Source organism: Mycobacterium arosiense ATCC BAA-1401 = DSM 45069 (genome assembly GCF_002086125.1).
Taxonomy (GTDB): Bacteria; Actinomycetota; Actinomycetes; order Mycobacteriales; family Mycobacteriaceae; genus Mycobacterium; species Mycobacterium arosiense.
Map to the genome: position 1 here is coordinate 1 of NZ_MVHG01000029.1, position 52,954 is coordinate 52,954.

63 protein-coding genes and 2 pseudogenes are annotated in these 52,954 nt (G+C 65.0%); 18 read left to right on the forward strand and 47 right to left on the reverse strand.

Annotated elements, in window-relative coordinates; translation table 11 throughout:
* From BST14_RS31425 to BST14_RS30965, 3 genes and pseudogenes are all read left to right on the forward strand, one after another.
* Nucleotides 1–537 (forward strand): annotated as a pseudogene (locus tag BST14_RS31425) (hypothetical protein); the annotation flags it as partial.
* A complete protein-coding gene (locus tag BST14_RS30960) occupies nt 534–1,133 on the forward strand; it encodes a hypothetical protein (protein ID WP_225337337.1) in 600 nt (199 codons plus the stop codon). The pseudogene BST14_RS31425 and the gene BST14_RS30960, both read left to right, overlap by 4 nt.
* A 114-nt stretch (nt 1,134–1,247) precedes the next feature.
* On the forward strand, nt 1,248–1,643 hold the full coding sequence (locus BST14_RS30965) for a hypothetical protein (protein WP_225337336.1): 396 nt from the start codon (nt 1,248–1,250) through the stop codon (nt 1,641–1,643).
* Here BST14_RS30965 and BST14_RS29520 read toward each other — a convergent pair.
* The 18 genes from BST14_RS29520 to BST14_RS13660 form a co-directional block, all read right to left on the reverse strand.
* The gene (locus BST14_RS29520; RefSeq protein WP_139830093.1) at nt 1,640–2,038 is read right to left on the reverse strand and encodes a hypothetical protein; all 399 of its coding nucleotides are present in this window, start codon (nt 2,036–2,038) and stop codon (nt 1,640–1,642) included. The two genes, BST14_RS30965 and BST14_RS29520, sit on opposite strands and share 4 nt — an antisense overlap.
* Nucleotides 2,039–2,100: 62 nt before the next feature.
* Nucleotides 2,101–2,406, reverse strand: a complete 306-nt coding sequence (locus BST14_RS13585; protein ID WP_036474318.1) for a hypothetical protein — start codon at nt 2,404–2,406, stop codon at nt 2,101–2,103.
* A gap of 10 nt (nt 2,407–2,416) precedes the next feature.
* Nucleotides 2,417–3,394: a type VII secretion target gene (locus tag BST14_RS13590; RefSeq protein WP_081284056.1), complete on the reverse strand. Its 978-nt coding sequence runs from the start codon at nt 3,392–3,394 to the stop codon at nt 2,417–2,419.
* A gap of 178 nt (nt 3,395–3,572) precedes the next feature.
* Nucleotides 3,573–4,502 carry a DUF2637 domain-containing protein gene (locus BST14_RS13595; protein WP_036473331.1) on the reverse strand — a complete coding sequence of 310 codons (930 nt, stop codon included), beginning with the start codon at nt 4,500–4,502 and terminating at the stop codon, nt 3,573–3,575.
* 299 nt (nt 4,503–4,801) lie between these two features.
* Nucleotides 4,802–6,181 carry a replicative DNA helicase gene (gene dnaB, locus BST14_RS13600; protein WP_051641719.1) on the reverse strand — a complete coding sequence of 460 codons (1,380 nt, stop codon included), beginning with the start codon at nt 6,179–6,181 and terminating at the stop codon, nt 4,802–4,804.
* 11 nt (nt 6,182–6,192) lie between these two features.
* Entirely contained in the window at nt 6,193–7,434 is a 1,242-nt protein-coding gene (locus BST14_RS13605; RefSeq protein WP_036473337.1) for an oxygenase MpaB family protein, read from the reverse strand.
* Between the two features lie 758 nt (nt 7,435–8,192).
* Nucleotides 8,193–8,453 (reverse strand): hypothetical protein, encoded by a 261-nt coding sequence (locus BST14_RS29525; RefSeq protein WP_084954305.1) that lies wholly within the window; start codon nt 8,451–8,453, stop codon nt 8,193–8,195.
* A 48-nt stretch (nt 8,454–8,501) separates the two neighbouring features.
* Complete coding sequence (locus BST14_RS13610; RefSeq protein WP_051641659.1) at nt 8,502–9,239, reverse strand: hypothetical protein; 738 nt, start codon at nt 9,237–9,239, stop codon at nt 8,502–8,504.
* Nucleotides 9,240–9,408: 169 nt separating this feature from the next.
* Nucleotides 9,409–11,148: an SNF2-related protein gene (locus tag BST14_RS13615; protein ID WP_051641660.1), complete on the reverse strand. Its 1,740-nt coding sequence runs from the start codon at nt 11,146–11,148 to the stop codon at nt 9,409–9,411.
* Nucleotides 11,145–11,558, reverse strand: a complete 414-nt coding sequence (locus BST14_RS13620) for a hypothetical protein (protein ID WP_051641661.1) — start codon at nt 11,556–11,558, stop codon at nt 11,145–11,147. Before BST14_RS13620 ends, BST14_RS13615 begins: the two co-directional genes overlap by 4 nt.
* Nucleotides 11,555–12,187, reverse strand: a complete 633-nt coding sequence (locus BST14_RS13625; protein WP_225337344.1) for a DUF1643 domain-containing protein — start codon at nt 12,185–12,187, stop codon at nt 11,555–11,557. Before BST14_RS13625 ends, BST14_RS13620 begins: the two co-directional genes overlap by 4 nt.
* Before the next feature lie 42 nt (nt 12,188–12,229).
* Entirely contained in the window at nt 12,230–13,105 is an 876-nt protein-coding gene (locus tag BST14_RS13630) for a DUF6551 family protein (protein WP_036473344.1), read from the reverse strand.
* Between the two features lie 214 nt (nt 13,106–13,319).
* Nucleotides 13,320–13,778 (reverse strand): WhiB family transcriptional regulator, encoded by a 459-nt coding sequence (locus BST14_RS13635; protein WP_225337334.1) that lies wholly within the window; start codon nt 13,776–13,778, stop codon nt 13,320–13,322.
* A complete protein-coding gene (locus tag BST14_RS13640; RefSeq protein WP_225337333.1) occupies nt 13,775–14,338 on the reverse strand; it encodes a hypothetical protein in 564 nt (187 codons plus the stop codon). The genes BST14_RS13635 and BST14_RS13640 overlap by 4 nt, the downstream gene beginning before the upstream one ends.
* A 62-nt stretch (nt 14,339–14,400) precedes the next feature.
* Nucleotides 14,401–14,730 carry a WhiB family transcriptional regulator gene (locus tag BST14_RS13645; RefSeq protein WP_051641662.1) on the reverse strand — a complete coding sequence of 110 codons (330 nt, stop codon included), beginning with the start codon at nt 14,728–14,730 and terminating at the stop codon, nt 14,401–14,403.
* On the reverse strand, nt 14,727–15,287 hold the full coding sequence (locus BST14_RS13650; protein WP_225337332.1) for a hypothetical protein: 561 nt from the start codon (nt 15,285–15,287) through the stop codon (nt 14,727–14,729). Before BST14_RS13650 ends, BST14_RS13645 begins: the two co-directional genes overlap by 4 nt.
* On the reverse strand, nt 15,284–15,553 hold the full coding sequence (locus BST14_RS13655; protein WP_240631779.1) for a hypothetical protein: 270 nt from the start codon (nt 15,551–15,553) through the stop codon (nt 15,284–15,286). Before BST14_RS13655 ends, BST14_RS13650 begins: the two co-directional genes overlap by 4 nt.
* Before the next feature lie 288 nt (nt 15,554–15,841).
* A complete protein-coding gene (locus BST14_RS13660; RefSeq protein WP_245845398.1) occupies nt 15,842–16,531 on the reverse strand; it encodes a hypothetical protein in 690 nt (229 codons plus the stop codon).
* Between the two features lie 179 nt (nt 16,532–16,710).
* Between BST14_RS13660 and BST14_RS13665 the strand changes: the two genes are divergently transcribed.
* A complete protein-coding gene (locus tag BST14_RS13665; RefSeq protein WP_064939214.1) occupies nt 16,711–17,157 on the forward strand; it encodes a helix-turn-helix domain-containing protein in 447 nt (148 codons plus the stop codon).
* Nucleotides 17,158–17,957: 800 nt separating this feature from the next.
* Here BST14_RS13665 and BST14_RS13670 read toward each other — a convergent pair.
* Nucleotides 17,958–18,743 carry a hypothetical protein gene (locus BST14_RS13670; RefSeq protein ID WP_036473359.1) on the reverse strand — a complete coding sequence of 262 codons (786 nt, stop codon included), beginning with the start codon at nt 18,741–18,743 and terminating at the stop codon, nt 17,958–17,960.
* A 137-nt stretch (nt 18,744–18,880) separates the two neighbouring features.
* Here BST14_RS13670 and BST14_RS13675 point away from each other — a divergent pair, with 137 nt between their 5' ends.
* Genes BST14_RS13675 through BST14_RS13685 form a run of 3 tightly spaced genes read left to right on the forward strand, consistent with a single transcriptional unit; the run spans nt 18,881 to nt 22,184 of the window.
* On the forward strand, nt 18,881–19,579 hold the full coding sequence (locus BST14_RS13675; protein ID WP_176234870.1) for a class I SAM-dependent methyltransferase: 699 nt from the start codon (nt 18,881–18,883) through the stop codon (nt 19,577–19,579).
* 24 nt (nt 19,580–19,603) lie between these two features.
* Nucleotides 19,604–20,254, forward strand: a complete 651-nt coding sequence (locus BST14_RS13680) for a phosphoribosylanthranilate isomerase (RefSeq protein WP_051641663.1) — start codon at nt 19,604–19,606, stop codon at nt 20,252–20,254.
* 49 nt (nt 20,255–20,303) lie between these two features.
* On the forward strand, nt 20,304–22,184 hold the full coding sequence (locus BST14_RS13685) for an ATP-binding protein (protein ID WP_051641664.1): 1,881 nt from the start codon (nt 20,304–20,306) through the stop codon (nt 22,182–22,184).
* Nucleotides 22,185–22,210: 26 nt separating this feature from the next.
* Here BST14_RS13685 and BST14_RS13690 read toward each other — a convergent pair whose 3' ends face one another.
* Both BST14_RS13690 and BST14_RS13695 read right to left on the reverse strand, forming a co-directional pair.
* A complete protein-coding gene (locus BST14_RS13690; RefSeq protein WP_036473362.1) occupies nt 22,211–22,396 on the reverse strand; it encodes a hypothetical protein in 186 nt (61 codons plus the stop codon).
* Between the two features lie 137 nt (nt 22,397–22,533).
* On the reverse strand, nt 22,534–23,055 hold the full coding sequence (locus BST14_RS13695) for a hypothetical protein (protein WP_084954308.1): 522 nt from the start codon (nt 23,053–23,055) through the stop codon (nt 22,534–22,536).
* 342 nt (nt 23,056–23,397) lie between these two features.
* Between BST14_RS13695 and BST14_RS13705 the strand changes: the two genes are divergently transcribed.
* The 5 genes from BST14_RS13705 to BST14_RS13725 all read left to right on the forward strand — a co-directional run bounded on the left by BST14_RS13705 (nt 23,398) and on the right by BST14_RS13725 (nt 27,584).
* Complete coding sequence (locus BST14_RS13705; protein ID WP_051641665.1) at nt 23,398–24,087, forward strand: HNH endonuclease family protein; 690 nt, start codon at nt 23,398–23,400, stop codon at nt 24,085–24,087.
* Between the two features lie 161 nt (nt 24,088–24,248).
* Nucleotides 24,249–25,304, forward strand: a complete 1,056-nt coding sequence (locus BST14_RS13710; RefSeq protein WP_036473372.1) for a hypothetical protein — start codon at nt 24,249–24,251, stop codon at nt 25,302–25,304.
* A 3-nt stretch (nt 25,305–25,307) separates the two neighbouring features.
* On the forward strand, nt 25,308–25,769 hold the full coding sequence (locus BST14_RS13715) for a MerR family transcriptional regulator (RefSeq protein WP_036473376.1): 462 nt from the start codon (nt 25,308–25,310) through the stop codon (nt 25,767–25,769).
* Between the two features lie 107 nt (nt 25,770–25,876).
* Nucleotides 25,877–26,827, forward strand: a complete 951-nt coding sequence (locus tag BST14_RS13720; protein WP_036473378.1) for a HipA domain-containing protein — start codon at nt 25,877–25,879, stop codon at nt 26,825–26,827.
* Nucleotides 26,817–27,584, forward strand: a complete 768-nt coding sequence (locus BST14_RS13725; RefSeq protein ID WP_051641667.1) for an HIRAN domain-containing protein — start codon at nt 26,817–26,819, stop codon at nt 27,582–27,584. Before BST14_RS13720 ends, BST14_RS13725 begins: the two co-directional genes overlap by 11 nt.
* Before the next feature lie 146 nt (nt 27,585–27,730).
* Here the strand turns inward: BST14_RS13725 and BST14_RS13730 are convergent, their stop codons facing one another.
* Both BST14_RS13730 and BST14_RS13735 read right to left on the reverse strand, forming a co-directional pair.
* Nucleotides 27,731–28,288 (reverse strand): hypothetical protein, encoded by a 558-nt coding sequence (locus BST14_RS13730; protein ID WP_036473380.1) that lies wholly within the window; start codon nt 28,286–28,288, stop codon nt 27,731–27,733.
* Complete coding sequence (locus BST14_RS13735) at nt 28,285–29,076, reverse strand: hypothetical protein (RefSeq protein ID WP_139813871.1); 792 nt, start codon at nt 29,074–29,076, stop codon at nt 28,285–28,287. The genes BST14_RS13730 and BST14_RS13735 overlap by 4 nt, the downstream gene beginning before the upstream one ends.
* A 297-nt stretch (nt 29,077–29,373) precedes the next feature.
* Between BST14_RS13735 and BST14_RS13740 the strand changes: the two genes are divergently transcribed.
* A complete protein-coding gene (locus tag BST14_RS13740) occupies nt 29,374–29,841 on the forward strand; it encodes a hypothetical protein (protein ID WP_051641668.1) in 468 nt (155 codons plus the stop codon).
* A gap of 42 nt (nt 29,842–29,883) precedes the next feature.
* On the opposite strand, the gene BST14_RS13745 is transcribed toward BST14_RS13740, so the two are convergent.
* Nucleotides 29,884–30,885 carry a type VII secretion target gene (locus tag BST14_RS13745; RefSeq protein WP_081284047.1) on the reverse strand — a complete coding sequence of 334 codons (1,002 nt, stop codon included), beginning with the start codon at nt 30,883–30,885 and terminating at the stop codon, nt 29,884–29,886.
* Nucleotides 30,803–31,119: pseudogene (locus BST14_RS31585) on the reverse strand (type II toxin-antitoxin system PemK/MazF family toxin). Before BST14_RS31585 ends, BST14_RS13745 begins: the two are co-directional and overlap by 83 nt.
* Here BST14_RS31585 and BST14_RS13755 point away from each other — a divergent pair.
* Complete coding sequence (locus tag BST14_RS13755; protein WP_036473388.1) at nt 31,118–31,432, forward strand: hypothetical protein; 315 nt, start codon at nt 31,118–31,120, stop codon at nt 31,430–31,432. The pseudogene BST14_RS31585 and the gene BST14_RS13755 overlap by 2 nt on opposite strands.
* Nucleotide 31,433: 1 nt before the next feature.
* Here BST14_RS13755 and BST14_RS13760 read toward each other — a convergent pair whose 3' ends face one another.
* Genes BST14_RS13760 through BST14_RS13770 form a run of 3 tightly spaced genes read right to left on the reverse strand, consistent with a single transcriptional unit; the run spans nt 31,434 to nt 32,240 of the window.
* On the reverse strand, nt 31,434–31,757 hold the full coding sequence (locus tag BST14_RS13760) for a type II toxin-antitoxin system PemK/MazF family toxin (RefSeq protein ID WP_036473389.1): 324 nt from the start codon (nt 31,755–31,757) through the stop codon (nt 31,434–31,436).
* Nucleotides 31,754–31,996 (reverse strand): hypothetical protein, encoded by a 243-nt coding sequence (locus tag BST14_RS13765; protein ID WP_036473390.1) that lies wholly within the window; start codon nt 31,994–31,996, stop codon nt 31,754–31,756. The genes BST14_RS13760 and BST14_RS13765 overlap by 4 nt, the downstream gene beginning before the upstream one ends.
* A 46-nt stretch (nt 31,997–32,042) precedes the next feature.
* On the reverse strand, nt 32,043–32,240 hold the full coding sequence (locus BST14_RS13770; protein ID WP_036473391.1) for a hypothetical protein: 198 nt from the start codon (nt 32,238–32,240) through the stop codon (nt 32,043–32,045).
* Nucleotides 32,241–32,794: 554 nt separating this feature from the next.
* On the opposite strand from BST14_RS13770, the gene BST14_RS13775 reads away from it, so the two are divergent.
* Complete coding sequence (locus BST14_RS13775) at nt 32,795–33,106, forward strand: hypothetical protein (protein WP_139813872.1); 312 nt, start codon at nt 32,795–32,797, stop codon at nt 33,104–33,106.
* 110 nt (nt 33,107–33,216) lie between these two features.
* Here the strand turns inward: BST14_RS13775 and BST14_RS13780 are convergent, their stop codons facing one another.
* The 16 genes from BST14_RS13780 to BST14_RS13855 form a co-directional block, all read right to left on the reverse strand.
* Complete coding sequence (locus BST14_RS13780; protein ID WP_036473395.1) at nt 33,217–34,173, reverse strand: DUF1444 domain-containing protein; 957 nt, start codon at nt 34,171–34,173, stop codon at nt 33,217–33,219.
* A complete protein-coding gene (locus BST14_RS13785; protein ID WP_036473396.1) occupies nt 34,173–35,702 on the reverse strand; it encodes a hypothetical protein in 1,530 nt (509 codons plus the stop codon). The genes BST14_RS13780 and BST14_RS13785 overlap by 1 nt, the downstream gene beginning before the upstream one ends.
* Nucleotides 35,699–36,229 (reverse strand): hypothetical protein, encoded by a 531-nt coding sequence (locus BST14_RS13790; RefSeq protein WP_084954312.1) that lies wholly within the window; start codon nt 36,227–36,229, stop codon nt 35,699–35,701. Before BST14_RS13790 ends, BST14_RS13785 begins: the two co-directional genes overlap by 4 nt.
* Nucleotides 36,226–37,422 (reverse strand): C2 family cysteine protease, encoded by a 1,197-nt coding sequence (locus BST14_RS13795; protein WP_051641670.1) that lies wholly within the window; start codon nt 37,420–37,422, stop codon nt 36,226–36,228. Before BST14_RS13795 ends, BST14_RS13790 begins: the two co-directional genes overlap by 4 nt.
* Nucleotides 37,423–37,642: 220 nt before the next feature.
* A complete protein-coding gene (locus BST14_RS13800) occupies nt 37,643–39,106 on the reverse strand; it encodes an FAD-dependent monooxygenase (protein ID WP_036473399.1) in 1,464 nt (487 codons plus the stop codon).
* 39 nt (nt 39,107–39,145) lie between these two features.
* Nucleotides 39,146–40,807 (reverse strand): FAD-dependent monooxygenase, encoded by a 1,662-nt coding sequence (locus BST14_RS13805; protein WP_158085874.1) that lies wholly within the window; start codon nt 40,805–40,807, stop codon nt 39,146–39,148.
* A gap of 37 nt (nt 40,808–40,844) precedes the next feature.
* Nucleotides 40,845–41,939 carry a biotin synthase BioB gene (gene bioB, locus BST14_RS13810; protein WP_244904178.1) on the reverse strand — a complete coding sequence of 365 codons (1,095 nt, stop codon included), beginning with the start codon at nt 41,937–41,939 and terminating at the stop codon, nt 40,845–40,847.
* Nucleotides 41,940–42,136: 197 nt separating this feature from the next.
* A complete protein-coding gene (locus tag BST14_RS13815; protein WP_225337328.1) occupies nt 42,137–42,571 on the reverse strand; it encodes a type II toxin-antitoxin system VapC family toxin in 435 nt (144 codons plus the stop codon).
* Nucleotides 42,562–43,809, reverse strand: a complete 1,248-nt coding sequence (locus BST14_RS13820) for a hypothetical protein (protein ID WP_139813873.1) — start codon at nt 43,807–43,809, stop codon at nt 42,562–42,564. Before BST14_RS13820 ends, BST14_RS13815 begins: the two co-directional genes overlap by 10 nt.
* Before the next feature lie 326 nt (nt 43,810–44,135).
* Complete coding sequence (locus BST14_RS13825) at nt 44,136–44,570, reverse strand: hypothetical protein (protein WP_142279400.1); 435 nt, start codon at nt 44,568–44,570, stop codon at nt 44,136–44,138.
* A gap of 188 nt (nt 44,571–44,758) precedes the next feature.
* Nucleotides 44,759–47,179 (reverse strand): hypothetical protein, encoded by a 2,421-nt coding sequence (locus BST14_RS13830; RefSeq protein ID WP_036473408.1) that lies wholly within the window; start codon nt 47,177–47,179, stop codon nt 44,759–44,761.
* Nucleotides 47,180–47,194: 15 nt separating this feature from the next.
* Nucleotides 47,195–47,701, reverse strand: a complete 507-nt coding sequence (locus BST14_RS13835) for a hypothetical protein (protein ID WP_081284880.1) — start codon at nt 47,699–47,701, stop codon at nt 47,195–47,197.
* Between the two features lie 161 nt (nt 47,702–47,862).
* Entirely contained in the window at nt 47,863–48,462 is a 600-nt protein-coding gene (locus BST14_RS13840; protein WP_036473410.1) for a hypothetical protein, read from the reverse strand.
* Nucleotides 48,463–48,477: 15 nt separating this feature from the next.
* Entirely contained in the window at nt 48,478–48,831 is a 354-nt protein-coding gene (locus BST14_RS13845) for a hypothetical protein (protein ID WP_051641671.1), read from the reverse strand.
* Nucleotides 48,832–48,899: 68 nt separating this feature from the next.
* Entirely contained in the window at nt 48,900–49,361 is a 462-nt protein-coding gene (locus BST14_RS13850) for a hypothetical protein (protein ID WP_036473412.1), read from the reverse strand.
* Entirely contained in the window at nt 49,358–49,951 is a 594-nt protein-coding gene (locus BST14_RS13855; protein ID WP_036473413.1) for a MarR family transcriptional regulator, read from the reverse strand. Before BST14_RS13855 ends, BST14_RS13850 begins: the two co-directional genes overlap by 4 nt.
* 169 nt (nt 49,952–50,120) lie before the next feature.
* Here BST14_RS13855 and BST14_RS30975 point away from each other — a divergent pair, with 169 nt between their 5' ends.
* A complete protein-coding gene (locus BST14_RS30975) occupies nt 50,121–50,891 on the forward strand; it encodes a hypothetical protein (protein ID WP_225337327.1) in 771 nt (256 codons plus the stop codon).
* Nucleotides 50,888–51,277, forward strand: coding sequence for a nuclear transport factor 2 family protein (locus BST14_RS13860; RefSeq protein ID WP_225337326.1), 390 nt, complete (start codon nt 50,888–50,890; stop codon nt 51,275–51,277). Before BST14_RS30975 ends, BST14_RS13860 begins: the two co-directional genes overlap by 4 nt.
* Here BST14_RS13860 and BST14_RS13865 read toward each other — a convergent pair.
* The 3 genes from BST14_RS13865 to BST14_RS29535 are packed head-to-tail and all read right to left on the reverse strand — an operon-like array spanning nt 51,274 to nt 52,229.
* Nucleotides 51,274–51,687, reverse strand: a complete 414-nt coding sequence (locus tag BST14_RS13865; protein WP_036473418.1) for a hypothetical protein — start codon at nt 51,685–51,687, stop codon at nt 51,274–51,276. The two genes, BST14_RS13860 and BST14_RS13865, sit on opposite strands and share 4 nt — an antisense overlap.
* Before the next feature lie 24 nt (nt 51,688–51,711).
* On the reverse strand, nt 51,712–52,026 hold the full coding sequence (locus tag BST14_RS13870) for a type II toxin-antitoxin system PemK/MazF family toxin (protein WP_036473419.1): 315 nt from the start codon (nt 52,024–52,026) through the stop codon (nt 51,712–51,714).
* Nucleotides 52,023–52,229 carry a hypothetical protein gene (locus tag BST14_RS29535; protein WP_139813875.1) on the reverse strand — a complete coding sequence of 69 codons (207 nt, stop codon included), beginning with the start codon at nt 52,227–52,229 and terminating at the stop codon, nt 52,023–52,025. Before BST14_RS29535 ends, BST14_RS13870 begins: the two co-directional genes overlap by 4 nt.
* Before the next feature lie 256 nt (nt 52,230–52,485).
* Between BST14_RS29535 and BST14_RS13880 the strand changes: the two genes are divergently transcribed.
* On the forward strand, nt 52,486–52,731 hold the full coding sequence (locus BST14_RS13880; RefSeq protein ID WP_036474016.1) for a hypothetical protein: 246 nt from the start codon (nt 52,486–52,488) through the stop codon (nt 52,729–52,731).
* Nucleotides 52,732–52,954: the final 223 nt, after the last annotated feature.

Genomic DNA, 52,954 nt, shown 5'->3' on the forward strand with positions numbered 1-52,954 from the left:
CCTAAGCCCCCAGTCGAGGGCCTCCCACCTGAGGGCGTGCGGCCGCCCGTCGAGGGGCCCCTGACCGAGGGGCCTGCGAGTCGTCCCAGCGCGGTGGCACGCGGAGGGCGAAGCCTCTATGACCAACACGGCGGTGAGTGGCGCTACTACCCCGGTGACGAATGGCAGCACAATCCGCACTGGGATTACAAACCCCGCCCGGGGCCGGGCTCTGACTGGGAAAACGTTCCCATTGGCGGGCTACCTCCAGTCAGCGGCCCCTCGATCATCTCCGGTCTGCCGCCGTGGTTGCTCAATCCGAATGCGCCCGCACCGCCGGGCGTGATCGGGCCACCACAGAATCCGTTGTTGGCGCCGTTCCCCGGCGCCACCATGCCGGCGCCACCCCCGGCATCCTCCCCGCCGCCGGCGCCGAGCTTGATCCCCCACATCAGCCCGCCGCACATCGACGTGCCACCGCCGAGCCCCGCCGAAACCGAGGTGGCCGGCGGCGGGCTACTTCTGTTGCTCCTCCTGGGCGCGGTGGCCATCGCATGAACGACGTTTCCCCCATGCCGACCGCGTTTGATCCCACCGCGGTGTCGTCGCTGGCACAAGAAATCGCCCAGCACGTCGGCCCCTTGCAACATGTGGCCTCCACACACCTGCACCTCTGGTTGCCGGCACTCGCCGTCCCCTCCGCGTGGGCTATCGCCGACGCTGACGCCCCCGCGGTGACGCGTCTGCTGCTTCGCCGCGTGAACAGCACCAACCACTGGGATGGCTGCGAGGTCCTCAACCTGTACCGGGTACCGGGCACGGTGCCAGAAGCACTTGTTCTACGTAACGCCGACCGCATCTTGCGCGACAGTCAGGCAACCGAGATCAGCGCTCACCCGGTCGACGTACCGCCGCAATACGCAATCGTCGCCACCCGGGCCTCGGGCCGCCTAACCACCGGTAACCGCCAGGTTCTCAGTCACTTCAACAACTACGTCGTCAACAGCGCTGGCGGCGGGGCACTCATCGAGCAAGCCGTTGTCGTTGGCGCCGACGCCCAGTCGGCCTTAGCCGCGGAGTGCGCCGCATTGACTGAAAACCTGTACCGCTCGCTACTTGCCAGCATCGACCGTCCGCACGATCCGAGATTATGAGCCCGCGCTGCGCGATGAAGAAATCACACATCGTCCGTCTTGTCTTTGCGCCTCGGTATCATTCAACAACGACACTCAACTAGGTGCCTGGATAATCCCATGAACATAATTCGCGTGAACTATCTGCCCCGCTTTGATTACGGGCACGATGCGGTGTTGCTGACTCTGGACGGCCCTGGGCTCGACACTTTCCGCGCCGCACTCAACGACGCCATCCAGCGAGGGTCGTCGCGTTTGGAGCACGACAGCGTGACCCACGAATTCGTCATCAGCGCCGGCGCAGCCGATATCACCCTTGACCCAACGCACGTCACTTGGCAACTTGACCCGGCCAAAGCGGACGAGATCTCCCTTGACCTAACGGTTTTGAGCCAGAAGGGCCGCGCCGGCCATAACTACGTCGATATGTCGACACCTGCACCCACCCTCGTTGTGTCGCGCGACGAATACCTCGCAGTGACCTATCCCTGGATCGACCCGCCGGCACAAAGTCAAGGTACCCACGCCTAGGGCACGCTCCTGCGGCCTGCATTGGCTCCTCTCGGCCTGGGGGTCGAATGCCGTTCGGGCAGCGTTCTTTCCGCTGCCGCCGCGCAACCATCATTCGCCTCACGGATGAGGTTACTGGGCGGCAAACCGGTGGTGTGGATGCTCAGGCGTGAGCAGCAGTCCAAGCGACGGCGAAGTAGCTCACCATCAATCCGACGCCGATCAGCAGTGGCGCGATTCTGTAGGTGGCTGCGTGCGGATGGCTTCAGCCACAGGATTACTGCGACGTACGAGGCGATATGCAGGGCGTAGAAATACAATCCGGCGGCGGCGAGGGTGAAAGTCACCACGAACCAGAATCCGACTCCGGCGGCGAGGCCCGTCCCCAGGAAGGCCACCCATTGGATGCGGTTCAATGCTGTCATTCTACTGCCTGAGTTCCTCAGTGCGAGTGGAGATTTCGCCACGGCCGCGTCGCTCACACTTCATCCGACTCGGAGGTCTGATGAGTCATTGGTCCCACGTTGTTCGACGCTCTTTCGAGTACGAAAGTTCCTTTGCGTAGCGACCACCTGTAGATCCACAGGTTGAGCACGACGAGTACCGCCAGAACGTAGCTCGAGGGCGAGGGCTTTGTCGGAATCAGAAGAACCAGTACACAAGTGGCGACCCAGTAGATGTTCTGTCCCACTGTTGCCCACATTCCGCGACGCATGACGACCGCAAGCAGAATGAAGTACAACAGCACTGGCAAAATCCACCAATACTCACCCACGTTCTTCATCGAGACGTCCTTAGGGCCCGGCGATCATGCTGGGCATGATGGGTCCAAGTCCTGAATTTCCGCCTGTAGCAGTGCCGTTGAGGAAGGAGAACTGGAAACCACAGTCGTCGGGCATGTAGTAGTGAATGCTGGGGTTCGCTGCCGACAGTGTCGCGATTTGCGGAAGAGTTATCGGCTCCCATGGACCTCGGTATGCCGGCGGGCTGATGCCTGAGAGGCCGCCGGTGTTGGTACCGCCCAGCTCGCCGGTGATCTCGTTGGGGGCTTTAGGGGCCCATGCCGGCCCGGCGATTGTGCCCTGCGTCCATTTTTGAGCCTCGTAGGTGTACTGCACCCATTGCTGCTGGTGGCCGTCAACGGGGTCAGTGCGGGTGTAGTGCGTGTAGTCCTCACCTGAGATGCGGAAGCGATATTGTTCTTGCAGGTAGGCGAACGGCGGAGCGTTGTCATCGGCCCATGTTTTGCCGCCGGGCGGATAGAAGCCTGTGGGGCCGCCCTCAAGCGAAGGGCCTTTCCAGGGGCGGTGTCCAGTCCAGGGCGGCGGCGGAGTTTTCCCCACGTAGGGCGGCGGGACGATGTCTTGCCAGTGACCGAATCGTTCGTCTCCCACAAAGGGATTCCTGGGGTCGATCGCGGGCTGGGGTTGGTCGGGGTCGTTCGCAGCGTCCTTGTTGTCGACGGGGCGGAACTCGTTGTCCAGTGCCTGCGCGCCGGTCTGGTCGGCCTTGGTGTAGGTGGCGCTGTGCTCAGTGAAGCGCTGCGAGTAGGTGTTGAAGTCGGCGACCTTGGCCTGGAGCGGGCCCTCGGCCTTGGCCAGGCCGGCGGCGATGCCCACCGCCGTGGGGTAGCCCATCGGCCCGTGAGTCTGCATGACCCGCTGTAGTTCGGTGACGGCCTGCGGTGAAATCTGCGCTGCACGCTGGGCCAGCTCAGAGTAGGCGTCAGCGAACCGCAACAAGTCAGCCGGGTTGGCGTTTAGCTCCGCCATGTCCACCCCCCCATGGTGTCTTTGCCCGCGGCCGTGTCTGCGCTCGGGCCGGCTTCAGCCTACTGCGCGCTTTGGACAGGGTAAACCGCTGACCATCGGCGGTTGAGGCGCACGTCGCGGGCCACGTCCCACAGCAGATGCGGTGCTGCACTGCCTTTGCCTGCAGCAGCGCGCCGAGTCAGAGTTGGTTGGTCCCGTCCGTCGACGGAATGGCAGCGAGCCGGGCCAGCACGTCGTCTGCGGTGTGTGTGATGGTGCGAACGTCGCGGTGGTGCAGGTCGTGGTCGGCGCATACCGCCCGTTTGGAATCTCTCTTGTCGTAGAGACGGTGCAAGATCTCGGCGAGCTGCGTGGTGGGCAGCTCGCCGATCTTGCGCACGTCGCTGTTCTGCTCGCGTATGACTGCGGCGATGGATTCCCACCAGAGCCGCCGCTCGGCCTCGGATCGCGGGCCGCTGCTGACAGTGCCGGCGGCCGGCGAGAGCGGCACTGTCGCACCAGCCGGCGTCTCGATACCCTCACCGCCGTTACGTGGGGAGGCCAGGGTCAGCAACGCCAACGTCGAGCAGATCAGCGACATGTCGACCCCGATCGGCCACAGCCACGCCGTACCTGCGCTCATACCGACCAAGATCATGAGGTTCCGCAGAGACACGAACGACATCGCGAACGCACAGCCGGCGACACCCGCCATCAGCAGCAGCGCAGCGCCCAGCACGGCGGCGTCGACGCGGCGGTAGCCGTGTCGACGGTTCTTGATCAGTAGAGCCACCGAATGCGTCGACCCGAGCAGGATCGCGGGCGGAACGGCGGCCGCGATCGAGGCCAGCAGCTTCAAGTGGGGAGCCGGCGCAGTCATCCACGCATGAATCACGTTGCCGCCGATGGAAACCACGGTGGCGAACAGCAACCACATCCAGAAAAACCACACTGCGTGGCGCCGGGTGGCGTCGGGTTTGACGACATCGCTTTGGGCGAGGGTCCGCGACGGCTTCGCCTCGAGCGCAAGCTCCGCGGGCGCCGGTCCTGGCCACGACGAAGCGGACCGCAGGTGCTCGGCGGTGTCTGCCCCGTTACGGGCCGGAGCATCGTTATCAAGCACTGTCATGGGGTTTCTCAGTTCTCGTTATTCCGTCTCTGGGGTGACACCTGAGGGGTACAACGCCGCGGACGACATTGTCCGCGCTCGGAATCAGCTGTAGCACAATCTGATTAGTTGACCGCAGCCTTGCCTGGCCGGATGGTAACAGCCCGAACGGACACCGTCGATGGATAGCGCACCTGGTGGGGATAACGCGGCTCAGTCCTGTGCCGCTTCGGCCCTGCACTGGCCGCGATGGAGTTCGATGTGACCACCTTCAATGAGCCTTTCGCCCGTCGTGGTCGTCGAAGACCACCACCACGAACTCAGCTGCGGGCCAGGTCGCGAAAACTTGACATGTGCAGGGTGCTCGCGACTGTCAAAGTTCTTGGGGCGGGCCCATTTCGTTGTTTGGCGACGATCAGGTCCGCCTCGCCTCCTCGGGGGCTGTCCCGATCGTAGGCGTCGGGCCTGTGAATGAGGATGACCATGTCGGCGTCCTGCTCCAATTGACCGGTCTCGCGTAGGTCAGAGAGTTGGGGGATTTTGTCGGTGCGTTGTTCGGGCCCGCGGTTGAGCTGGCTGACGGCGACGACCGGCACATCGAGTTCTTTGGCCATCAGCTTGAGGCTGCGGGAAAATTCGGCCACTTCGGTCTGGCGGGATTCGACACGCTTGCCTGAGGTCATCAGCTGCAGATAGTCCACCACGATCAGCTGTAGCTCGGTCTTTTGTTTGAGCCGGCGGGCTTTGGCGCGGATCTCCATCATGGTCAGGTTGGGTGAATCATCGATATACAGTGGAGCGTCGGTGATTTCGCCCATGCGGCGCGCCATTTTGGTCCAATCGTCATCACTGAGACGTCCAGAGCGCATGTCGGCCAACTTGATCCGCGCTTCGGCCGACAGCAGCCGCATCACGATCTCTGACTTGCTCATCTCAAGGCTGAAGATGACGCTGGCCCTGTTGTGGTGGATGGAGCAGGATCGCATGAAATCCATTGCCAGAGTGGATTTGCCTTGGCCGGGCCTGCCCGCCACGATGACCATCTGTCCACCGTGTAGACCGGTGGTGAGGTCGTCGAGCTCGGCGAATCCAGTGGGAACACCGCGGGTCAGTCCGCCGCGGGACTGGATGGCGTCGATCTCGTCCATGGTGTCTTGGATGAGATCGCCCAGCGGCGCATAGTCCTGGGAGGCGCGGTCTTCGGTGACGTCATAGACCTCGGCTTGGGCCCGATCGACTACCTCGGCGATGTCAGCGCCGTCCGCGCCGGCGTAGCCGTACTGCACCACCCGGGTGCCGGCTTGCACCAGGCGGCGCAGCACGGCCTTTTCGGCGACGATGCCGGCGTAGTAGCCGGCGTTGGCCGCGGTGGGCACCGCGGAGATCAGCGTGTGCAGGTACGGCGCACCGCCGACCCGGGCTAGCAGGCTGCGCCGGTCGAGCTCGGCGGCCACCATTACCGCGTCGGCGGGCTCGCCGCGGCCGTACAGGTCCAGGATCACGTCGTAGATGCTCTGGTGGGCTGGCCGGTAGAAGTCAACCGGGCGCAGCCTTTCCAGCACGTCGGCGATCGCATCCTTGCTCAACAGCATCCCGCCCAGCACCGACTGCTCGGCGTCGAGGTCCTGCGGGGGCTGGCGCCGATCGTCGAGCTCGGTGTAAGCCTGCAGCCGCTGGCGGGCGCGGGTCGGTGTGGGCATCTCGAGATCGGTCATGCGGCCACCCACTGGGCGCCGTCGTGATCCTCGTCGCGGTCCCCGGCGAGTTCGGCCGCGATCACGGGCCAGCACTGATCACACACCATCGATTTCAGCGGCAGTTCGGGGCGCATGGTGGCGCGGTGTGAACCGCACAGCATGCACTGGCAGCCTCCGCTGATCGCCAGGTCCATCAGCAGGTCGGTGTCGATAGCGGATGGAGCCGCAATGTCTTCGACCGCAACGGGTTCCGCTGTCAACTGGGCTAGGGTTTCGTGCGCCCAGCGGGTCAAGGCCGCCGCCAAAGGCATCTGCGGGAACAACCGATGGGCCCGCCGTCCCGCCGCGGCCAGCGCGGCGATCGGGTCCACGGGACGGCCGAATTTCACCTCGTGTGCCTTGAGGAGCTCGGCGCGGCCGGCGGGGCTGGTGACCGCGGCCACTTGGGCATACCAGTGCGCAGTGGTGCGTTCCTGTTCCTGGCGGGCCTGGCGTTGGGCCCGCTGCTCCCAGGCGCGTTGCAAGGGGCGCAGCCGGGGTCCGGCACCGGGCACGTTGTGGTGCAGCCGCCACAGCGCGAGGCGCCAGGGCCGCTGCAGGTCCGCCGGCATCGGCCGGTGCAGCTTGTCGAGGATCTGATCGGGCAACCACCCTGCGGCCAGCCGGTTTTGGATCTGCGCACCCAGCATGAACCTCAGGTGCTTGGGCAGCCGTGCCAGCACCTCGGGCAAGCCGGCCAGCACCTGGCGCAGTTCGTCGGTGGATACCTCGACCTCAACCGGTCGGGAGCTGTCGGGCTGCTCGTCGTTGCGGGGGGTAGGGGGGTAGAGAGATTGGTTCTTATAAGGAAGGCGCCGCGAAAAGGTGACCGAATCGGGCTCGCAGTGGCTGCCCGAGGTGATGACCCGGCCGTCGCGATCCCGGGCGAGCACGGCGATATCACCGGTGAATTGGTCGTTGATCGCCACCATTGCGCGGGTGTTGCGGCCTTGGGCTGCCCGATAGACGATCAGCCCGTCGGCCGCCAACGCCGCTAGCGCGCGCCCGACGGTTTTGAGGTCGTAGCGTCGGCCGCCGCCGGCGGCGATGAGCTCGACGAGTTGTCCGAGTGCTACCCGGTCGTCGGTGATTCGGCTCCAGCCGCACAGCAGCTTGAGTACCGCGGTCAGGACGTGGCGTCGGGCGCCTCGCAGGCCAAGCTGGGCAGCGTGTGTTTCGACGCGGCCGCGCACCATTTCGGCGTCGGAAAACGTCACCCGCTGTCGATGCCGGCAAACTTCCTGCGGCCGGCCTCCGCCGCGCCGGCGCGCGCCGACATGTGGCGTCTTTGAGCAGTTCAGACGGTGTTTCTGCGACACTTCGCCTGAATACGTTGAATTGTGTCCTGGGTAAGAGCTACCCTGGGAACTACTTGTCACGCAGTTCTCCCTGTTCAGCACGGGGACCGAGATTCGAAGTTGGCGCTTCGGACCTCACGAAACTCGGAGTTGGCGCTCCGAATTCGACCTTCTGATCGATTCCCAGATCCCCCTTCCGGGGGGTTTCTGTTTTCTGGTCCCGCTATTTTTTTGTGGCGTCTCTCCCCTGGTGTTCGGGGATGTTGGGCGGCTATTGCCTCCTTTCCGACGTGGCTTCCTGATCCGAGTCGTCGGCTTCATCCGACCATGCCTTTGACCGATGAAGGCGGACCGACACGAACTTTCCTGTTTGCTGGCTCTAGCTCGGCGTCATACGGGGGCTCGGAGTCGCTGAAATCGTGTTTGCTGAGCTGCCCCCACCGACGATTTGCCAATTAAAACCGCTGGTAGAGCACCATTTCTACGCATTGTTTGCTGGCGGCCGACCGGCGGCACCGAAGGGCTCCACGCCCTCGAAACCGTGTTTGCTGGCGCGCTAGCCCCTCCATGGGCGTGGGGAAAAGCCCAGGTCGGCCCCGGTTGTCGGGCCGGACAACCGGGACCCCAACCGCCTGGTGCTAACTGTTGCAAGCACCCGCTGTTGGGTCGGGCGCAGATCACGCGGTGGCCTTGGTCAGCTCGGCGCCGAGCGCTAGGTCGACGCCGCTGCCGACGCGTACCGACCACCCGGCGTCGGTCATCTGCTGTCGCAGAAGGGGGTCGGGTTCGAGCAGGGCCATGGCCGTCGCGGGCTCTGTAGCCTGATCACTGCGATACCAGGCGTACGGGTAGCCAGCGGGATCACAGACGACCCAGCCACGATGGCCGGACGGTCGTCCTTTGGTGGCCGCACCGTCAGCGCTCTTGGCGGATGACATGAGAACTCCTTTCCGATTTCAGCTGCACCCCTGCCGGGTGCGGGAACCTCAGAGCCGAGGGGGCATCGACAATGCGCGCCCCGGCGGCTCGGCATCGCTGCCGTCGGCAACATCCACGCCGTAGTGGTGGGCCAGGGTGATCAGCACCGAACACGGGGCGCCGACGACACACTCACCGGTCGGCACGCCCTCGCGCTCCCCCGCCCACGGCCCAGCACTGAACGTGCACTCGGCGCAGACCACGGCAGAGTCGGGACAGCACAGGGTCTCCTCGCCATGGGCCGTTGCAGCGCTCGAGCTCTCGTTGCAGGCCTGGCAGACCATGACCACGGGGCGGTGCCGGGCCGCGTGTGCGAGCAGATCCGAACGATGCCCAGGCTCACCAGCTCGCCCGGGCGGGGCATCAGCCAGAATCGCCACGAAGATGCGCCGCAGCAGATCGGGGTAGCCACCCGCGGTGGCGGCGATGACATCGCGATGCGCGCCATCAGGGAGGTAGTGCGCGATTTCTTGTTCCACTGTGCCTCGGCTCAACGCCACCACCCAGCCGCACCGCTCGCAGCGCCGCGAGGCCAGCCAACGGCTGCCGTAGGTGAAGGGGCCTAACCGCGTGGCGATGTGGTTGCAGCGTTGTCCACACACTGCATAGATTTCGGGCCGGTAGCATTCTTCGACACCTGCCGCGACGCGAGGCCCGAAAACGGCGACATCCACCGCGTGCCAACGCGACTGAAATCCATCGCTGGCCGCCGCGATGGCAAACCGCGATTCGCCATAGCCACTCATCGGGTCACCGTCGCAGTGTCGGCGGCATCGGCGGCAACTGCGCCGGCACCGGACGGCGGCGACAGCCAACGCGGATCGACCTCAACCCCGCCCTGCTGAGCTCGCGCAGTGACCAATTGCCGACGACGCTGCGCGGCAACCGTATTCACCGAAGCCCCATCGTGCTGTCTCACGCTGTTTTCTCCATTGCCGGTAACCGATCGGCCTGCTCCACCACATGGGCGGCCAATCGCCTGATCTGCGCGTAGCGCTCCGGGGTCATCCGATCCGGGGCCGGCTTGCGCACGCCATCACCAGAACCGGTGATGAGCGCATCGGCCTGCAAAGTCTTGATGTCGAGCGTCTCGAGCATCACCGGATCAGACCCGAAATCGGTGGTCGCGAAATAGGCACGCACTGGCCTGGTCTGTCCGGGCCGCCCAGGCCGCCCCATGGCCTGCTTGTGCACGCCCGGGGACCAATCCAGCTCCCCGAATACCAGCGTGTTGACCACCTCTTGCAGCCCGTCGATACCAGCCCCCGAACGCAGCGACATGATCAGCACTCGGGCCCGACCGGCCATGAAATCGTCTAAGGACCGCTCTTTTTCCCTGTCCGTCTCGCGCCCGGTGTACATCGCCGGCCGGTAGGAGCGCAGCCGTTCGGCCCAGATGTCATGCACGGCGTGATGCCACCCCAGCAGGATCACCCGCTGTTCGCTTTGCAACAGCAGCTCCACGAAGTCGGCAACAAACGGCGCCTTGGCAATTCCGGTGTGCTGACGCATCATCCAGTCGAATTGACCTGCCGCCGTCCAGCGTTCGCGAGGGTTAGCAGACTGGTCCAAGATCAGCCGGGCCAGCGCAACCGCATTACCCTCTATCTCGCTGAGCACCTTGGGATCCGACGGCACCGACTGCTCGATCGGAATGATCGGCGGAACCTCGATACCGACCTCTTCAAGCGTGCGCCGCAGCAACAGACCCTGCGAGGTCAAATATGATCTCAACGCCGTCGGGTCATACACCTGGGTTTTGGTGTCCAGCCCCGAGGTGTGGCACCACTCCCGCGCGAACTCATAGCGGTCGCCCAACGCGCCCGGGCGCAGGACGTCGATGACGTTGTAGATCTCCCCGCCGTAGTTGTAGATCGGGGTCCCCGACAGACCAACACGGTAGGTGGCCTCGCGGGCCACGGTCATCGCGGCCTTATACCGGTCGGATTGGTCCCGGCGCAGTTCCTGCACCTCATCGAAAATCACCGTGTTCACAACACCTTTGAGGTGGTGCTGCCACTTGGCCAGCTTCGAGTAACTCATCACAATCAGATCCGCGGTGCGCCCGCGGCGCCGCAGCGAATGAATCGGCCCGGTCTTGACCTCGACCGAGGTGAGCTGAGGGTAGAAGGTGGCCAGCTGGCGCCGCCACTGCTTGGGCATCGTGCCGGTCAACGTGACCGCGAGAGCCGGGCGCGCCTGCGGCCGCTCCAACAGCGCCAGGCTGGTGAACGTCTTGCCCATCCCGAGCTCGTCGGCAACCAGCACCCCGCCGGTCGCCCACACCAGATCCCGCGCGGTGCGCTGATAGCCCCGCAGCGGCACCGCCGGCGACACCCATCCAGGGCCCGCATCGACCGACAGCGCGCCGCCGGAAAGAACATGCTGCACAGCGCTTTCGGCGCGCCGATGCTCGCCGGCCATCGCCCGCAGCCGCTGGCGATCCTGCAACGAGGCCTTCATGGGCCACCGGTCGGTCAGCCATTCCAAATCCCGCGCGACCTCGAGAGTGCCCGTCAGCGTGACCGTGCCACGGGTGGTGGCGGCAACCCGCGGAAAGATCCGCTTGATGCGGATCATGACGTCGGGCTCTGCCTCGATCTCCCACACCCCTTCCGGGGCCCACCGGTACTGACCGACGACGCGCGCCGTCACAGCACCAACCCCGGCCCCGGCAGCGCGACCATCCGCACCGGCACCCCGAAAATTTCGGCGGGCATCCCCGACAGCGAGGACAGCCGCGGCGTCGCGACCACCAGCGCCCCCACCCGCTCATGCGCGGCATACCGGGCCAACTGCGCCAGCACCGACGAACCGCTGGCCCGCATCTTGACCTCGAGAGCCACGCAACCATCAACGAGGAAGTCGGGCCGGTCGCGCTGGGTGAGCCGAAATTCCCGCTCAACCCGAAAGTCGTGCTCCTGCAAGACCTGTTCGATACCGTCTTGCAGGGCGATCTCGCGCGCTGCACGGTAGATCCGCCGCCCCAGGACCGCCACAATATGGTCAGCGATTGCCACCGCATCCGCCGCGGTGTCTTGCGTGGCGTAGTGCGGCGCGCTCACTGTGCCACCACGCTGTCGAACCCAGCGAGCGCATCGCTGTCTGTCAGCAGTGCAGACCACCGCGGGTCGACGTCGATCATGTCGCGGTGCGCTCGTGCAGTCAGGCATTGCAGCGGCGTGTCTTTGCGCAGATATAGCGGGTGGCGCGGCTGTCCGCTGCAGGTCCAGCCCAGTACGGCGAGGCTGCCGCCGGTGGCCTGACAGATCCGCCACATCCGGCTGGCCACGGCCCGGGCCCGCGCCGGGTCGGCGTCAGCACCCCAGGCCAAGACGATCACGTCGTGCGCGGCGGCCTGGGCGTCGAGCTGAGCGTCATTGTCGTACTGCGGATCGTCGCTGGTCCCGATCGGATCATCCATGCCGCCAAGGTCTTTGGGGTTGGTGGCCCGCGCGGCGTACAGGTTGGTCAAGGTGACCGCGCTGTAGCCGAAACCGTCGGCAAACCCGATGTCACGCCGCGATGTGGGGTCGTCGCGGTGCTCGTCGGCGGCCGACGGGTTCAAGGAGATGAACATCAGTGCCGGCCCGGGCCCACGCCGGCAGCTCAGCCAGTACCGGTAGCGCCGATCCGACGAGAAGTGCGCTCGGCGCTCGGGGCGATGCCAGTGCGGCAGGTGAAGATCCAACATCAATGTCACAACACACCTCTTATGAGTGAAAAGCCCTGCGACTCAGGCGCTTTTGGCTGGCAGGGGACGTGAGCGCGCGTTGCGCGCCCCGCCGCCGAAGGTGCGCGCGCAGACCAAGACACGCTGTCCTGGTACGCGGCGGTTCCTGTTGTAGAGCACCATGATCGTGATCGCCATCCGCACACCTGCGGTGCCGGTCAGGGTCTCCCCCAACGCGGCAGCGTGGGTGCGCAGGGCCGGCGGAAGCACACCCAGCAGGGTGTCGGCCAGCCGCTCCGGATCGATACGGTCGCCCAGATGGTGTTGGATCAAGCCGATGCCATGGACAAGCGGCGCATCGTAGGCATCCATGCGCAGGTCCCACACCTGAAAAATCAATTCCAGGGTGTCGCGAATGAGATCGGCGCCGCCGAGGGCAAAAAGCTTCTCCAATGTCGCGGTGCAGCGCACGTTTCCGGCCTTGGGTGCGTGATGAATCTGCAGCTCCAAACTGGTCACGACGCGTTCAATCGCCAGCACGTCAGGATCACCGCTGGCCTTGCGGGCCTGCCAGTGATCCCAGGTGGACGGGCGCCGCCGTTCCCGGTTGAGCCGATCAAACAACCGGGCTTCGTCAGCTACCGTCAGACCCTCATGGATGCGGGCCACCATCGTGGCCTGGGGGTCACGCAATCGCGCAGCCTCCCAACGGTGTTGGCCATCAACCAGCGCGTAGCGCGGGTTGTGGTCGTGACCGCGATCGCTGACCTCGATCACCCCGGCCAGCCGGCGATCCCAGCCGGCGGCCAGCTTGCGGGCCCGGCCCATATCGACCGCGCGCTGATAGGACGGATCGACGAACAACTCCTCGACGCGCACCGCGTCGATGTAGCCGCCCGCGTTGGCCGCCGCCGCGGTGACACTCACACTCATCGTCATGCTGCTGTGGTCCTTCCTCGCCGCGCACCCGGTGTGCGCTCCACGCCGCCGCCGGCATAGATGTCGTGGCAGGCATCGCATCGGGTCCGGCCCGGTGAGTGCCAGGTGGCTTTGCAGTCCACGCACAACCCACGCCGGTACGCGTCATGCCCATCGGCAGGTGCCCCGCTGCCCGCCGCCGCCGGCGCTCGTCTCGCCGTGCCGCCGGCCGCCCTCATGCCGCCCCCTGGTCTTCGGCGACGACTCCTGGCCGCTGCGCGCTGCGCCGCCGTTGGCGACGCAACTCACGGACACGTTCGGCCATGGTCATCCCGCCCAGGACACCGCGCTGATCACGGCCCTTGTTCAGCCCATAGCTGCGGCACTCGTCCAACACCGGGCAGTACTGGCAGATCGCCTTGGCTTCGGCCTGCACCAACGGACTACGGCTTAGCCAGTCGACCTCGGGAAACGCAGCGCACGCCCCCTTTGAGACGAAGCTGACCAAGTCCACTTCCTCGCTGGCCGGCGGCGGTTCTGGACAAGGCAACGACAAATACCGGTGCACCGAGCGGGGAGTGACCCGCAAGTAGTCGGCGATCGCATCAGGTGACTGGCCACGATTGCGCATCCGGTGCGCGGTGATTCGGTGGTTGATCGATCGCGTATTCGGTGTTGTCGCAACCTCATTCATGATCGGTCCCCCAACGTGTTCTCACGCAGCCGCCGATACTGCGCGCCGACGTCGGCGATACCCAGCCGCGCCAACGCCTCAGGAACACGGCCCGGGCCGACCGCGGCGCGCGGGCGCCCGTCAGTGGGCTTCGCGTGGATTCCTAACCGCGACATCACCGCGGTGAGCGTCAGCATCATCGACGCGCTCGGGCACGCCACCTTCATCCCTTGTCGATTGAAATGCGCCGCGGCATGCACCGCCCCGCGGCTGACTCCCACCGCTGCGGGCATGCCCTGCCCGAACAGCCACCGACCATCACGAAAGCCATAGCGGCCCAACACGGTTTGCGGATTGGCGATGACGATCGTGCCGCCGTCGGCGCCGACGTCGATCAACTCGACATCCTTGTGCGCCAGAGCCTGCGCCATCCATAAGGCGGTGGGCCCGTCCTCGAAGTGAATCCGCATCCGTTGACCGACACGCTCGATGGGTGTGAACGCCAACACCGCCGCGACGTGACGCGTACGCGTCTCGGGATCCTCACCCACAGCGCACAGATGCAACCGGACCGCAGACACGAACGAAGCGAAATCCTGCGACTGCGGCCGCGGCCGCCGCGGGGGTGCACATTTGGTCGCGTTCATGCCGAGACCCCCAGCCCGGTGAGCTCACCTGAACCCGCCTGCAGGCCAGCGATCTCACCCAACCTGGCCATCGCTAGAGCCCACTGAGTTTTCTTGCGGCGCTCGGGCACCCACACGCCGGCATACAGCCCGCTCTCGGCCCCAGAGGCGACTGCGTCACCCGCGCATTGCCGCCCCACGGGGCAGCGCCGGCACATCTGCTCGAGGTGGACCCGCACATCCTGCTTGGGCCGATGCTCAGGGGTCCACAACTCCGGGGCATCCGAGGTCTCCAGGTAGCACACGGCCTGCTTGCGCCACTGCTGCTCACGGATCACCATCATCATCGCGCACGCCCCAATACCATTGGTGTGCTCGTAATTTCAGCGATAAACCGCACCGCCATGCCGGCTACTCGCGCGGCAGCGGGCCGGGCGGGATCGTCGAAACGAATCGCTGACCACAGCGCGTCGTATTCGCGTCGCAGGAAGCCGAATCCCTCGTGGCTCGACGACAAGGCGCGCCTGGGGCCCACGGCCGCGCGCACGGCGCGCTGCTCGGCCAGTGCGGCACGACACCGGTCGCCGGCGGGCCCAATGGGGTTGTAGAGGTCGGCGATGAACCGGACGGCCATCGCGCCGGCCTGCGTAGCCTCAATGCGGGCGTGGTCGATGCGGTTGGCGCGTACGTCCTCCCAGAGCTCGTCGACCTCCTCGCCCAGCAGCATCGCGCCCTCTTCGACCGATCCCCAGATGCGCGGATAGGCGGTCAGGCTTCGGGTCAACTCCTCCCAGATAGCCAGCTCGGCGCACTGGTAAGGGCCCGCGGGGGCCGCCATCAGCTCGGCGGGTGTTGAGAGGTCTTCGATGGTGCTCGCCTCGACGAACAGCGCTGGTGTGCTCATACCAGCACCGCCTGCCGGTCCAGGCCCAGGTGCCGGATGCACTCGGCGCACGCCTCGTCGCCAGGCACGCACGGCCAGCTGCACAGCAGGCAGGAGCTGGTGCAACTACGGCAGGCCCATTGGCCGTCCACCCGGACTGGCTCGATCGGCTCCTTGCCGCACAGCGGGCAGTCAGCGAAGGCCGCGGATGCGGGCCGACTGAGGCCCAAGGAGGCGGCGACGGCCCCTGCGGCCGCGTCTAGGCCGGTGTTGGTGCACGTCAGCACCGTGGAACGGACATTGAGGGCAGAAAGGCTTGATTCCGCTGATGGGTAGCCTCTACCCTGAGATTGACTCAGCAAAGTCATCTCCTCCTTCAGGGGGGAAGACCCTTGGGCGCGAAGCTGGTACCTTCGTCGTCCAAATCCCAGAGTTAGCCCCCTTCGGGGGGTTCTCTGTTTTCTGGGACAGGGTCATCGCTATTGACATGTGCGAAAAGCGCCGCGTCCGCGGCGGGCGCAGCTAGCTCAGCAGCCGTACCACCACCTTCGAAAAGCCCTGCGCGCCAAGAAACATCACAAGATCCGTCCTTCCCCTGCCGCAGGGTCGGCGATGGCTTGCCGCACCAGCTGGCGTTGGCGGGTGCTAAGCCGGACAAGGTGGTTGGCCAGCGCCGCGGCCTCGGTGCCGTCCGGCGCCATATCCCCGGGGTAGACGACCAGCCTCGGCTCGCCGTCCGGGGCCGGAATCTCGGCAACGAACCCAAACCGAGCAACATCTTCGCCGCAGGCGTGCAGCTGCCACCCCTGGCGCAGCAACGCCAGCGCCCACCAGTACGCGATACGCACCCCGCGGTCGGGTTGGCACACCCGCCCCGGAATCGGCGCCACGCACTTACGGATCGGCGCCGGCGCGTTCATCAAGCCGAGCCCGCGCAGCAGGTCCAGGAGCTCGTCGAGCTGCTCAGTCCACCCGAGGGCACCCAGGCGCCACACCGCTTCGGCGAGCAGGGTGGGCACGTCATGGGGAAGCGCAGGGTTGTGGTCGTTGCTGCGCACCACCTCGACGAGGCGATACGAGGCCAGTCGCACACTCACGCGCGCCGCCAGCTGATTGGCATCGAAGTGCACGCCAAGCAGCAGATCGCCGCGCCGGCGCAGTTCAGTGGTCCACCAGTACACGGGACGCACGGCCTGGGCGGGCTGCTTGATCCGCGAGGTGGGAATGGGGGCGAAGCATGGCTCGAACCCGGCAAGGGAGGGCATCTGAGGCGTTGGGCGATGCCCAAGTGCGTGAGGCAGTTTCACCAAATCCTCCTCATTAAGCCGGTCTTACGCACACCATACTCTAAACTAAGACGATAAAGTAAGACACTAGGATTAACAATTTTCGGGAGCCCTCGGTGAACCTGTCTAGCTATGACGCGCCAGGCCGTAGACCTCGTATGACGCGCCGTGTGCTGCGTGGCTTCAACGCACAGACCTTCGCCGAGATCCGCCGTCACAACGGCATCAGCGTCAGCGACCTCGCCCGGGTCGCCGACGTCTCGCCGGCGACCATCTTCAACTGGGAAGGCGGCAAGGGAACCCCTCAGGTGGATCTGCTTGCCCGCGTTATGCGCATCCTCGACACTCCGATCGAGCAGGTTGTGACCATCCCCGCCGACGAGCGCTACCCCGGTGACTGGCGTGTCCTCAAAGGGCTGACCCAGCCCGAGCTGGCCGCGGCCGCCAAGATCGCCACCACCACGCTGCGCGGCATCGAACGCGCCGACGCGGCACTCACTGACACCAACGCGGCCAAGCTCGCACAACGGCTCGGAATCAGCGTCGAGGAATACCAAGCGGCCTACCAGCGCGCCCGCCAACGGCCTCCCGGCGCCCCGGTGTAACGGCGTCGCAACTCCCAGCAAATCCCTGCGGTCGACATAGCCTCGATCGGTACGCGCCGCGCAGCTGAGCTGCGTGTGGGGCAGGGCCGGCGCGCAACCAGCAGCCACAGCCACAACGGGCCTGCTGGCGAGCCTTTCCATTCCCATCGGTCCTCCGAACGCCCTATGCCTTTGCCCCGGCACCGAGGCTGGGTACAGAAAAATTCCAACAGGTCAAACGCGGAAAGTCACGAAAGTGAGCAAAGGAAAAAACGACAACTCGCCAATAACGATTCGATAACAATCGCTGGGGGCGGAGTCGGGTCGGCGAATGGGGCCAGCCGGTGAGCAGCAGGCACAGGGCGGTGGCGCCGAGGGGTGCCCAGCGGACTGCGGCAGTGGGCCGTGATGCACGGGCGCTGTGCTTTGGCGCGCTGTTTTCCGGCGTCCTTGGGGGTGGTTCTGAGGCGCTCACGGGGCGCGGTCTCCTTGCCTGGGCCTGGTGGGTATGGGTGCAGACGCTACCAACAAAAACACAGCGGTGCAATGGTTTGAAACATTGCGCTAGGTTTTTTGCTGGGGTGTAGTCCAAAGCATGCAGGGCAGCACGGCAGCGCCCGAGGGCTTCACCCCTTGGCTTGGACAGGTCCCGGCCCCTACCGCACCACTACTCGATATCGGTGACATAGCGACACAATGCGCGATCGGGCGGTCGTTCCGCGACGTCTTGCAGACCCGTTTGGTCGCGTACCAAGTCGTATTTCGTCCCGCCACATCGCGCGACTCGACGCGACTCGGCTAACGCGTCTTGCGGCCTGCGTTCAGGCAGAGTCGACGATGTCTGAGAGCGCGAGCGGCCCGTCGAACTGGTTACGCCCGGCGAGGGTGTCATAGACAGCGCCGGGATCGTCCAAGGTGACCGCATCGAGGTCGACGCCCTCGACTGAGTGTGGATCGACCCGCACCCACCGCCACGGATGGGCCACTACCGCAGCGTCATTGAGAAAACCGGTGTAGTAGCCGTCGAGAATCGTTTCACCGGGCAGCATCACAAGATGCAGCGAGCCAAAGAAGTAGCGGTCGTTGTGATTACGGAAATGACCCATCAGGTGTCGACCGAACAGCCGTGCGGTCACATCGGTTTCGTGCCCGGCCGAATGACCTTCAAAGCGCGGCGCCGGCGGATAGTTGCGGGACACGATCCCCGCTCCCCGCACGGTGACCGTCGACAGATCGACGTGCCGGTAGCCGCCACTGATCAGGTAGCCCGTCGCCCAGAGCCCTCCCAACAGCGCAGGATCTAGGCCTGGCCCGATCCCGGCGAGCACATCGTCATCCACTGCAACTGATGGGCCGCGAGGCTGTCCGTGGCCGAACAGCTCTTTGGCCGTCCAGCCCGAGAACATCTGCTCGAGCACCACACAGTGATGCCCTTGGGGAAGGGTCCGCACCTGACCTCCGACCCAGCGGTAATACTGCGATTTCGTGGGCGGAACGGCATTGCGGGGCAGGTCTAATTCCCGGGCCACGCGCTTATATTCAGCGATGAATTCGGAGTAAGCGTGCATGTGACGTTCGTCGAGAAGCGCCTTCAACAAATTCGCCACAAAGCCAGCCTAGAAGCCAAAAGCGACTCTATGCGACTTCACCACGCGACTCGACGCGACTCCGAAAGACGAGAAGAGGCCCGGAAGCGACATCGCTTGGCGCAAACTGGGTGCCCGCGGTGCTTACGATGAAGCCAATGACCGCCACCTCGCTGTTCAAAGACCACGCCAGCGCCTACGCCGCCTGGTCGGTGAAGAATCCGGTCAACAACCAATACGACCGGCCCACCATCCTTGAACTGGCCGGCGATTTGAGCGGAAAACACGTTCTCGAACTGGGATGCGCCGCCGGCGGCCTGACCACCCATCTGGTCCAACGAGCCGCCGAGGTCCTCGCCGTTGACGCCGAGCCGCAAATGATCGAGCTCGCCCGTCAACGGCTCGGCACTGCGGCCCAGTTCGAACTCGTCGACCTCGACCAGCCCACCGACATCGCCCCACCCGCCAGCGTGGACGTCGTCGTGGCCTCGCTAGTCCTGCACTACATCCAAGACTGGGCTCCGCTGATGCGAGAGCTTCACCGCTGCCTCAAGCCCGGCGGAACGCTGGTCTTCTCCATGCACCACCCCATCACCGGATGGCTGTTGTCAGATCGCGCGGATTACCACCGCACGCAGCTGGTCAGCGAGGTGTGGAACTGGGGTGGCCTCGAGGTGACAGCCCAGTCATACCGCCGGCCCCTATCGAGCATCTTCGGTGAACTCCGACGCGCAGGCTTCAGCATCGACACCGTCGAAGAACCACAGATCCAGCCCACCGCTGACATCGACGCCGAGCTGCTCCACGCACTGAACACCCAACCGTTCTTCCTCTACATACGCGCCCAACGCGACTAACTACCCGCCGCCATGAATCCTGCTGTGCGCGTGAAGATTTGCGGCATCGGCACCACTGACGACCTGGCGGCCGCGGTCACCGCCGGCGCCGACGCAATAGGACTGATCGTTGGCACCACACACCTCAGCGAAGATGAACTCGACATCGAACAAGCCCAACACCTCGCCGCGGCCACCCCGGTGTTCGTTTCCACGGTGCTGGTCACCCACCTCACGGAGGCCTCCCGCATCTGCGAAGTGGCAGACCTCCTCGGCGTCGACACCATCCAAGTCCACGGCGAGCTGACCGCCACTGCCGCGCGCGAACTCTGGCGCCACCGCGCACACCGCCGCATTATTCGCACCGTGCACATCACCGGCTCGCAGAGCATCGACGAAGCCGACGAAGCAGCCACCGCCGCCCACGCGCTCCTGCTCGATAGCCGCACCGAAACCCGTTTGGGCGGCACCGGCCTCACGCACGACTGGACCACCAGCCGTCGCATCGTCGAACGCCTCCACCCGCTGCCGGTCATCCTCGCCGGCGGCCTGGCCGCAGACAACGTCGGCCAAGCCATCGACACCGTCCACCCATTCGGCGTCGACGCCAACAGCCGCCTCAAATCCGCGACCGGCCGCAAAGACCCCGCCGCCTGCACAGCCTTCGTCGCAGCCGCCACCACCCGCGTCAGGTAAAAAGCCGCAACGTCGCTCTACGGCGCTATCGTCGCCCCATGAGGCCAGCATGAGCACCCAGGCCGACACCACAAGACCAGGCGCAATCGACCTCGCGCCTGGCGTCCAGCTGCCACCTGAAATCGTGACCGCCGGTGTCGCGGTACTAGCCAACCGCGGCGGCGGAAAATCCGCCGTCACACACCGACTCGTCGAACTCATGCACACCGCCGGCCTGCCAGTGGTCGTACTCGACGTCAAAGGCGACTGGTGGGGCATCCGCTCCAGCGCCGACGGCAAGGGCCCAGGCCTGCCCTTCGTCATCTTCGGCGGAGACCACCACGACGTACCCCTGGAACCAACCGCCGGCCAGTTACTCGCAGACCTCATCGTCGACGACCGGATCCCCGCCGTGCTGGACCTATCACACATGAGCAAGGCACAAGCACGCACATTTGCCACCGCATTCGCCGAACGGCTCTACCACCGCAACCGCGACCCCCTCCACGTGGTGATCGAAGAAGCCGACGTCCTCATCCCCCAGCGCGTATCAGCCGACACCGCGCGACTTTTGGGTGCAATGGAAGACCTCGCCAAACGCGGCCGCCACCGCGGCCTGGGCCTCACAGTGGTCAGTCAGCGCGCACAAGAAACCGCAAAATCCGTACTGGAACTGATGGAGACGGTGATCCTGCTCCGCATGACCGGACCCCGCTCGATCAAAGCCGTCCAAGACTGGATCAACGTCAACGCCGACCACGACGACACCACCGCCCGCCAAGTCATAGCATCCCTGCCATCACTGGCCGTAGGCGAAGGATGGGTGTGGAGCCCCGGGTTCCTCCGAATCCTCAAGCGCACAACGTTTCCGATGTTCAGCACCTTCGATTCGCACGCCACACCCAAGCCAGGACAAACACGGGTGGTCCCGAAGAAACGCGCCGACATCGACCTCGACAAACTCGGCGCAGAGATCGCCGCAACACGAGAACGCGCCCACCACAACGACCCACACACTCTTCACGCCGAAATACAGTCCCTGCGCAGCCAACTCGCCGCCGCCAGCGCACGCGCAGACCAGGCGACCCAGCAGGCGTCCGCCGCCGCGCAGCTCCTCGAGCAGCGCGAGAGTGAAATCGCCACACTGCGCGCACAACTGACCGACCTTCAGACACGACGTCACGAAGACCCCCACGTCGTCAAGTCACTGCGATCAGCGGCCGAACTGATCAACTCGGCACTGCACACCCTCACCACCGCGCCGGCACCGCCTACCGCACCAGCGCACGAGACCACATCCTCGACACGGCCTGCCGAGCCCAAGCACCCGAGCCAACCACGCCCCACCAACGCTGCCACCGCACAGCACAACGGCGACCCATGCTCCCCCACCACCCTCGGCCAACCGGCCGAACCAAACAGTGACGCGCCGTTGCGGTTTCGCTCCGGAGCGCACCGCATGATCACCGCGCTGGCTCGAATGGCCCCGCTGCGACTCACCAAATCCCAGTGGGCCACGGTCGCGCGAATGAAGCACACCGGCGGCACCTGGTCGACCTACCTCGGACAACTGCGCCGCGCAGGACTCATCGATGAAAACGCCACCGGGTTCACCTTGACCGAGGCCGGCTGGCAATACGTCGGCCACCGGCCCAAACCCATGACCGCCCAAGAGCTCCAGCAGCACTACCTCGGCATCCTGCGCGCCGGAGCGGCGCGAATGCTCCAAGCAGCCATCGACGCCTACCCGAACGGGTTGACCAGAGATCAGATCGCCCAGGCAGCCGATGTGAGCGTCAGTGGCGGCACCTTTTCGACCTACCTCGGCCAGCTGCGCCGCAACGGCCTCGTCGAACAACGCGGTGACCTCGTCGTTGCCACCGACGTCCTCATGCGCGCAGCATCAGGCGCAAGCGACTCACTGCCACACAGGGATTCAGAACAGCGCTGAAAGTCACGGGTGTCAGCCTGTTGCTTTTAGGCTGTTCGGCGCAGCCGAAGAACGTCGCGCACCACGCAGCCGACGCGCTCGGCGGCCTCCGCGGCCGATAGCGTCGGATTGAGCAGAATCTGCAGCTCGTCGGCAGTGAACCTGGGTTCGGCATCCCAGGGTGCCTCATCCCACCCGGTTTCGCTGAAGCCGGAAAACAATTCGTCGCGCACAGCAATCCTCACGAAAGTTGATGCTGAAGGGGAGCTTTCGAGCGCCATTACAAGATAGCCATCGCCGAGCGCTCCGCGGGGCGTCATCGCCGCCTCGGAAGAACCGCTCGCGTCGATCGTACCGGCGCCACCTCCCGTCAGTCATTTCGAGATGTCGGCTCAACGAACCTCCACCCGATCACGAATTCGGCCCAGCCACGCGCATGTGGCCGGGGCCGGCCGAGCTCCACCCAGGCTCTATGTGGTTCGTCGAAGACCCAGCGAAACACCAGGCCGGTGTCGCCCTCGCCCAGGAACGGCGCCGCGGCGACGTAGCGGTGACCCGCCGCTGCAAAAGCAGCCGCGAAGGCCGACCACTCACTGTCGTTCTCCCACCACAGCGGAGTGAGCGCGCCGGACTCCTCCAGCTCAGCAAGTGCCGCAACCTCGCCATGGGTGTCCACCGCGTGAACGAAACGGGCCCACCTCGGGTGGGGCCGCCGCGGCTTGCCGAGCCTTTCCCACAGCGCATGCGCGTTGTCCCAATGCCACGGCTTCTCCCAGAATTCCCACGGATCATCCGGCCAGCCGTCGGACTTCGTGGCAGCCAGAACGCACGCGAACTCGAACACCGCGCGGCTGAAATCGATCCACCGCCCACCTCTTTCATGCTCACCCATCGTGGCGTCCGCCGCGTATAGCAGTGTCAGTCACTCCCGAGCGTGGTAATCACGCCCCCTTCTTGGGAGGCATAGTGCTCGGCGAGAGCGTGCTCGGCATCAGTGAACGCGCGGATCGCCTCGGGCCGGCCAGGAACTCGAACCAACATCGTCAGATCTTGGATTCGCGCGGGAGGCAGTTTCGGCGCCTGCCGACTACTGTGCAAAGGCTCAGACACCAGCCCATTATCGACGACCGAACCGACATCACCGACGCAACAGCTCGACGCCCCAAGGGGCAACCGCGCTGTGCCGACGGACGAATTGATCGCCCTGTCATGAGACGGCGTTACGGTCGGCAACGTGCACGCCACCGAGACCACAACCCGAAGGCACCGCGCCAGCCGGTGGGCCGTGGCTGCGGCCGCGGCGATCACTGTCGGCTGCGCCCACCTCGGTGTCAGCCAAGCCGGCCCAGCGGCGCCGCCGCGGGCGACTGGCTCCGTGGCCGGCCTACTCGCACAGGTACGCATCGTCGACCAGATAAACCCCGCACCCGGGTATGACCGCGGATGCGGAAAAGGACACGGCTGCGTGTTCGGCCCCGCCTGGAACGATCCCCTCGATCACACCGGCTGCGACACCCGCAACCGCCTGCTGCACACCGCGTTACACGACATCGAATACAAGCCGGGAACGCGGAACTGCAAGGTCATCGCGGGCCGGCTAGAGCCCGATCCCTACACCGGGCAAATCGTCGACCTCAAACACGTGGCGGTCGATCACATCGTGCCGCTGCGGGCTTCCTGGAATGCAGGTGCGGCCCAATGGGATTTGCAGCAGCGCCGGATCTTCGCCAACGACATGACCGAACTCGTCGCGGTATCCAGCTCAGCCAACAGCAGCAAAGGCGACTCCACCCTGTCCGAATGGCTACCCGCGATCGACAAATGCCCCTACGTCATCCGCTATCTCACCGTCACCGTCAAGTACCAGCTGCCGATCACCGTCAAAGACCGCGCGGCCGCGGCTGCGGCCTGCCAGAGCGACTGAGCGCGCGATCTCTTCGCCGTCCGTGCCACACAATGTCGATAGGTGCCGCCCGGCCGGGGCGGATGGTGTCGCAGAATATTTGGCATGCGGCTCGCCCACATCAAGTGCCTGATCGTCAGCGCCGCGGAAAGCAGGCGCATCGACTCAGTCCCCGAGCTGCCATGAGCCGGCGGCGCGGCGCGCCCTGGGCGGCGACGAGCGTTCCGATCATCCGCCGGCAGTGGTGCAGCGCGCTCGAGGCCACAGCGGAGATCTCATTCGACCAGTACAAGGTCCCACCACCGCCGGATGCCTCAGCGCACGACATCGCCACGGCGAAAAGGATCCAACGTCTGATCGCGAGATTCGCCGACACCGCCCCCATCATCAGAGCCGAAGCCCAGGCCCTGCGCACCGCGGAGCTCTACTGGGTCGCCCGCGACATGGTCGACGTCGTTTTGGATGCTGCCCAATCCCTACCGGAATGGACACCGGCAGCCGCGTTACCGGCTCCCACCGGCATGCTGTGCTGGGCGAAATCCGCGGGCACCGTCCCTTCGGGAACACTCAAACCCGACGCGGTGGAGGCCGGGCTGAACAACCCGGCCTACATCGCCCAAGGCCTCACCCCAGACGTCGCCACCATCATCGACATCTCCTGGGACGGCGTGTGGTGGTGGAGCAGACCAGATGGCCTGCTCCAATTGGTGCCGTTCTCACGCGAGGACCAAAACCCTGAGGTGTTACGGCTCGCCGACACCACCTCCCCGGTCTGGGCAGCGCAAACCATCATGGCCAAACCCGACGTCCCGCGTACTGAGGAAGCCAACAACACCGAAAGCGCGCACCCCTTCGTCAGCGTCGTAGGAGCGGCCTGGTTACTCATGGCCCAAGCCAACGTCGCCGAAACCCGCACCATCGGATCTCCTCGACCCCCGGAGCCCCAACCGGCTGACATCGAAGATGATCACCAGCCCCCAGAGCGACCGCCGCGAGAACCCTCAACCGTGACGATCGTCGACCTGCGTGCCCGAGCAGCCACCTATGAACCCGGCGCCGAGCCCGGCCGCACCTACAACCACCGCTTCCCCGTCGCGGGCCACTGGCGCCAGCAGGCCTGGGGCCCCAACCACAGCTGGCGCAAACCCAAGTACATCGGCGACTACATCAAGGGCCCCAAAGGTGCTCCGCTGATCGCCCCGAAAACCCGGGTGCACGTACTACGCAAAGGCCGCTGACCAGTGACCAATCCTCAAGAGCCGCAAGGCCTCAAGCTCTCCGAGGCCGCGAAACTCTGCGGTATCAGCGCTGACACGCTGCAGTTGCTGATCGCTGATGAGCTGCTGCCGCAAGCGCTGAGATCTGCCCGCGGACACGCCTACCTGCCCGCGGCCAATGTGCCCACCTGGCAGCACTGCCGACAGCTCGTGCTGCGGCAGCGCGACCGACACCTGCAACGCGCGGCGGATTTGATCGCGCGCGTCGAGGTCGAGCTCGAGGCGATCCGCAACGACATCACCGAGGCCCGCGACCACCCGGCTGAGCCCCTTGGCGTCGATCTCCTCGGCGCCACGAGCTATGCGACCTACGGGAACACCACCACTACGCTGGCGGCCACACTGCAGCAACTCGACCTGGTGCGCATGCAGATCGTCCGTTATCACTCTGCGTTGCAGGCGATTACCGACAAGGACCGCGGCTAAAAGCGCTCGCGGGGGTTCATTTGAGCCGCGGCCCACGGTTGGAGACCCCCGTGCTTGTCGCCGGCGTTGTTGACCCTGCCCGCTCGTATGGGTGTTTACGCTGGGTTGTGGCATTTACCGTCGTCGACCTCGCCGGGGCGGGATGGGTGCGTGGTGAACGCGAACCTGGTGGTGATGAAAGCAAGCGGTGGTTCATTCCCCCCGAACGCAGCCCGTACGCGGGCCGAGAGTGGTTGTTCAAGCCGCGCCGAACCAAGGAGTTGTTGCTCTCCACACAGCGCCAACAGCGTGGAGACACGCCCGACGTGCTGGTCCGAGGGGACGACTGGGCGGAGAAGATCTCATTCGAACTGGCCCACCTCATGACGGTGCCGGCCGCGACAACGGAATTGGCCCTGTCGGTGCAGCTCAGCGATCACCGACCGGTCCGGGGCTCGATCAGCCGCGATGTGCGGCCGAGTGGGTGGGTGCTCAGCGCAGGAGCGAGTCGGCTTGAGGAATTCGACGACGCCTTCGACGCCGACACTGGCCACGGACACACCATGGACGCGATCGCGCAGGCGCTCGCCGGGCTGAGCGGGCCACCGGAAACCCCGTACGAGGCGTGGCCGGCGTTCGACGTATTCGTCGGCTACCTCGTGTTGGACGCCTGGATCGTCAATACCGACCGTCACGCCTACAACTGGGCGCTGGTCCAGGCGCCGAGCGGCGTCATGCGCCTGGCCCACAGCTTCGATCACGGCAGTGCCCTGGGCAGCGGGTACGGCGAAGCCCTGCACGCGCGGGCGCTCGAGGAGGGCATCGAAACATGGTCCCGACGCGGGAAAGCCTCTCGGTTTCCTGACTCAGGCCCGCTGACACTGGTCGAGCTGGGGTTGCATGCGCTTCAGGCGGCAAGCCCACCGGCGCGCGCCCACTGGATGCGGCAAATATCGCAGGTCAGCGACCATGCATGCGAAGATATCGTGCAATCAATACCCGACATGTCAGAGGTAACCCGTAGGTTTGTTACCGAAGTTCTCGCAGTGAATCGGAGGCGGCTGATCGATGGCGCATAGCGGTCTTCTGATTCGCACCAACGGGATCCGGACTCCCGCAACGGTGGCGCGGCTCATCGTGACCCGACGCGACCCTGACGGCACGTATCGGGCAATAGGCTTCCTCGACAAACTCGTCGACGGAACCTTCGAGTTCGCGTATTTGCAGGCGGCAGTGCGGCATCCGTCGTTTGTGCCGCTGATCGGCTTCAGCGACGTCGGCCGCCGCTATCGTCGCGCCCACCTGTTTTCCGCGTTCGCCGAGCGCGTCATCGGCGCCAAGCGAGCCGACAGGCCACAGTACTTGGCGAGCCTGAACCTGGCTGAAGACGCTGATTCGTGGGAGATTCTCACCGCCTCGGGCGGATATCGAGAGGGCGACACGATCGAACTCATTGCGCTACCACAGATTGACCAGGCCAGGGGGCGCACCGAGGCGCGGTTCTTGGCGCACGGCATCCGTTACTGCACTGATGAGGCCAGCCGCGCAATTTCGGCGCTGACACGCGACACCGTGCTGGGACTACAGCGTGTACCCGACAACCCGGTGAACCCATCGGCCATCAGGATCACTCACCGCGACCTGCACTTGGGGTACGTGCCCGACCCCCTGATCGACTACGTCAGCGCAGTGATCTCCGGCGGCCAAGCGCGTCTAAGCGTCGTGCAGGCAAACCCTCCGGAGACCAACCCGCATTTGCGGCTCCTGCTGCGCCTGGATGGAGTACTCCGCGGGCCTTCGCCGTTCGATGGCCCACAATGGCGCACAGCGGCCTAACAGGCGATACGTTCGGGTAGACGCGGCGCGCTCGGGTCACACCTACCAACGCAGAAGAGAAGCATGATCACGCTTCTGGCTAGGCACAACGGACAGTTGTGCAGGGTCGAGCCTACGGCCGGCCAGCTGATTCGATAACGGCGATGTCATTGCCCGCCGACGTCGCCAAAGTGCTTCACAGGGGGCGGCCCAACGGGCACACGGGCGTGTAGGTTGCGCGCTTTGTCCCGTTCGTCGGGCCCCTCGGGGCGCGGCTCGTAGAGCAGCACCCAGCTGCTGAACCGGATCGCGAAGTTAAGTTGCTTGTCGAAAAAAGGGCTGCTGTAGACATACCGCTTCGCCTGCGAGAACGTGAAGAACACCTGGCCGCTCTCGTCATCAACTTGCGCGTCAATCCCAATGCTGTCGACTGCGGCGGTGAAGGGTTCGGCGTCGCTGGCCGCCAGGGACGTCAAGACTGCCGTCGAGGAGTGCTCTACGCGCTTTTGGCGCTGGTCTGTCGAGTCAAATCCGTGCAGTATGAGTGGGCTGGGAGAACGAAAAGTCTCGCGCACAATCTGGCCGGCCGCGATGGAAATCGTAAGGCTCTCAAGATCTTCCCTCGTCACGAGATACTGGACGTACGCGAGAGTGTTATACGGGTAGGGGCCGGCGACTGGTATGCGCAGGACCTGCGATTCTGGCGGGATAAGCGGTGCAGTCATCCCAGCTTCTTCTTCAAAGAAGCGGTGAAGTCGATGTCGGAGCGCGTCGGCTGGGCGACGGTGAGGGTCACGAGGTCGCCATGTGGTGCATCGAATAGGACACCGTCGCCGAGGCTGCCATCTTGTGCCACGGTGACTTTCAGTTCGAGCCCCTTGGGAGGTTCGACGATTCGATATACAGCCCGGGTGGTTTCTTCATCGATGCTCACAGAAACAATCTCCCCAGGCGTAATCGGTGTGAGCACCTCAGTGAATTCACCGAATTGCCCGGGGCCACTATTTTTTTCGGTAATCTCCCGCCTATTGGCCACCACGGTGAAGATTCCCGAAACGCCAGCGGGATCCGGTGTAGGCGGCCGGAACCACTGTGTCGGCCACGAGATGGTGCCTGAGATCTCCGCGACCACTTTGCGTGTGGTCAGCACGATCTGGTAGCTGAAACGGGAAAGCGCCGACCACTCACCGATGAGGACGAGGTCAGTATGGAGCACAAGCTCGCCGGCGTCGTCCACGTCGACGGTCGCGGCGTCGGTGGCGAAGGTGTATTCCGATTCCCCATTGGCGACGCTCGCCAATCCGACGAACACCGCGGGCGTGCCTTCTATGTCGTCGACCCGCTCGCGCAGATGAAGAACGCACTTGTCCGCATGGCGGTTATCGTCGTTGATCTTCCAGTTCGGACAAGCTATCCCTGAGATGACGACGAGGTGGCGCCCGAGTACCCCAAGATCAGCGTCAATACGGCGATGACTTGTGACATCTCCGTCACGGAGCCGATCAAGATCCATGGACCCGATCTAAGCGGAAAGCGGGAGACCGCGCAGTCGTATCCGGCTATCGAGCCATGGCATTGGCGGCGGCCCGGCCCGCACTCGCGTCACCAAAACTCACCGGGCAAACGAGTACCTTATAGGGCCTCTGCAGCCATCGGTCATTGATCGACCGACGGTGTCCGCTCGGGTTGTTACCATCCGAATTTAGACGAATGCGATTAGTCTGCGCCGCAATTCTTTCCGGCCGATCTGTTGTCTACCGCTCCCCGTCCGAGGTTCGACCTGAAGGAAAGTAGCGAAGGATCCAAGATCATGATTACGCTTCTGGCCAGCCATAACGAAGAGCTGTACAAGATCGAGCCTTGGTGTGTGGCCGACATCGCCGACCTGGTCCGCGGCGATCGACTGCAAGTGCTCACCAGTAGCGACGGCGTGCTCGATTTCTGGTTCAGTCACAGCCCGTGGCTGCGGGTCAACCGTCAGGCGACGGGGTTGCTGCTGGCCACCACCCGCTTCACCGCCCACGAGGTGCCCCTGCTGCGCGGCGACATCGTCATCGCCGCCCACGATAGCGCCGGCGATCTTGCCAGCCTCACCGACACTCAGATGAGCCGGCTGATCAACAGCGAACACAGCTGGCGCGAAGAACGCATCCTGCGCCGCCGCTTCGACCGAGACCTTCGCGCGCAACGCCGTACTCGTGCCGCCGCCGAGGCCGCCGCCCGAAAATCGCTACTGGGGCGTGCTTTTGGGCGAACGCACACCCAGGGCCGTAGCTGACAAAAACCTCCCCGCCCCCAGGAGGGTTGGAAGGGGCGCGCGTTATTGCGGTGTGGTCTGCCCGGGCAGCATGCTATGCGGGTTATACGGCTCGGGAACCATATCTCCATGCCACAGATAGATCCCTGAGCCCGGCAGCCATTCGTCATACCCGTAGGGCGGCAAAGGGTTTGGCGTAACACCCGGCGAATACATCTTGGCGCCAGGGAAATCCGATTGCGGCACCCACACCCCCGACTTCGGGGTCAGCTCAACGTATTGGATCTCGTTGCCATGTTCGTCATAGAACGGCGCCGGGCCTAATTGATTGGGCGGCAGGACTTTCACCCCGGGGATCTCATCGGAGCGCACGAAACTGTGCGGAACTTGATCAGGATCTTTGGTCCTGTCGTAGATATCAACCCACGGCGGCGCATCGGCAGTGTTCGGCGGCCCCTTTCCGCCTTTGCCTGCGATGTAAGGCATGTGGCGTTTGTCGCCGGGCTTCCACGTCTTGGAGTCCAACGGCGTGGCCGGGGAGTCTTTGCCTTGCCCAGTACCGGGCAGATCGGTGGAGAAGTCCGCTGCCTTGTACCGCTGTGCGTCCTGGCCGTCGACCCGGGTGTAGGTGTCGGCGTGCTCAGTGAGCCGCTGGGCGTAGGTGTTGAAATCAGCAACCTTGGCCTGCACCGGCCCTTCAGCCTTGGCCAGACCGGCCGCGATCCCGACCGCGGTGGGATAGCCCATCGGTCCGTGGGTGTCGATCACCTTCTGCACCTCGTCGGCGGCCTGCGGCGAAATCTGCGCCGCACGGTGCGCCAACTGCGAATAGGCGTCAGCGAAGCGCACCAAATCAGCCGGATTGGCGTCTAACTCAGCCACACCACGTCTCCTACCTGGATCAATCCAACAACTAGCCCCGATTCTCCCCGATAACTGTGACACCAGGCGACACTTGCGCGCCGATTGCAGCGTCCTTTTCTCAAGCCCGCCAGTCCACAGCGACAGCCAGCGCCGCGCACACCGTCCGCATCGGCTCCTCAGCCAGTCGCCCCAGGCGGGCATGCAGCGCGACGACGGGAACGCAGTCGACCAGATCCAGGTTCACCGCCCCGGGACGGGACACGGGCTCATCCTCGGGCTGCAACACCACTTCGCTGGCACAGCCCGCGCACCGTCGTCGTGCACGGCGCCACCAGGACCCGCTGCAACCGTGCGATGGCCTCCATCACGCGCGAGCACTGCTAGTACCCGAACGGCGCGCGGCGCCGCCCTCGGCCGGTACGGTTCAGCCACGATGACGAAAGCACGCCGCTCCCCCTGGCTCGACGACCGCGCCGCGCTGCTGGTCTCCCTGCTCGCCGACCGGCACGGACTCACCGTCAGCGAGGACACCGCCCGCCAGGACATCTCTGACGACCTCGACCACGTCGCCCGCCTCGTGCGCATCGGCCGCCAGGCTGCCAAGGTCTACATCACCGACGACATGATCAGCAAGATGGCTGACCGCATCGCCGCCGCCGTCGCCGAACACCAGACCGCCACCGCAGCCGGGGGCATCGAGCATCAGCACGTCGTCGACCTCGACACCGAACGCCGCCGGCGCCGCTGAATCAACGGCCGCCCACCGCCACGATCAACGCGGCGCACACCGCCGCCATCCTCGAATCCGCTAGCCGACCCAGCCGCGTCCCCAGCGCCGCCACCGGCACACTTTCCACCAGATCCAGATTCACCGCCGCACGCTGGGGCACCGGATCGCCACTCGGGTCGAGCACCACCTCGCTGGCCAGTCCCCGCACCGTCGTCGTGCATGGCGCCACGAGCACACGCCGCAACTTCGGAATCGCCGCATCACGGGACAGCACCACGACAGGCCGCGCGCCCGAGCCGGGGATCTCGCACCACCACAGCTCACCGCGCGCCGGCAGGGTCATATTCGACCCGCAGACCGGCGCCAGTCGGCGACCTCGCCCCACTGGTCGGGCTCGTCGGCCGGGTGCTCGTCGTAGGCGGCGTAGCTCGCGTCGACCTCGGCGGCCCGGTTGGCGGCCAGGAGCGCCCCCAGGGCCTCATCGAACAAGGCGTGGTCCTTGGCGCCGGCCCGCAGTGTGCGCGCGCTGGCGAGCAGATCGGCGTCCACCGTTGTGCTCACCCTGGTGCGATTGCCGGGCATGGCATAAGTGTGGCACGCACGCGGGACACCAGGCAGGAGTCCGCGCTCACCGCGACGGCCGCCCGAAGGTCTCGCGCAGCAAGCTCAGCGCCACACCGGTAGCGGTGAGGGCCTGGCCGACATCGTGGGTGCAATACCCGTAGCCGATGCCGACGGCCACGGCCATAGCCGCGCGGGTGATCGCGCCCACCCGGCCACGCCGTTCGGATGTCGGTTCGGGGGTGGTGTCCTGATGCTCGGTCATCGGCTGTGTGGTCCTTCCATGAGATCAACGGTGCCCCTTCTTAGGCACCTACCTACGAAGTACCGACCCGAGCGACCGTTTCCGTCGGAACGATCCGGACGAATTTTAGTCGGAATCCACCCGCTCAGACCCCAGGTGTGGCTACCCACACCGGAGCCAGCGTCTTCTGGATAGGCGTCGCAGATCCTCCAGCGCCGCGCCCAGGCCCTCGATGAGCGGAAGGGGCATCAGCGCGTCGGCGGCTGCTGCTTTGCGAGGTAGGCCTGCGCTGCGGCCGATCGTTGGTGGCCGGCCGGAACGACCCGTCCCTCCAACTTGGCCGACGCCTTCACAGCGCGCATCGCAGAGCGTTTCACCGCAGCCTTCGAGACCACGACCTTCTTCGGCGTTCTACGTTCCACGGGGCACACCTCCTTGACGACTCGACCAGCGGATTCGATGCTACCGGCCCCGCGGGCGCCCACCTAGCCCGATGCGCGGCATCAACCACAGCGTGCTGCGTCGCCGGCCGCCTTCGAGGATGAATGTCGTACCGCGAGAGGATGATGCTTGGCATGACTGTCTTTGAGCTTCTGATGGCTTCTTCGGCGGTGTGTATGTTGCTCGGTTCGTTTATTTACCGTGCGGCTGCGACGTCGGAGGGCCAGCGACGGCGTGGTGTCGTCTATGGGCTATGGCTGACTGCGGGACTGCTTGGCGTCAGCACTGTCGTAGCTTCTGTGATCCGTTGTGCGACCGGAGGTATGGTCGGCTACGCGGCCGGTGAGATCGTTGCCGGAATTTTTTTCGGCGCATTGTTTAGCGCGGTGTCGGTGTGCTTGCTTGGTTTAACTGGATTTTGGGCAGTGGTTCGCCGCCACTTCTGATGCCGTTACTCGGACGACCGCACGGCGCGCTGACCCACCAGCCGCCCGGGCTTCCCGGATCACCTATCGGTGACCGTGGCCGGTAGAACCGTCGTCGGCCGACGCGGCGCTCAGGGCGCATTCAGCGGCACGGCGTGCAGGCGCAGGTACTCCATCAGTGCTGGTTCGGGCCACCCGGAGACCCGATAGCGCCGCGGGAACACCGCCGAGGTTGGCGCGATCCCGACCACGTCGACGACCACCGAGAAGGGCACCAGGAACTGCTCGTGGTTGTTGTCGATGAACACGATGTAGTCGACCTCGGGTAAGTCGTAGGTCACGCCTTCACCCCACACGGTGGCCGAGGCCAGGCCGTGCCCGGTTTCGATGACTTGCGCGGCCGCCACATACACCGCGACCAGGTCATCCTCGTAGGCCTGCTTCAAGAACTCGGTCTGTTCCTCGTATTGGCGAAACGCCGCGCACGTGCGCGCCCGCACTGCCAACCGTCTTAACGGATGCGGACCGGCCTTGTCGAAGGGGACCAGCCGCCCGCCGTGGACGGTGAATCCCTCTGGGGAGACCGGTCTTTCGGCCTCGCAATACATCTTCTCGGCGACCTCGAAGAACTTCGCCCCCTCATCAGGGTCGTCGCTGCCGATGATCAAGACGTCTTCGCTGGGCACAAACGCCACCGGGCGCGGACCCTCAGGCCGGCCGAACCCTGCCAGCCACCCGGGCGTCAGAATCGCCGAGCTGATGTAGGTCGCCTGCTCGACGTCGTAGAAGGCCGGCGCCTCGGTGCACGACACCTCGGTGCTCACCGGGTGAAGCGCTGCAACATTGTCTCGGCCGGCGGCGAAAGCCTCCCGCCAACTCACACCCCACTGCTTGGTGTTCGCGACGGTGACGATGAGGCGCGCCTGCGGGAAGTCCAGCGCCACCAACTCATGTGCGAACGCCGACACCGGCTGCCGCCACGCGACCGCCTCACCAGGTCGGCGCAAGCTGGCGTAGGTTGACGGCCGCAAGATGGACCGCAACAACGGCCTGGCTTCCTCCCAGGTTTGCGGTGGCTCAGGCAGCATCAGTGTCGTCCCCAATTCTCGATCGCCAGGACCGGGTCGCCCGGTCTGATCACCAACGGCGGCTTCGTGCCAGCGACCAGCTGCGCCAACGGCGAGGTGGGACTGTAGGGCACCTCGTAGCGTGTGATGTCGCCGCTGGCGTCCAGAATCAAGTTCGTCAGGATCTGCACCAACGTCTGCTTGCCTGCTCTGCCGCCGCTAGGCCCGGTGTCTGTCACTCCGAAACCTGTTGCGGGCAAAGGCCACACCGCGCCCCGTGAGTCGCGGAACATACCGCCGTCGCGCTCGTAGAACAATTCGGTCAGTTGGCCAGTCGCCGGGACCGATCGCCCCACCGTCGAGTAGATGGTGTCCCGGCTCGCCATGACCCAGCAGTGGGGATTGAACGGGTCCCGGTAGGTCATCATGTCCGCCGCGGCGGCGCGGTTGGCCCGCGCCCGCCAGAACCCGAGCTCGCGGCCATCAGCAGGCTCGAGGCGGGTGATCCATTCCTGTGCCAACGGATTGGAAGCGATGGGGATCGCAAGAACGTCGGAGATCGGGCTATGACCCACAAGCAGCTTGAGCATGTCCTCGGCGATCGCGGGATCGTCGCAGACTTGGTGCAGCAGCACCGCCACCTCCGCCTTGGTGATCTGCACTGCCGGGCGGCTGAGGTCGACATCGGCTACCGCGGCATGCAGCAGACCGGGCCGGGCGGGTATCTGCTGGCGATCCTGATCACCGATGCATCCCGATGCCGCGTCCCGGTTGAGGTACTCGATCGCACGGCCCACCAGAGAGCTCACGTATTCCGTCGTGTCGGTGGTGACAAGAGCTGCCAGCCGTCGCGGATCCGGGCCATCTCCCACCCGGGCTCGGATGCGCTGTACCGGGGCACCCGGCTGCCAGGCCGCGATCGCGTCGACGTTCCGCAACGCCGGCGGCCACCACGGGAGGTCGACCCGTAGGAGCCCGGCCACCTCGAACCAGCCGCAGGTGGCCACGCGATGATGGCGGTCTGCCACGGCGACGTAGGGCGCTGAACCGCCGTCGTTGGCCCTGTGGGTCGACATTTCCGGTAGGTAGACCGCCGTGGCCCACGGCAGGCGCGCCAACAACGGTGCGGCGAGCGGATAGAGCTCGTTTTCGTGCTGCTCGTGTCCGGCATAGGCCACCGCGATCGGGCCCCGTCCATCGCCGGGCTGCCACGCGTGCACGGCCATCCCGTCGACAACCTGACCGAACAGGAACGCGGCCGGGGCCAGTGCCGCGGTGAACGGATACAGCCGAGGGACCCGGTCCCGCAGTTCTGGTTGGTGCAGCAGAATGTAGTTGTAAATCGTTGCGTGCGACCACCGTTGAGCACCGCCAGGCTCACGCTGCGGGCTGGGCAGCCGGGGTGCGCGCCGCGGCAAGTCTGCGGGGTCACCGATATCGAGTAGCTCGGCGACGTCGCCGGCAGACAGCTCCGGCTGTGACCACCGGGTGCCCATCATGCGAAGCCAGTAGGCGTCGTCCTGGTCAATCCGATCTTGGTCGATGCTCATGCGCGCTCCGGTGTGAGGTCGAAGTAGGCGTAGACGTGGACTTGGTCGCCGGGCGCTGCGGGCTGCAGGGCGTCTTGAGAGCCGACGGCCAGGATCTGGGTGGGGTTAAACCACCGCTGTAACCGGTTGGTGCGCGACCACACCACGAATGCAAGGTCCTCACCATTGGGCCTGGTTTGCCCCGCGTTGTGAACCCGCAAGCTCGTTGCGGACAGGTAGCCGCCAACGCTGTTACGCACTGCGTCCCAGATGAAGTCGCCCTTGCTCGCCAGAAACCGTTCCGCGGTCGGCCGGTAGCCGGGCTCAACACCGGCGGCGAATTGACGCAACGCCGCTTCGGCACGGGCACGCTCGGGCCCGGGCACGGCATCGAGTGGGTAGGCGGAGCCGACGAACGGATACTCGGGCAGGCTGGCCAGCGAGGACGGCTTGTGCGCGAACACATACTGCGCCCCGATATATGCTGCGGCCGCGATGATGACCAATGTGGTTGCCGCCAAAGCCCATAGCTTTGTTGAACGGTTCATTTCCCCAGTTCTCCAATGTTGACATTGAACGTTGGATGGGTTCCTAGCCCGCCGAACTTGCCGGTCGGTCCGGAGCCGATGACATCGCCAAGCCGAACCTGAATCAGAGGGTTCCCCGGATCGTTGGGGTTGTTTCCCCAGGGGTTACGCAGCGTCAGCTGGGCGTCGCTGCCGCTGCCGCTGATGCCTTCGACGATGTAGACGTGAGTGTTCAGCAGTGGGCCACCGGTGGGGGTGGTCGAGATCGTCACCGGTTGATGACTTGCCAGCGCCCCTGAAATCGACTGATCGATGTGCTGATTGGTCCACCACACCTCCCGCGGGTCGATACTCACCCCGCGGTTACCGGTCAACGCCTGCAACGCATCTGGGGCTGAGCCGCCGCGCCCGATCCCGTAATCGAGTGCATGTCCGAGGTCATCGCCAGGGCATTGCATTTTCGCGTACGCCGACTCCATCACGCTGGGCCACAACGGCGCATTGGGCTGCCCGTTATCCAACCAACTGGCTCCGTGATGGTCGATATCGGTCTGGATGTCGTCTTGGGTGACCGTAATGTGTTGCCACGCATGGCCGTTCCACAACGTCACATCAAAGGAGTTGTTGTCCTCGTCGAAATGGACCCGGTCTTTGATCCACTGAGGGTTGGCCTCCGCGATCGCCCCGATCGTGGCGTCAAAGTAGCAGTCACCAACGCTGTCCTGCTTGATGTCGGCCGCCGAGGGCGGGTGAGGGAACAGATCTTTATCGGTCCAGCGCCGGTGAAACTCGATGCCACCACCGGTGTCCAGGGGAACCGGTCCTCCGTCGATGCCGGGCCCGCGCTCTCCGAAGCCCGCTTCATGGACATCGCCGGTGTGTCCGTTGGGTGGAGGGTTGCTGGGATCGAAGTCAAGACCGTCGAGTTTCGCGGTCCCGCTGCCGTCGGCGGTGGTGTAGGTGGCGGCGTGTTCAGTCAACCGCTGCGCATACGCGTCGAAGTCGTCGACCTTCGCCTGCAGCGGACCTTCCGCCTTCGCGAGTCCCGCAGCGATCCCGACCGCGGTGGGATAACCCATCAGGCCGTGGGTGTCGGCGATGCGCTGCACCTCCTGGGCTGCCTGCGGGGAAATCTGTGCCGCACGCGTGGCCAGCTCGGAATAGGCGTCGGCGAACCGCAACAGGTCAGCTGGGTTGGCATCGAGTGCACCCACGACCCCGTCCTCCTACCTGTTGTTTCGACTGCCGTTGATTGTCGCCGACGACAGCGACATCGCGCGCTGAACGGCTGCGCCGGTCCGGCTCGGCGCTGGCGGAGACCCCGCCACTACAGATCGCCGCGCGACTCCCCCGAGTTCTCGCAGAAATGAAGTCTTCCCCGGTTATGACCCGGGGGCCGGCGAAGCAGTTATGCCGCCCACCATCGATTGACTCTCAATTTTCCTTGAGCCCGAGCCGCGTAGTCAGGGCCGCGTGCAGGCCCGTATCGGTGCCATCTCCCACCCAGGCGATGTATCCATCGGGTCGAACCAATACGGCTTCGGGGGCTGTTACTTCGCCCAGAACGGGAATTTCCCACGGCCCGGCGTACTCGGCGTCGATGGCTTTCACCCGATGTGCCCACGAAGAGATGTCGAAATCCCAAGGCGTGCCGAGGTTGAGCAGCACCGCACGGGCGTCGTGGAGAAGTGTGAATAGTCGCAGTGGACCAGTGGGGGTGAGGAGGTCGAGATCAGGCATCCGGTGCCCGAGTAGTGGGTGTCCGTTGCCGAGGTCGTACTGAATGTCGAGACCAGTCATCATCGCGGCGATTCGCTTGCGCGGCTCGTCCATGTTCAGCAGCTCAGATACGGTGTCGCGCAACGCGTCGAGACGTTCGCCGGGGGCGATGAGCGCGGTTTGGGCCATGGTGTTGCGTAGCACACCAGCGGCGACCGGGTGCCGCTCGTCTTGGTAGGTGTCCAGCAGGCGTTCCGGCGAGGTCGTGTTGATGACCTGGGCCAGCTTCCAGCCCAGGTTCGCCGCGTCCTGGATACCGGTGTTGAGGCCTTGCCCGCCGACCGGGAAGTGCACGTGCGCGGCGTCGCCGGCTAAAAGCACGCGCCTGTCCCGGTAGTACGCCGCTTGTCGCGTCACATCGGTGAACCGGGAAACCCAGATGGCACTGCGTATTCCGTAATCGGTTCCGCGAACGGCGATAAGCGCATCCCTGAGTTCACGCAAGGTAGGCTCACCGGTTTGCTCGAGATGCGGTTCGGCGACCATGACCCGAACCGGCCCGCCATCCTCGAGTTTGAAGAATGAATGAAATCCGCCGTGTCGGTGCATGCCCCACGGCGGGTGATCGTCCATCTCGACATCAGCGAGCAGGCAACTCATCGATGGATCCCACCCCGGGAATTCGATGCCGGCGACTTTGCGGATGACGCTGCGTCCTCCGTCGCACCCGACAAGATATGCGGCCCGTAGCGGCGGGCCGTCGCAGATCTCGACGTCGACACGAGCGTCGTCTTGGGTGAAACTTTTCACCTCGCGGCCGCGATAGATCGGCACCCCCAACTCGCTCACCCAGTCGGCCAGGATGCCCTCGATGCGGTACTGCGGCAGCCCCAACCCATAGTTATGCCGGGTGGGCAAGTCGCTGATGTCGATCGAAATCCCTGAGTAGTGCCCGATCTGGCCCGTCCATCCTTGCGACAGGAATCGATCAGCAATCCCGCGCTGATCGAGAACCTCAATCGTGCGCGACGTCATCCCGCCCGCGCGCGAGCCGATCAACTCATCGCTGTTGCCGCGGCGCTCGACGATCGCAACGTCGATTCCTGCCAGCGCCAACTCACCGGCCAGCATCAGCCCGGTCGGGCCCGCGCCGGCAACAACTACCGCATGGTCTGCCACATGCAACCTTTCGTGTTCGCTGGTCCCCGGAAAGTCCAGTTACGTGCGGCGATCCAGGATCTGTTCGACGGCTTGAATGAGCGGCGCGCCGTCGCAGCAGCCGGCCGAGCTGCGCCAGGCGACATACCCGTCGGGACGCACGAGGACCGCCCCGTCGCAGCCGATTCCATAAAGGTCGAAGAACGTGTTGGTGTGGTCGGCCAATCCCGGATCGCCGATCGCGTAGCTGGCGATAGGCACGCCGAGCTCTCGAGCTGCAACCGCGGCTGCTTTTCGCCAGATCGTCCCGCCTGGACCGGTAAGCACCGTGAACCCGGCGCCAAAGAGATCGAGTGTGGAGACCGGTTCAGACTCGGCGCCGAGCCAGACATGTGGGGCCCGGCAGCCCGGTGTCGCGCAGGGCGCGTAGTCGCTGTAGTCGTCGTCGACGTCGGGAGCCGGTGTGCCATCGGAGATGACGGCGGTCGAGCGATACGCGGTGCCGAACTCGACGCCGAAATGATTACCGAAGCGTCGACTGGCCCGCTCGGCCTCCTGGGCACTTAGGTCACTGCTGGCCGGATAGTAGTAAGCCGCGGCAAGCCGCGCGAGATTGCCGTGATTCTGCAAACACTGTTCGATGGTGGTGATCGCGGGTTCTCGCCGCTCGTGCTCATAGGTCTCGAGCAACGACCACCCAGCCAGCCCACGCACGCACAGGGCCAACTTCCACATGGCGTTGTGCATGCCCTGCAGGCCGGTATTGACGCCCAGTCCCCCGGTGGGCGGAAACTGGTGAGCGGCATCGCCACACAACACCACGCGCCCTTGGACCCAACGATCGGCGACCGCGGCGTTCATCTGCCACAGCCCAACGCCTTTCACCTCAACCTCGAGATCTGGAACCCCGACCGCGCCGCGGACCCAGCTCCTCACCCGCTCGGCGTCCCAGAGCTCGAGCACCCACTGGTCAGGCGACACACCGATCTGACACAGCCAGCGCCCGCGCGCGTCCAGTGGTTGCAGCAGACCGGCGGCGTCGGGGTTGGCGACGAAAAACACGACTCCCCGGCGGTCTCCGACGTGGTGTTCGATATCGGCGCGGAAGTAGCAGTTGACGAAATGATGGATGCCCTGCTCGCCGTTCAAGGCGATGCCCAGCTGGCGACGTACCGTGCTGTCGGCACCGTCGGCGGCCACCAGCGCATCCCCGGCCAGGGTGTAGGTGTCTCCCGTGGCGGTGACGCGCACCGCCACGGCCGCCTCGACGTCGTGCTCGCGTGACCCGGACAGAATGTCGGTGACCTGGTGACCGAACCGAAGGTCGACGATGCCCGTGGCCCGTGCCGCGTCGCGCAGGATGGCTTCGGTCAGATCCTGCGACGACATGATCGGCAGCACCGGGCTGATCGCCGGCCCGGGCCCTTCGAAACCTCCCGTCTCGATCTGACCCACCTGCTGGCCGACAATCGTGTCCATATACCTCATCGGGCTCTTCCAGCCCGGCGGGGTATCGATGCCGCGCAGCCGTTGATACACCACACTTCCCCACCCTCGGGCGATCTCCATCGTCCGCGCATTCAGATTGCGCGCCTTGGGATGCCACGACGTCGAATCATGGCGCTCGACAACAACGCTGGGAACCGAGAACCTGGCGAGTTCCAGGGCGGCGGCCAATCCGACGGGGCCGCCACCGACGATGATCACCGGTTTGTGCGACACGATTGAGTTCACCTCGTTGTGCGAAGTCATCAACGGCTTAGGTGTTGGCCGGAGTGGTGGTGCCGGCACCGCGCTGGCGGGTGATGACCAGGTCGTGGCGCTCGACTGGCAGCGCGGGTTCCTCGAGGCCTTCGATCACGAAACCGGCTTCGGCAATCATCGCCCGATCGTCCTGGCCTGGCTGTCCTTGGCTGGTGAGGTAATCGCCGAGGAACATCGAATTGGCCAGGTGCAAGGCCAGCGGTTGCAGTGTGCGCAAATGTATTTCGCGTCCACCGGCGATGCGCACTTCGACGTCAGGGAAGGCGAACCGGAACATCGCCAGGATGCGCAGACAGCGTTGCGGGGTCAATTCCCAATGCCCACCCAGCGGGGTGCCCTCAAACGGGATCAGAAAGTTCACCGGCACCGAATCCGGCTGGAGCTCGCGCAATGCCAGCGCGACGTCGACGATGTCGTCGTCGGATTCGCCCATTCCAACGATGGCCCCTGAGCATGGCGACAGACCAGCGGATTTGGCAGCGGCGACGGTGGCGGCCCGATCGTTGAAGGTGTGGGTTGAGCAGATCCGCGCGTAGTTCTCTGCGCTGGTGTTCAGGTTGTGGTTGTACGCGTCGGCGCCGGCCCCACGCAGCCGCTCGGCTTGCCCCTGTTTCAGTAATCCCAGGCAGGCGCACACCTCCACTTCTGGGGCGGAGCTTTTAATCGCGGCGATCGTGTCGGCGACGCGCTCGATATCGCGATCGGCGGGCCCGCGGCCGGCGGCGACCAGGCAGATGCGTTTGGCGCCGGCGTCGATCGCGCAGCGCGCGTGGCCGGCGGCCTCATCGGGGTTGATCCAGGAGTACTTGAGGATCTCAGCGCTTGAGCCGCGTCGTTGCGAGCAGTACCCGCAATCCTCCGGGCACATACCGGATTTCATGTTCACCAGGTAATTGAGCTTGACCCGCCGACCGAAAAACTTGCGCCGCACCCGTGCCGCCGCGGCGATCACATCGAGCAGGTCATCGTCACTGCTTGCCAGCACGGCGAGCAAGTCGTCACGAACCACGCATCGTCGCTGCAACGCTGCGGCGGTCATCACTGACAACCGCTGCTCAAAGTCCGTATTCGTCCCGGCTGAGTCGTGCATAGGCTTCTCCTTTTCTGGTTGCCGATCAACGCGGTGGGCCCTCGGGCGTGCGGGATGTCGACCCGAAACGGGTTGTTTGACCGGCCCCGAACGCAAAGGCGTGTTGCTGGCCTCTCAAGCCCATGACGAGCGACCGTACACCAAATTTAAGAAAAATAAGAGTATCTTAAGGTAACATTAAGGGGGTGTGGACACGGCTAGGTGTCGTCGTAAGGCAGAAGCGTGAACGCTGGGCAGTGGCGAGGTTCCACGTTCCGAAAGTGCCTTAGGTCGACGGTCGCGACCTGGGTGATTTCGAGGCGTTCAGCAGTCGCAACGACCGATGCGTCCACCGTGCCGAGCGGAAATCCTCGGTACTGGGCGACCAGTTCGCGGATCCGCGGCCAGTCCTCATCGACGACGGGCTCCACCTGGAAGTCGTCCTCATCGAGGTCGTTGAGGAACTTCTGCTCGGCCACTACACCTAGGTCGCGACACAGAACATGAGTGACTTCCGCGATGACGAGCATGGGCACAATGAAAGGGCCCGAATGGGTTTCGAGAAAATCGAGGAACGTCTCGTGATGTTTATCGCCGGCGTTGCCGTAGGCGATCAACGGCCCGGCGTCGACGATGACCGCGGTTATTTCCACACCTCATTGGCCAGGATTTCGTCGACACGCTCGGAGCTATCACTGCGCGCGCTGCGCCCGGCGGCCGCGGCATGCAAACGCCGCCGGCGCCTCGCCGAGGGCCGCTCAGGATGTGGCGCTAACTGCGAGGCCGCCTGTTGACCGTTGCCGGTCAAGGTGAGCCAGGGACCCTCGGTCCACGCTGGCCGCCCGCCCTGTTCAACCTCCGCGGTGACTGTGTCCAAAACGGCGTTGAGGTGTTCCTGTTCGTCGGCCAGCGGCGTCGCGTCGCCGGTGGTCTCGTCTGCGAGGGTGATCAGGCCGTCGGCGGCCAGCGACCGCACCGCCGCCGCGGCATCAGCCCACGCTTGCTGCCGTGTCGCGAAGGGGCTTTCGTCGACGGCATGCCACAACGCCTGCCGCAGTGACACCGGTTCGGCCAGCGCATCGACCAAGACGCGTGTACGCAGCGCCGCATGCACCGCGACGCTGTCGCGCTCAGGCAACGTTTCAGGCCTCTCAGCTTCTGCCGACGCCGCGCTCGCCTCGGGGTGGTCGATGAAGCCGACCGGTCTGCCTTTCACGGGGCGATGGGAACGCTTCGGTACCGGCTCCCCTGGCGCGAATGTCCGCCGCATCGTGTCGTTGAGGAAGGGCTGGGCCCGCAGGCGTTCGTCGTCGACGACGAACCGTACCGACGGCAAGTGTGTGTGCATGGCGCCCAGCGTGTAGGTGTGTGTGCCGACGGGCACGATTAGCGGCTCAACGATGATCAGTTCGTAGTGCGCCCTGGGGTCGATGGCTGTTCCCGGCGCCAGAGTGAAGGCTTCCCATTCGCCCTCGACTGTGTCGCCTCCGACTAGGCGGGCAGCGTCTTTGACAGCTCGCGCGTCCCGGCGGCTCACCCTGCTCAAGTCGGGAATCACCACCGGCGTACCCGCGTATGGCTGCAGGCTCGCCAACGCGCGCAAGTACTCCATCAGCGATTCCGGGAACATTTCGTCCGAAGGCGGGAGCTCCTGGAAGTCGACGAACTCCCCCGACGCCCAGGACACCTGTAACACGTTCGGCGCCCGAAAGTCCTGAAGTAGCTCGATGCTCGGTAGCGCGTCAACAACTTTGGCCCCTACGATGCCGGCCCGTGTGAAAGTGAATGTTCCCGTCATCATCGCGGTGTCGCTACGCAGCTCGAACGACAAGAAACCGGACTTATCAGATCCGCGCTGGGTGACAACGGTTTTCGTGCTTTCAACGGTCACTGAAAGCAGCACGCTCGGGCCTGCGGTGTTATCGGGCCGTCGGACACGGAATTGCGCCTGATGAGCGTTGCGATCATCAGGGTTGAGCCAGAACGCGTGGCGGGCGCCCGCCATCGTCGTTGTGGCCGCCGGCGTCGAGACGGTCTGCTGTCGACGCACGCTGCTAGCTGGTGGTGCAACCCAACGCTCATCGACCGCAGGGACTACCGGAGTCGCCGGCAGTGCCGCGTCAAGCAATGAAGTGGGCGGCACTCAACGACTCCTCGGCGAATTCAACACTGCCGCAGCAGGATCGGCGTGGCATGCAAGGCGAGCGCCGCCTGACGTCAAGGCTGAGTGCGGGTCCAACATTCGGGAAGAACCTCCATCCAGCTGTTCGCGTCGACGCCCGCTAAGCTGCGATCGCGGCCGCGGATCCGCAGCGGATCGGTCTCCTCACGCAATCTGATCCGCTGTTTGAACCAGCTCCTCCAGTCGCACGGCTCGCCGCCGGCGGCAAGTCCGGCGCGATACCACGCGCCAATGAAGTCTCGGCCGCGCTGCTGGTCGCGCCACCAGCTGCTCTCTCTTGCACGGGCAAGGTTGATCAGCCCGGTCCGCCCGGCCGCCTCGTAAGCTTCCTCGACGGCCAACCGATCCTCATACCACGTCTCGAGCGCGAGCCGCCAGTCGCCGTTGGCGGCATACGGCTCCCACGGCCGACAGGGCCAGCCGGCCACCTCCATCGCCACCATCACATCGATGTCGACGTAGGTTTGCATGATGGGAACCGCGGCGACGCGCAGCAAAGCCGCGTCGACGAGTTGGTCGCGCCAATCAACCTCCAACGCGCCCCGCCGCGACCGATCGAGAATCGATTCCGCGCAGCTGCGGCGCCGTTCGACGTAGGTGACGGTTGCCGCCTTCTGCCAACACTCACTGCCGTACTCCACCCGCCACACGCCCCTGCTCAGGCGACGGCGGCCGCGGGACTCAACGGGGCGCCGGCCAACCGCGTCGCATACAACAAGTCCGCACACCCCTCCGCGGTGTCGTAGTGACGCAACGACTCAATTACTTCAGCGGCCCGCACCGTCGCCAAGGACAACGCTGGCTCTGATCCGCCATGGCCCTGGCCGCCTATGGCCTGTTCGTATTCGATCAGCGCCATGAACCGCTCTTGGCGAACCTGCGCCCATAACTCGTCCCCGATCGGTTTGCGTTCCTCGAACAGCCGCATAACCTTCTCGCTCGCAGCCCCGTGCAGGTGACCAGAAAGGGCCGCCATGTGCATGTGCCGGGCCGCGATCTGCAACCGCTGTTGCTCATCAAAAGCGTTGGCCTGCCGCCACTCCCACGGCATCGCGACTTGGCAGCGATGCACAAAATGCCCGCCTGGGTTGGTGGTCGGCGAGACGTCGCGAGGGTTGACCTCGACAGCCCGCGCATTGACTTGATGGGTCCAGTCGGTCATCTGCTGCATAGGCAGTGATGAGGCGATCGCCAACACGCGTGCACCTGGAGCGGCCATCTCTCGGGCTTGGGCGTGACGCACCACCACATCAAGGGGATTGATCCCGCCGACGGCGGCGCTGGCCTCCCACAGCTCGCGACCCACGACCGGATCGGTGACCGCTAGCCGCACATCCTGCGGCACCCGTACCCCCAGCGGGATGCTCGAGGGGCCCTCGCTTGTCGCCAGCCACGCCGTAACTCCCCCGGTGCGTTCGTAAATCAGCGAGACCGCGTAGTGAGTCTGGATATAGCCCTGGGCCAGGGTCTGGGCCAGCATGGCCTCGATGACGTCATGGCCGGCGTCCATGGCCTGCTGGAACAACACCTCACCGCTGGCACCGTCGGCACCGATGGCCTGAATACGGGCATGCTGCTGGGGCATCGCCAACGGCGCCACCTGCGCCCCATTCGGCGCGCCGCCCGCCGCCGGGGGCGGCCCACTACCCCCTGGCGGACCGCCCGCGGGCGTTGACGGCGTCACAGGCCCGGCCGGCCCCGTGCTACTCACCGGAGTCACCGGTGTCGCACCCGCGGCGGCCGACGGCATCATCGCCATCGGGGCACCACCAACGCCGGGTGCGGCAGCCGCAGGAGTTGTTACCGCGGACGAACTGACAGTGGTAGCAGCCGGCACCGCCGCCGCGGCAACATTCTGCGCGACCTGGTGACCCACATTGGCTGCCGCGCCAAGACCATTCGCGACACCGCTGACCGCTCCAGTCGCCATCCGCGCCGATGTCTCAGCAATACCGGACCCCAAACCCGCCAACCCCGGCGCACGACCGGCCCCCGCGCCCGCGCCGGTGCCGGTCCCGACTCCAGTGCCCGCGCCGGTAGCGTTGGGGAACTGCCCGGCTTGTGTCCCAGCAGGATTCATCCCACCCGGGTTACCCATACCGTTGCCAGCACCTGCCGATCCGGGCGACATCATCGATCCCATCGACGCGGGCGATCCGCCTCCCCCGGCGCCCGACGAGATCGGTTTCATCATCTGTCCGATCACCGAACTCGGATTGCTACCGCCCGATCCCATCTGCGGAGCAGCCGGTGCCTGCTTCGGGTTAGTCCCGTTCTGATCAGTTCCATCCGGCTTGTGAAAGGCGGTCTGCTGCACCTGATTCTGCTGCTGGGACTGCGGAGTGTCACCCTTGTTGAACTGGGTTGTATCCGGGCTATCTTTTAGCCCGGTGCCGTTATGAACGGACTCGACCTTAGGGCCACCGCCTTGAGGCGCAGGTAGAGCTGGTGCGGCAGGCGCGGGAGCGCCGACGCCGGGGACGCCGCCGGATTCGGGCAGTGTTGGGTTGCCGTACGGCACCGCCCACTTGCCGACATCGGCCGCCAATGTCGCTATCTTCCCTGCACCCTCGGCATCGCGCGCCTGGGCCAGACCCGCGGCGCCGGCAACGATTGAAGCGATGTCCGCCTTGAGCTGAGCGTCGATCGCTGCAGCAGCACCCGGGACGGCCGCGGCCGCCTGCTTGGCCTTTTCGGCGGCCTCGCGTGCGGCTTTGATGTCCTCTTCGGCCTTATTGACGATTTCGACCAAATCGGCCTTCGTGGCATGGATCTCGCCCGAGGCCCACAACGCTCTCTTGGCGAGGTAACGGTAGCCCTCAATACGATTCTCCAGCGTCGTCTGACGACCGTCGACGAGTCTGCGGGCCGCATCGATAAAGGCGCCCTCCATCGGCGCGACGATGCTGCGGATGTCGTGCTGCGTATGGAGTTCAGGGAATAACTTGTTTGCCGCGCCCATGAAGCTCTCCGCATAAGCCGACCACGCGGAGGCCATCTGCAACGGCCAGGACGTCCCCAAGATCGCCTGCGAGTGCTCAGTAGTAGGTTTTGCGGGATCGCCAGCGCCAGAAGCCATTCCAGTCCTTTCGGCCTAAGGTGCCAAGCGATTGCACAGAGTGCCAACTTCCTTGGCGGCGGCGTCGGCGATGCCGAACGCGTTGCCATTGGCAGGCGAGCCGGTGGCGATAGCGGTTCCTAACGTCTGCAGTGCTTTGACTGCGGTGTTTGACGCTTCAAGCAGAACCGGCGTCGTGCCCGGCGCAATCTGTGAGCGCAAGGCATCGCTAGCCTGCTGGTAAAGGCTGCCAGACTTTTGCAAGGCGGCTGTCCAATCCGGATTGGACTGGATCGCGGGGTCGCCGATCTTGACGTCCTTCGGCAATACCGGCAGTGCATCGTGCGCCATGTTGGCGTAGTGGTCGGCGGAGTCCCAGCCTTGGTAGCAGGTCTGGTGGTCTGCTTGCGCGCTCGGCAGAGGCGCCGGGGACGCCGGCGCCGGCGGCTGAACGGTCTTCGTCACGGGCGCGTGCGTCGGCGCGGCGGCCGGCGTGGTGTCGCGGACCTGCATGGTGATCACCGCGGCGATGATCGCGGCCACAACCGCGCCCGCCGCTGCTGCGGCGGCGAGTGCGGGCCAGCTCCGCCGCGACCCGCCAGGAGGAGGAGGTGGCGGCGGCCCGGGCGGGGGCGGCCACTTCCCTGGATCCGGCGGCGGAGGCAGCGGCGGCGGGAAAGCGATGTCGACGGTGTGGTGCTGAGTCATCGTCCGCACACCCAATCGAGGGAGTCACGGCCGGCGGTGAACATGTCGACAACTTTTCCTGAGGTGGGGTCGAAGGTCTTGTAGGCCACCGCGAGGGTGCGTAGCGCGCTGACGGTGCTGTCAGCGAACCCAGCCAGCATTGGGCTGGTGCCGGGCGCGATCTGGCCTGCCAGGGTTTCGGCGGCCTGGCCGTAGAGCTGGCTGGCGCGGTCCACTGCTGCCTTCCAGGTGGGGTTGGCCTGTACGGCGGGGTCGGTGAACGGCATGTTCTGCGGGATGACGTTGAGGCCCGAGGCCGCGGTGGTGACCAGGTCGTCGGTGATCGCCCACGCTTGGCAGGTCTTCTTGTCGGCCTCAGCGGCCGGCAGTGGAGCGGTTGGTGCTGGGGGTGCGGCGGTCACGGTGACCGTCGGTGCCTGGGCTGGCGTGCTGTTATTGGCCACGCGGGGTGTGGCGGCGATGGTGACCAGTGTGGTGATGACTCCGGCGATGACTGCCCCGACGCCTGCGGCTGCCGCGATCGCCGGCCAGCGGCGCAGCCGCTGCAGCGGTGGGGGCGGCGGCCACGCGGGTTGGGCCGGTGGGGCGATCGACATGGTGAAAACTCCTGGTTAAGTAGCTTTTGGCAGGTTGGGTCCGCTGCCTGGTTTCATGACCGGCATCGGGAACTGGACCTGGTTGTAGTCCTGGGCGGCGTGCTGATCCTGTTGGGCCAGCACCGGTGGTGACTGGGTGAGTGCCGCTTGCTGCTTGGTGGCCCACAGCGAGTCTTGGGTGTCCACGTTCGTGCGTACAGCTTCGGTTTTCGCGATCACGCCAACCAATGCTGCGTCGAGTTTGGATGCGGCGGCAGGCGGTGGCGGGGCGAACGTCGGCGCGGCGCTACCGGTCAGCGTCTGCGTTGCTTTACCGCCCGCAGACGCCAACTCTTGGGTGTCGATCTGCAGCTTCGATTTGGTCCCCATGGGTGCATTGTCCCAGCATCTGCCGACAATGGAAACCGCTTTGAACGCTGACCTGCGCCTTGTCGAGGTCATGGCCACATCCCCAGTTCGGGGAGAAGTTTGTCGGCGGCGTCGATGATCTGTTCGGCGTCAGCGAGCGCATGGTCGGTGTCTGCGGCAGGAAGATCGAGATCGGTTGTGCTGCGTGGGTATTCGAGCTGGTTACGGATTCTGCGCATTCGGTTGAACGCCCGAAACGATGCGCCGAACTGTGCTTCGGCCGCATCGGCGACAGCGATGTGGCCCCCTGCAGTCGTCGGACGCAGGCCCTGCTGCACCAGGAGCGCGGTGAGCGCCTGGCGGGTAGCGTCGTAGGCCAGCTCAAAAGCCCCGATGTGATCTGCAGCGAGGGCGGCGCGTGCACCGGCCAACCGCTGTCGAGCCTGTTGAAGCAGGTAAGCGCCGTTGGCGGCGTCCCCGCTGACCCGCTCAAGGTGCCCGCGCTCAACCAGCGCAGAGATCTCCGCTCGGCCCGTCTTCCAACCGCTCATGCTGCGTCCTGTGTGGGAAAGACTTGGACATAGGGTCGCCGCTGAATCTCGGCAAGTAGAGCCCACTGGCTGGGGTCGGCCCATTGCGCCGGTGTGGCCTGCTCGGGATTGACCGGAATGCCGATGCGCTTCTGGGCGCGGTCGGCCCCATCAAACAGATCGGTACGCGTGGGTTGGCCGATGACGAGGACATCGATGTCATTGGCCGGCGGCCCGGGCTGCCCGGTGTAGCGCGCGGCCCAGGACCCGAAGATCAGGACTTGCTCCACAGCGGGGATGGCGCCGAATTCCTCGGCAATGACCGTGTGCGGACCGAAAGTCAGCAGCGCGAGCTGGGTCAGTGGCGTGTAGGCAGGATGACTGGTGTTGGCGCTGATCAGTCGGTTGCGGCCCTGGCGGCGATCGCGCAACACGTGGGCGGTGACGAGGCGTTCGACCTCTTGTTGGGCGGTTTGCTTCGAAACGCCAAGTGTGCGCGCGAGGTCGGTGACCGTGTACTCCCGGTCGGGATTGAGCAGCAGCTGCGCCAGGAGTTCGCCCTGGTGCTGGGACCGAAAGACCGGAAGCAACGCCGGCGCCGCAGTACGCATAAACCGATCATATGTCCGGATAAAACCGACAGTCAATATAATATGGACATATAGCCTAGGGAAAGACGACCTAAAGCCGTAGGCGTCTAGCCCTTCGAAGGGGCGCGTGGAGTGCGCGGTAAGTCTCTCTGCGTCTCGTTCAGTCTCGTTGATAGGTAGGCTGATCAACGTGCGTGTGATAGCTCTGAAATCCCTCCTCGAGGAACGCCACCTGCACGCCTATTCAGAGTTCGTCGCCGAATACAACCGGACCGCAAAGGAATTGGGCGTCTCACGCCAAGCAGCACCCCCCACGAAGGCGCAGTACTACCGCTGGCTCGGAGGCGAAATCCAGAATCTCCCACGCGGCTACCATTGCGCCGTGTTAGAGCGGATGTTCCCCGGCTGGTCCGCCAAAGAACTGTTTGGACACCCCGACACCCCGCACCGGGGCGATTTGCTGACCGGTGTCCGGCCCGGCATTGAACCGACCGACCTCGCCGGCCTATGGGTGACGAGCTACATGGTCGACGGGCTGCATCACGCCGATCTATCACAGGTCGACGTCACCAAAGGCGGCATAACAGCGACCAACTACCCACCGAGCCCACGACTCGAAGACCACGAACGCGGCTATGCCAACGACATCGAAGCCGAAGTCTTCGGCCGCCACATCATCGGAAAGTGGCGCAATGTCAACGACCGCTACTTCTATGGCTCCATCCATCTGGCCGTCTTGCCCGGCGAAACGTCAATGGACGGCTACTACACCGCAGTCCTAACCGACACCGAGGTCACTTCGGAGCGATGGCGATGGGCTCGAGTAGATCCTGGATCCCGCGCGGGCGTGGATCTAACGACCGTGAAGCTGGCAGAACCCAAAACGATCTTCCAAATCCTCAGCGACCGAACACGTTTCGACGGGCCAATCCCGCTCGCCCAGGTAACGGAGCACCCGTGAACGCACCCACACGCCACCAGCACGTGCGCCAACTCATCGACACCTATCTGCGCGCATGGACAACGCAAGACCCCGACCTGATCGTCACGATCTTCACGCCCGGGGCGACGTATCACGAACGCGTCCTCGACGAGCCGATGCGCACCACCGCCGAGATTCGACGGTACTGGGAAACCAAAGTTGCGCGCGAGCAGGCCAACATCGACGCGCGGCTCATCACCTTGTACGTCGACGGATCCACCGTCATCGCGGAATGGGAAGCCCGATTCGACGACCTCGTCAAAGGCCACCGCAAACTGATGCGAGAGGTGGCCATCCTCGAGCTCGACGGCGATCGGATCGCCAGCTTGCGCGAATACTGGGCGTCGAAACCGATAGACGCTTAGAGCGCCGCCTGCCCGTTCTCAGCCCGTTCCGCGGCAAGAAGGAGTTCGTTCCCGCGCTGCAGCAGGCCGTTCGCCGCCCGCATCAGCTCATCGAGCACCGCGCCGCGGTCGAGCTGGGCGAGCGCTTTGCGGATCAGGTTATCCCCAACCAGCACCAACTCGTCGGCGACAACTCGCGCCTCAGGCGGGGTGAGTTGCATGTCGAGCCCGATTCCGTTGTGCCGCACTGTATGTGCAGCGGGCTCCTCTGTCGAGCCGTCAGTGATCGCAAGCATGCGGCGGATATCGACACTTCGGAGTCGGTCCTGCAACTCGCGGTCGTCGAGGGCATCCAAGTCCGCGGCCGGGAGCTGGCGCGCTCGGACAATCAACGCGATCGCGGTATCCCGGTCCAGTGACATGGTGAGCATTCAGATCCCCTCCGATTCCATCCCCTAGGGCAGAGATATCCGCAGCCCTGCGCTGATCTCCCGCATTGTCGGTAGCGAAAGGCTGCCGAGCGATTCGATGAGTTCGTCGTGATAGAGCTGCACGATGTCGTCGACAAGCACAAAGCCGTCGAGCGGGTCAGCGTCGGTCAACGAGACAACGGTGGGTAGGCGGCGTTCACTCATGGTCGTCGTGGTGACCCGCGCCGCCAACACAGTGTCGAGGTTCCTGTTGCGAGAGTTGTTGCTCAGGACCACCCAGGATTCGGGTCCGTGTCCAAAATCGACGCGGTATACGTTGCTCCGCACCCCGCGATTCACCGCTCGGCCCTGCTCCTACGGACGTGCAGGTTGCGCGCAGTTCGCCGCTCAACGCTGGCGGGTTCACTGTTGAACTCGGCCGCCAGTTCGGCGTACCCGACGTCGAGCACGCGCTCCCCCACCGCTTCCGCGCCGGCGTGGAGCAACGCGCGAAGCGCGCCGGCTTCTGATTTGATGTCGCCTTCGCCATGAAGGCTGGCCAACTGGCGTAATGCTGGCGATGACCGCGACCTGGTGGCAGTTGATGGTGCCGTTTTGGAGGTTGATGAGTTCGACGACGGCGTTTCTGGCCACGATCTTTGCGACGTCGTCGAAGGCATCGAGCCGGCTGACGGCGTCCTGGCATGCTTCGCCGGCGCTGAGATAGTCGCCGGCCTTGAAAGGCACCGTGGGGGTGGGCATACCACGAACCTTACAGCGAACACGCTGTAAGGTCAATTGTGTTGTAAAGTCGTGCGTGTGATCGAGCTGCTGTCCCTGCGTGGCTTCGCCAACCGCCGCGGCCTCGCACACGGGACCGTGCGCCGCTACCACGTCGAAGGCCGACTCCCGCAGCCCGATGGAGAACTGACCGACGGCGCCGACATCCGCCACCCAGGCTGGCTCCCAGACACCGTCGACAACTGGCAGCGGCCAGGACAAGGCGCTCGCACCGACCTTCAGTCGGTCAAAGGTTGCGGCGACGCAGCCAACGCGCGCCGATGAAAATCACCACCGCGACCACCGTGAGGATGACGAGTCCTGGCGCTAGGCGGAAGAGAGCGCCGGCCGCGTCACTGCCAGTGCGCCAAGCGAATCCGTGTACCAGCGTGTTGAAAAATCCGTGACCGGTGTGGTGTGCGCTCGCGAGGTGTCCGTTGTCGTTCTATCTGAGGCAGGTGCGGGCGTCTGACCTGCGGTGCCTCAGATCAAATGGCGATCCTGTTGC

Coding starts and splice junctions, on each gene's coding strand:
- BST14_RS13645 (WP_051641662.1), bottom strand. CDS start 14,730: ATGATGATGGTGATCCGTGAGCAGCAGTGGCGCAAGCAGGCCGTGTGC.
- BST14_RS13725 (WP_051641667.1), top strand. CDS start 26,817: ATGGCGCATAGCGGTCTTCTGATTCGCACCAACGGGATCCGGACTCCC.
- BST14_RS13695 (WP_084954308.1), bottom strand. CDS start 23,055: ATGGGTGAGCATGAAAGAGGTGGGCGGTGGATCGATTTCAGCCGCGCG.
- BST14_RS13660 (WP_245845398.1), bottom strand. CDS start 16,531: ATGCCCTCCCTTGCCGGGTTCGAGCCATGCTTCGCCCCCATTCCCACC.
- BST14_RS13735 (WP_139813871.1), bottom strand. CDS start 29,076: ATGGATCTTGATCGGCTCCGTGACGGAGATGTCACAAGTCATCGCCGT.
- bioB (WP_244904178.1), bottom strand. CDS start 41,939: ATGCACGACTCAGCCGGGACGAATACGGACTTTGAGCAGCGGTTGTCA.
- BST14_RS13770 (WP_036473391.1), bottom strand. CDS start 32,240: ATGACCGAGCATCAGGACACCACCCCCGAACCGACATCCGAACGGCGT.
- BST14_RS13685 (WP_051641664.1), top strand. CDS start 20,304: ATGAGCACCCAGGCCGACACCACAAGACCAGGCGCAATCGACCTCGCG.
- BST14_RS13825 (WP_142279400.1), bottom strand. CDS start 44,570: ATGCAAACCTACGTCGACATCGATGTGATGGTGGCGATGGAGGTGGCC.
- BST14_RS13740 (WP_051641668.1), top strand. CDS start 29,374: ATGATTACGCTTCTGGCCAGCCATAACGAAGAGCTGTACAAGATCGAG.
- dnaB (WP_051641719.1), bottom strand. CDS start 6,181: ATGCCCACACCGACCCGCGCCCGCCAGCGGCTGCAGGCTTACACCGAG.
- BST14_RS13585 (WP_036474318.1), bottom strand. CDS start 2,406: ATGAAGAACGTGGGTGAGTATTGGTGGATTTTGCCAGTGCTGTTGTAC.
- BST14_RS13710 (WP_036473372.1), top strand. CDS start 24,249: ATGAGCCGGCGGCGCGGCGCGCCCTGGGCGGCGACGAGCGTTCCGATC.
- BST14_RS13675 (WP_176234870.1), top strand. CDS start 18,881: ATGACCGCCACCTCGCTGTTCAAAGACCACGCCAGCGCCTACGCCGCC.
- BST14_RS13830 (WP_036473408.1), bottom strand. CDS start 47,179: ATGGCTTCTGGCGCTGGCGATCCCGCAAAACCTACTACTGAGCACTCG.
- BST14_RS13760 (WP_036473389.1), bottom strand. CDS start 31,757: ATGACCCTGCCGGCGCGCGGTGAGCTGTGGTGGTGCGAGATCCCCGGC.
- BST14_RS13755 (WP_036473388.1), top strand. CDS start 31,118: ATGACGAAAGCACGCCGCTCCCCCTGGCTCGACGACCGCGCCGCGCTG.
- BST14_RS13650 (WP_225337332.1), bottom strand. CDS start 15,287: ATGAGCACACCAGCGCTGTTCGTCGAGGCGAGCACCATCGAAGACCTC.
- BST14_RS13590 (WP_081284056.1), bottom strand. CDS start 3,394: ATGGCGGAGCTAAACGCCAACCCGGCTGACTTGTTGCGGTTCGCTGAC.
- BST14_RS13630 (WP_036473344.1), bottom strand. CDS start 13,105: ATGACGATGAGTGTGAGTGTCACCGCGGCGGCGGCCAACGCGGGCGGC.
- BST14_RS13610 (WP_051641659.1), bottom strand. CDS start 9,239: ATGAGTGGCTATGGCGAATCGCGGTTTGCCATCGCGGCGGCCAGCGAT.
- BST14_RS13595 (WP_036473331.1), bottom strand. CDS start 4,502: ATGACAGTGCTTGATAACGATGCTCCGGCCCGTAACGGGGCAGACACC.
- BST14_RS13785 (WP_036473396.1), bottom strand. CDS start 35,702: ATGAGCATCGACCAAGATCGGATTGACCAGGACGACGCCTACTGGCTT.
- BST14_RS13665 (WP_064939214.1), top strand. CDS start 16,711: ATGACGCGCCGTGTGCTGCGTGGCTTCAACGCACAGACCTTCGCCGAG.
- BST14_RS30960 (WP_225337337.1), top strand. CDS start 534: ATGAACGACGTTTCCCCCATGCCGACCGCGTTTGATCCCACCGCGGTG.
- BST14_RS13745 (WP_081284047.1), bottom strand. CDS start 30,885: ATGCCCGCCTGGGGCGACTGGCTGAGGAGCCGATGCGGACGGTGTGCG.
- BST14_RS13845 (WP_051641671.1), bottom strand. CDS start 48,831: ATGGGGACCAAATCGAAGCTGCAGATCGACACCCAAGAGTTGGCGTCT.
- BST14_RS13790 (WP_084954312.1), bottom strand. CDS start 36,229: ATGAACCGTTCAACAAAGCTATGGGCTTTGGCGGCAACCACATTGGTC.
- BST14_RS13865 (WP_036473418.1), bottom strand. CDS start 51,687: ATGCTCACCATGTCACTGGACCGGGATACCGCGATCGCGTTGATTGTC.
- BST14_RS13780 (WP_036473395.1), bottom strand. CDS start 34,173: ATGCTGCCTGAGCCACCGCAAACCTGGGAGGAAGCCAGGCCGTTGTTG.
- BST14_RS13730 (WP_036473380.1), bottom strand. CDS start 28,288: ATGACTGCACCGCTTATCCCGCCAGAATCGCAGGTCCTGCGCATACCA.
- BST14_RS13635 (WP_225337334.1), bottom strand. CDS start 13,778: ATGAATGAGGTTGCGACAACACCGAATACGCGATCGATCAACCACCGA.
- BST14_RS13625 (WP_225337344.1), bottom strand. CDS start 12,187: ATGTTGGATCTTCACCTGCCGCACTGGCATCGCCCCGAGCGCCGAGCG.
- BST14_RS29525 (WP_084954305.1), bottom strand. CDS start 8,453: ATGTCATCCGCCAAGAGCGCTGACGGTGCGGCCACCAAAGGACGACCG.
- BST14_RS13775 (WP_139813872.1), top strand. CDS start 32,795: ATGACTGTCTTTGAGCTTCTGATGGCTTCTTCGGCGGTGTGTATGTTG.
- BST14_RS13765 (WP_036473390.1), bottom strand. CDS start 31,996: ATGCCCGGCAATCGCACCAGGGTGAGCACAACGGTGGACGCCGATCTG.
- BST14_RS13850 (WP_036473412.1), bottom strand. CDS start 49,361: ATGAGCGGTTGGAAGACGGGCCGAGCGGAGATCTCTGCGCTGGTTGAG.
- BST14_RS13840 (WP_036473410.1), bottom strand. CDS start 48,462: ATGTCGATCGCCCCACCGGCCCAACCCGCGTGGCCGCCGCCCCCACCG.
- BST14_RS13855 (WP_036473413.1), bottom strand. CDS start 49,951: ATGCGTACTGCGGCGCCGGCGTTGCTTCCGGTCTTTCGGTCCCAGCAC.